Source organism: Bacillus sp. 105MF (assembly GCF_000374885.1).
Lineage (GTDB): Bacteria > Bacillota > Bacilli > Bacillales > Bacillaceae_G > Bacillus_A > Bacillus_A pseudomycoides.
Window position 1 is genome coordinate 1 of record NZ_KB895580.1, and the last position, 57,671, is coordinate 57,671.

Annotated in this window: 50 protein-coding genes and 4 pseudogenes (1 of these 54 running past the window's edge); 21 read left to right on the plus strand and 33 right to left on the minus strand. The window is 35.5% G+C overall.

Features of this window, described 5'->3' with window-relative positions; translation table 11 throughout:
* Positions 1-286 (minus strand): annotated as a pseudogene (locus C564_RS0119955) (glucan-binding protein); the annotation flags it as partial.
* 304 nt (positions 287-590) lie between these two features.
* Positions 591-2,444: an asparagine synthase (glutamine-hydrolyzing) gene (gene asnB / locus C564_RS0119960; RefSeq protein ID WP_018766554.1), complete on the minus strand. Its 1,854-nt coding sequence runs from the start codon at positions 2,442-2,444 to the stop codon at positions 591-593.
* 272 nt (positions 2,445-2,716) lie between these two features.
* Between asnB and C564_RS0119965 the strand changes: the two genes are divergently transcribed.
* Positions 2,717-3,271: a DUF2777 domain-containing protein gene (locus C564_RS0119965; protein WP_003195877.1), complete on the plus strand. Its 555-nt coding sequence runs from the start codon at positions 2,717-2,719 to the stop codon at positions 3,269-3,271.
* Between the two features lie 200 nt (positions 3,272-3,471).
* On the opposite strand, the gene C564_RS0119970 is transcribed toward C564_RS0119965, so the two are convergent.
* Positions 3,472-3,831, minus strand: a complete 360-nt coding sequence (locus tag C564_RS0119970) for a YisL family protein (protein ID WP_033671045.1) — start codon at positions 3,829-3,831, stop codon at positions 3,472-3,474.
* Positions 3,832-3,992: 161 nt separating this feature from the next.
* Between C564_RS0119970 and rocD the strand changes: the two genes are divergently transcribed.
* A complete protein-coding gene (gene rocD / locus C564_RS0119975) occupies positions 3,993-5,183 on the plus strand; it encodes an ornithine aminotransferase (RefSeq protein ID WP_003195875.1) in 1,191 nt (396 codons plus the stop codon).
* Positions 5,184-5,217: 34 nt separating this feature from the next.
* On the opposite strand, the gene C564_RS0119980 is transcribed toward rocD, so the two are convergent.
* Both C564_RS0119980 and C564_RS0119985 read right to left on the minus strand, forming a co-directional pair.
* Positions 5,218-5,724 (minus strand): HXXEE domain-containing protein, encoded by a 507-nt coding sequence (locus C564_RS0119980; protein WP_026008638.1) that lies wholly within the window; start codon positions 5,722-5,724, stop codon positions 5,218-5,220.
* Positions 5,693-6,592, minus strand: coding sequence for a fumarylacetoacetate hydrolase family protein (locus C564_RS0119985; RefSeq protein WP_018766556.1), 900 nt, complete (start codon positions 6,590-6,592; stop codon positions 5,693-5,695). The genes C564_RS0119980 and C564_RS0119985 overlap by 32 nt, the downstream gene beginning before the upstream one ends.
* Before the next feature lie 241 nt (positions 6,593-6,833).
* Here C564_RS0119985 and C564_RS0119990 point away from each other — a divergent pair, with 241 nt between their 5' ends.
* The 7 genes from C564_RS0119990 (at position 6,834) to gerPF (ending at position 9,332) form a co-directional block, all read left to right on the plus strand.
* The gene (locus C564_RS0119990; protein WP_003206142.1) at positions 6,834-7,013 is read left to right on the plus strand and encodes an aspartyl-phosphate phosphatase Spo0E family protein; all 180 of its coding nucleotides are present in this window, start codon (positions 6,834-6,836) and stop codon (positions 7,011-7,013) included.
* A 135-nt stretch (positions 7,014-7,148) separates the two neighbouring features.
* Positions 7,149-7,370 (plus strand): spore germination protein, encoded by a 222-nt coding sequence (locus C564_RS0119995; RefSeq protein WP_003195872.1) that lies wholly within the window; start codon positions 7,149-7,151, stop codon positions 7,368-7,370.
* Positions 7,371-7,386: 16 nt separating this feature from the next.
* Complete coding sequence (locus C564_RS0120000) at positions 7,387-7,578, plus strand: spore germination protein GerPB (RefSeq protein WP_003195871.1); 192 nt, start codon at positions 7,387-7,389, stop codon at positions 7,576-7,578.
* A 278-nt stretch (positions 7,579-7,856) separates the two neighbouring features.
* Entirely contained in the window at positions 7,857-8,471 is a 615-nt protein-coding gene (locus tag C564_RS0120005) for a spore germination protein GerPC (RefSeq protein WP_003195870.1), read from the plus strand.
* 6 nt (positions 8,472-8,477) lie between these two features.
* Positions 8,478-8,672, plus strand: coding sequence for a hypothetical protein (locus tag C564_RS0120010; protein WP_018766557.1), 195 nt, complete (start codon positions 8,478-8,480; stop codon positions 8,670-8,672).
* Positions 8,673-8,684: 12 nt separating this feature from the next.
* A complete protein-coding gene (locus C564_RS0120015) occupies positions 8,685-9,071 on the plus strand; it encodes a spore germination protein GerPE (RefSeq protein WP_003195868.1) in 387 nt (128 codons plus the stop codon).
* Between the two features lie 45 nt (positions 9,072-9,116).
* The gene (gerPF, locus tag C564_RS0120020) at positions 9,117-9,332 is read left to right on the plus strand and encodes a spore germination protein GerPF (RefSeq protein WP_003195867.1); all 216 of its coding nucleotides are present in this window, start codon (positions 9,117-9,119) and stop codon (positions 9,330-9,332) included.
* Positions 9,333-9,417: 85 nt separating this feature from the next.
* Here gerPF and C564_RS0120025 read toward each other — a convergent pair whose 3' ends face one another.
* From C564_RS0120025 to C564_RS0120085, 12 genes are all read right to left on the minus strand, one after another.
* Positions 9,418-9,711: an RNA polymerase alpha subunit C-terminal domain-containing protein gene (locus C564_RS0120025; protein ID WP_018766558.1), complete on the minus strand. Its 294-nt coding sequence runs from the start codon at positions 9,709-9,711 to the stop codon at positions 9,418-9,420.
* A gap of 77 nt (positions 9,712-9,788) precedes the next feature.
* Positions 9,789-13,514 carry a helicase-exonuclease AddAB subunit AddA gene (addA, locus tag C564_RS0120030; protein WP_018766559.1) on the minus strand — a complete coding sequence of 1,242 codons (3,726 nt, stop codon included), beginning with the start codon at positions 13,512-13,514 and terminating at the stop codon, positions 9,789-9,791.
* Positions 13,511-17,026: a helicase-exonuclease AddAB subunit AddB gene (addB, locus tag C564_RS0120035; protein ID WP_018766560.1), complete on the minus strand. Its 3,516-nt coding sequence runs from the start codon at positions 17,024-17,026 to the stop codon at positions 13,511-13,513. The genes addA and addB overlap by 4 nt, the downstream gene beginning before the upstream one ends.
* Before the next feature lie 125 nt (positions 17,027-17,151).
* Positions 17,152-17,715, minus strand: coding sequence for a signal peptidase I (gene lepB / locus C564_RS0120040; RefSeq protein ID WP_003206131.1), 564 nt, complete (start codon positions 17,713-17,715; stop codon positions 17,152-17,154).
* A 58-nt stretch (positions 17,716-17,773) separates the two neighbouring features.
* Positions 17,774-18,367 carry a TVP38/TMEM64 family protein gene (locus C564_RS0120045; protein WP_018766561.1) on the minus strand — a complete coding sequence of 198 codons (594 nt, stop codon included), beginning with the start codon at positions 18,365-18,367 and terminating at the stop codon, positions 17,774-17,776.
* 400 nt (positions 18,368-18,767) lie between these two features.
* Positions 18,768-20,555 (minus strand): PAS domain-containing sensor histidine kinase, encoded by a 1,788-nt coding sequence (locus C564_RS0120050; protein WP_018766562.1) that lies wholly within the window; start codon positions 20,553-20,555, stop codon positions 18,768-18,770.
* A gap of 590 nt (positions 20,556-21,145) precedes the next feature.
* Positions 21,146-25,573 (minus strand): Cna B-type domain-containing protein, encoded by a 4,428-nt coding sequence (locus tag C564_RS35120; protein ID WP_018766563.1) that lies wholly within the window; start codon positions 25,571-25,573, stop codon positions 21,146-21,148.
* A 1,149-nt stretch (positions 25,574-26,722) separates the two neighbouring features.
* On the minus strand, positions 26,723-27,310 hold the full coding sequence (locus C564_RS0120065; RefSeq protein WP_003206092.1) for a competence protein ComK: 588 nt from the start codon (positions 27,308-27,310) through the stop codon (positions 26,723-26,725).
* 750 nt (positions 27,311-28,060) lie between these two features.
* On the minus strand, positions 28,061-28,264 hold the full coding sequence (locus C564_RS0120070; RefSeq protein WP_003195857.1) for a cold-shock protein: 204 nt from the start codon (positions 28,262-28,264) through the stop codon (positions 28,061-28,063).
* A gap of 352 nt (positions 28,265-28,616) precedes the next feature.
* Positions 28,617-29,894, minus strand: coding sequence for an isocitrate lyase (gene aceA, locus C564_RS0120075; RefSeq protein WP_018766564.1), 1,278 nt, complete (start codon positions 29,892-29,894; stop codon positions 28,617-28,619).
* 21 nt (positions 29,895-29,915) lie between these two features.
* Complete coding sequence (gene aceB, locus C564_RS0120080) at positions 29,916-31,505, minus strand: malate synthase A (RefSeq protein WP_018766565.1); 1,590 nt, start codon at positions 31,503-31,505, stop codon at positions 29,916-29,918.
* Positions 31,506-31,899: 394 nt separating this feature from the next.
* Positions 31,900-33,087: an EstA family serine hydrolase gene (locus C564_RS0120085; RefSeq protein ID WP_018766566.1), complete on the minus strand. Its 1,188-nt coding sequence runs from the start codon at positions 33,085-33,087 to the stop codon at positions 31,900-31,902.
* Between the two features lie 155 nt (positions 33,088-33,242).
* Between C564_RS0120085 and C564_RS0120090 the strand changes: the two genes are divergently transcribed.
* The gene (locus C564_RS0120090; protein ID WP_006093901.1) at positions 33,243-33,842 is read left to right on the plus strand and encodes a TetR/AcrR family transcriptional regulator; all 600 of its coding nucleotides are present in this window, start codon (positions 33,243-33,245) and stop codon (positions 33,840-33,842) included.
* A 233-nt stretch (positions 33,843-34,075) separates the two neighbouring features.
* Here the strand turns inward: C564_RS0120090 and C564_RS0120095 are convergent, their stop codons facing one another.
* Positions 34,076-34,963 (minus strand): DMT family transporter, encoded by an 888-nt coding sequence (locus C564_RS0120095; RefSeq protein ID WP_051107075.1) that lies wholly within the window; start codon positions 34,961-34,963, stop codon positions 34,076-34,078.
* 746 nt (positions 34,964-35,709) lie between these two features.
* On the opposite strand from C564_RS0120095, the gene C564_RS0120100 reads away from it, so the two are divergent.
* From C564_RS0120100 to C564_RS0120110, 3 genes are read left to right on the plus strand one after another with little or no spacing between them, the layout of a single operon-like run.
* Positions 35,710-36,051: a PadR family transcriptional regulator gene (locus C564_RS0120100; protein ID WP_018766568.1), complete on the plus strand. Its 342-nt coding sequence runs from the start codon at positions 35,710-35,712 to the stop codon at positions 36,049-36,051.
* On the plus strand, positions 36,044-36,526 hold the full coding sequence (locus C564_RS0120105; RefSeq protein WP_016113725.1) for a hypothetical protein: 483 nt from the start codon (positions 36,044-36,046) through the stop codon (positions 36,524-36,526). The genes C564_RS0120100 and C564_RS0120105 overlap by 8 nt, the downstream gene beginning before the upstream one ends.
* The gene (locus C564_RS0120110) at positions 36,523-37,050 is read left to right on the plus strand and encodes a permease (RefSeq protein WP_018766569.1); all 528 of its coding nucleotides are present in this window, start codon (positions 36,523-36,525) and stop codon (positions 37,048-37,050) included. The genes C564_RS0120105 and C564_RS0120110 overlap by 4 nt, the downstream gene beginning before the upstream one ends.
* Before the next feature lie 432 nt (positions 37,051-37,482).
* Here C564_RS0120110 and C564_RS0120120 read toward each other — a convergent pair whose 3' ends face one another.
* Positions 37,483-38,745, minus strand: coding sequence for a M48 family metallopeptidase (locus C564_RS0120120; RefSeq protein ID WP_018766571.1), 1,263 nt, complete (start codon positions 38,743-38,745; stop codon positions 37,483-37,485).
* Positions 38,746-38,902: 157 nt separating this feature from the next.
* On the opposite strand from C564_RS0120120, the gene C564_RS0120125 reads away from it, so the two are divergent.
* Positions 38,903-39,487 carry an SCO family protein gene (locus C564_RS0120125; RefSeq protein WP_018766572.1) on the plus strand — a complete coding sequence of 195 codons (585 nt, stop codon included), beginning with the start codon at positions 38,903-38,905 and terminating at the stop codon, positions 39,485-39,487.
* A gap of 185 nt (positions 39,488-39,672) precedes the next feature.
* Here C564_RS0120125 and C564_RS0120130 read toward each other — a convergent pair whose 3' ends face one another.
* The 3 genes from C564_RS0120130 to C564_RS0120140 all read right to left on the minus strand — a co-directional run bounded on the left by C564_RS0120130 (position 39,673) and on the right by C564_RS0120140 (position 41,214).
* A complete protein-coding gene (locus tag C564_RS0120130) occupies positions 39,673-39,861 on the minus strand; it encodes a hypothetical protein (protein ID WP_003206100.1) in 189 nt (62 codons plus the stop codon).
* A 10-nt stretch (positions 39,862-39,871) separates the two neighbouring features.
* Entirely contained in the window at positions 39,872-40,171 is a 300-nt protein-coding gene (locus C564_RS0120135) for a hypothetical protein (protein ID WP_026008640.1), read from the minus strand.
* A gap of 215 nt (positions 40,172-40,386) precedes the next feature.
* Complete coding sequence (locus tag C564_RS0120140) at positions 40,387-41,214, minus strand: CPBP family intramembrane glutamic endopeptidase (protein WP_018766574.1); 828 nt, start codon at positions 41,212-41,214, stop codon at positions 40,387-40,389.
* 141 nt (positions 41,215-41,355) lie between these two features.
* Between C564_RS0120140 and C564_RS0120145 the strand changes: the two genes are divergently transcribed.
* Both C564_RS0120145 and C564_RS0120150 read left to right on the plus strand, forming a co-directional pair.
* On the plus strand, positions 41,356-42,060 hold the full coding sequence (locus C564_RS0120145) for a response regulator transcription factor (RefSeq protein WP_003195844.1): 705 nt from the start codon (positions 41,356-41,358) through the stop codon (positions 42,058-42,060).
* Positions 42,061-42,069: 9 nt separating this feature from the next.
* Positions 42,070-43,830, plus strand: coding sequence for a sensor histidine kinase (locus C564_RS0120150; protein ID WP_018766575.1), 1,761 nt, complete (start codon positions 42,070-42,072; stop codon positions 43,828-43,830).
* A gap of 217 nt (positions 43,831-44,047) precedes the next feature.
* Here the strand turns inward: C564_RS0120150 and C564_RS0120155 are convergent, their stop codons facing one another.
* From C564_RS0120155 to C564_RS0120165, 3 genes and pseudogenes are all read right to left on the minus strand, one after another.
* Positions 44,048-45,148 carry an acyltransferase family protein gene (locus tag C564_RS0120155; RefSeq protein ID WP_018766576.1) on the minus strand — a complete coding sequence of 367 codons (1,101 nt, stop codon included), beginning with the start codon at positions 45,146-45,148 and terminating at the stop codon, positions 44,048-44,050.
* An 846-nt stretch (positions 45,149-45,994) separates the two neighbouring features.
* Positions 45,995-46,188: pseudogene (locus C564_RS38235) on the minus strand (SAM-dependent methyltransferase); the annotation flags it as partial.
* Between the two features lie 173 nt (positions 46,189-46,361).
* Positions 46,362-47,270, minus strand: coding sequence for an AraC family transcriptional regulator (locus tag C564_RS0120165; RefSeq protein WP_018766578.1), 909 nt, complete (start codon positions 47,268-47,270; stop codon positions 46,362-46,364).
* Positions 47,271-47,404: 134 nt separating this feature from the next.
* Here C564_RS0120165 and C564_RS0120170 point away from each other — a divergent pair.
* A pseudogene (locus C564_RS0120170) lies at positions 47,405-47,560 on the plus strand (anti sigma factor C-terminal domain-containing protein); the annotation flags it as partial.
* A 45-nt stretch (positions 47,561-47,605) separates the two neighbouring features.
* Here C564_RS0120170 and C564_RS0120175 read toward each other — a convergent pair.
* Positions 47,606-48,715 carry a metallophosphoesterase gene (locus C564_RS0120175; protein WP_018766580.1) on the minus strand — a complete coding sequence of 370 codons (1,110 nt, stop codon included), beginning with the start codon at positions 48,713-48,715 and terminating at the stop codon, positions 47,606-47,608.
* 345 nt (positions 48,716-49,060) lie between these two features.
* Here C564_RS0120175 and C564_RS32355 point away from each other — a divergent pair.
* A pseudogene (locus tag C564_RS32355) lies at positions 49,061-49,579 on the plus strand (isochorismatase family protein); the annotation flags it as partial.
* Positions 49,580-49,667: 88 nt separating this feature from the next.
* On the opposite strand, the gene C564_RS0120190 reads toward C564_RS32355, so the two are convergent.
* From C564_RS0120190 to C564_RS0120200, 3 genes are all read right to left on the minus strand, one after another.
* On the minus strand, positions 49,668-51,200 hold the full coding sequence (locus C564_RS0120190) for a fatty acid--CoA ligase family protein (RefSeq protein ID WP_018766583.1): 1,533 nt from the start codon (positions 51,198-51,200) through the stop codon (positions 49,668-49,670).
* A gap of 210 nt (positions 51,201-51,410) precedes the next feature.
* Complete coding sequence (locus tag C564_RS0120195) at positions 51,411-52,400, minus strand: lipoate--protein ligase (protein WP_018766584.1); 990 nt, start codon at positions 52,398-52,400, stop codon at positions 51,411-51,413.
* 11 nt (positions 52,401-52,411) lie between these two features.
* Complete coding sequence (locus C564_RS0120200; RefSeq protein WP_006093885.1) at positions 52,412-53,146, minus strand: MBL fold metallo-hydrolase; 735 nt, start codon at positions 53,144-53,146, stop codon at positions 52,412-52,414.
* 200 nt (positions 53,147-53,346) lie between these two features.
* Here C564_RS0120200 and yhfH point away from each other — a divergent pair, with 200 nt between their 5' ends.
* Positions 53,347-53,475, plus strand: a complete 129-nt coding sequence (yhfH, locus tag C564_RS35130) for a protein YhfH (protein ID WP_000567010.1) — start codon at positions 53,347-53,349, stop codon at positions 53,473-53,475.
* Positions 53,476-53,515: 40 nt separating this feature from the next.
* Here the strand turns inward: yhfH and C564_RS0120210 are convergent, their stop codons facing one another.
* Positions 53,516-54,529, minus strand: a complete 1,014-nt coding sequence (locus C564_RS0120210) for a LacI family DNA-binding transcriptional regulator (protein WP_016113707.1) — start codon at positions 54,527-54,529, stop codon at positions 53,516-53,518.
* A 197-nt stretch (positions 54,530-54,726) separates the two neighbouring features.
* Here C564_RS0120210 and C564_RS0120215 point away from each other — a divergent pair, with 197 nt between their 5' ends.
* The gene (locus C564_RS0120215) at positions 54,727-55,668 is read left to right on the plus strand and encodes a helix-turn-helix transcriptional regulator (protein ID WP_018766585.1); all 942 of its coding nucleotides are present in this window, start codon (positions 54,727-54,729) and stop codon (positions 55,666-55,668) included.
* 94 nt (positions 55,669-55,762) lie between these two features.
* On the plus strand, positions 55,763-56,287 hold the full coding sequence (locus tag C564_RS0120220; RefSeq protein WP_018766586.1) for a DinB family protein: 525 nt from the start codon (positions 55,763-55,765) through the stop codon (positions 56,285-56,287).
* Between the two features lie 195 nt (positions 56,288-56,482).
* On the opposite strand, the gene C564_RS0120225 is transcribed toward C564_RS0120220, so the two are convergent.
* From C564_RS0120225 to C564_RS0120235, 3 genes are all read right to left on the minus strand, one after another.
* Entirely contained in the window at positions 56,483-56,905 is a 423-nt protein-coding gene (locus C564_RS0120225; protein ID WP_018766587.1) for a YfmQ family protein, read from the minus strand.
* Positions 56,906-57,059: 154 nt separating this feature from the next.
* Positions 57,060-57,422, minus strand: coding sequence for a hypothetical protein (locus C564_RS0120230; RefSeq protein ID WP_003195819.1), 363 nt, complete (start codon positions 57,420-57,422; stop codon positions 57,060-57,062).
* Positions 57,423-57,503: 81 nt separating this feature from the next.
* A protein-coding gene (locus C564_RS0120235; protein ID WP_018766589.1) for a hypothetical protein crosses the window boundary here: on the minus strand, positions 57,504-57,671 show its 3' portion. The gene runs 24 nt beyond the window's last position; only the last 168 of its 192 coding nucleotides appear in the window; its start codon lies off the right edge, out of view; its stop codon occupies positions 57,504-57,506.

Here is a 57,671-nt window from a genome sequence, read left to right on the forward strand (position 1 = left end):
CAAAGTAGTACCACTTTCCAGCATCACTTAACCAGCCATTACTTTTCATTGCCCCATCCGCATTCAAGTAATACCATGTACCATTATCTTTTAACCACCCTGTTTTCTTCACACTATTTTGATCATAGAAATACCATGTATTTCCCTCTTTTACCCACCCTGTTTTCTGCATTGCCTGTTCTGTTTTTGGAGTAAGTTGTTTTACAGCTTCTTGGTTTTCAGCATGAGATACTGCAGGAACTACAAACATTGCAGACATTAAAACTGGTAAAATAGTTTTCTTCATTTTCCATATCCCCCAAATAATGAATAATTTTAGTTTTTATTTCCACAAGGAGAATTATATTACGACATTTCAATATAATCAACATTTTTTGTAATATATTTGTAATATATTTTATTTAACCGAAATAAAAATTAATTAAAGTTAATTTTTATTACATTTTTGTTATATTTTTATTTTAATAAATTTTCAAACTAGTTATTTCTTTGAGACATTAAGAATAGACAGAGAGCCCATATTCTGAAAATCTATATTCAAGTTAAATAGCGAAAAAAAGCGGCCCACAATGATTGTGAGCCGCTTTTCACTATTCTTTAATATTTACTCCATACTCCTTAAACCACACATGAATTTGTGCCAAATGTGCCAATAGTTGTGGCCCGGTCATCAACTGACCAAACCATGGCGTTTGAAACGCACTACCACCTGATTGAATCAACCCTTGTAATTGTTCTTTATCAAACAACTCATGCAAAATTGAGTTGTTATCCGTTAACAGATTCTGTAACCACACTGTTACTGCTTCTGTGTAGTGCGGATTGTGCGTTTTGGGATACGGACTTTTCTTTCTGTATAATATATCATTTGGTAATGCACCTTCTAATGCTTTACGTAATAGACCTTTTTCGCGATTTTTATACATTTTCATTTCCCAAGGAATATTCCACGCATATTCGACAAGACGATGATCCGCAAATGGAACACGTACTTCTAGGCTCGCTCCCATACTCATGCGATCCTTTCTATCTAATAATGTCGTCATAAACCAAACCATATTCAAATAAAATAATTGTCGTCTTTTTGCTTCAATTGTACTTTCTCCTTCTAAAACCGGCACTTCCTGTATAGATTCTTCGTAGCGTCGTTGTACATATTCTTGCAGTTTTAATTTATCACGCCATTCTTTTTTCAGAAGTTGTTCACGCGCCTCTGTAGAACGCATCCACGGAAATGCACTTGATTGCAAATCATCTTCTCGGTAAAACCATGGATAACCTCCAAAGATTTCATCGGCACATTCGCCCGACAAACCGACGACAAAATCTTGTTTGATTTCTCGGCAAAACCATAATAATGAAGAATCGATATCTGCCATACCAGGTAAATCGCGAACGAGTACTGCTTCTGTTAAATACTCGGCTAACTGTTCATTGGAAATCACACAGCGGTGATGAATTGTACCAAATGTTTCTGTCATCAAATCAATAAATGGTGCATCCGAATTTGGTTGAAAAGCATTTGCTTTAAAATATTTTTCATTATCTTCATAATCAATCGAATACGTATGCAACTTCCCTTTTCCTTCTCTTTCATATGCCATTGCCGCAAACGCTGTAATGGCACTTGAATCTACCCCACCCGACAAAAATGTACATAACGGTACATCTGAAACCAATTGTCTTGTAATTGCATCCTTAAGCAGGAACCGTACTTGTTCTACTGTTTCTTCAAATGAATGTTCATGTTTTTTACTCTCAACATTCCAATAGCGCCATATACATAAACCATCTTTTGAAAAAGTAAGAACATGACCTGGACGTAGCTCTTGAATTCCTGCATAAATACCATGTCCAGGTGTTCGAGACGGTCCTAATCCAAATATTTCTGATAGTCCCTCTATCGTAACTTCTGTCTTTACATCTGGATGAGCTAAAATAGCTTTTAATTCTGAAGCAAACAATAATCTTCCGTTTTCATATTTATAAAATAATGGTTTCACACCTAATCGATCCCGTGCAATAAACACTTGTTCTTTTTTCTCATCCCAAACCGCAAAAGCATATATTCCATTTAAATGATTCACACATTCTTCTTTCCATTCGATATAAGACGCTAATAATACTTCCGTATCAGAATGCCCTTTAAATCTATAACCTCTTTGCATTAATTCTTTACGAATATCTTCTGTATTATAAAGTTCCCCATTATAACAAATTGTGTAATACTCTTCTTCTTTCATACATGTACATGTCATCGGCTGTTTCCCACCTTCAGGATCAACCACAATTAAACGTTTATGCCCAAAAGCAACATGCCTTTTGATCCAGACATTCGTATCATCTGGACCGCGCTTTGCAAGTGTTTCTGCCATCTTCGTAACCGTTTCTCTTTCACCTTCTAACGACCGCTTATAATCAATCCATCCTGTAATCCCGCACATATAAATCATCCTTCCTATCCTATATCCGTATAACTTTACTCCGTTCAAAACCCAAATAGAACCAAAAAGGCTGAACTGAAACGACTGCACGTAAAAGCCTAGTTGATGAGGGTTAATGATCCAGACGGAATTTCTCCGTCCGGATAAAAAATCCACTGTATGAAGCATGTTTTTATTCTATGCCCACCTTTCTTTAGGTGTTCCATAGTTATAAAGAATGCCTGAACTGTCCATAACAGGAATAACTACTTCTATAAAAGGAGAAATCACGAATGAAACAACGCAAACATATTTTGTATAATCAACCGCGTGCTCATACAATTGGGAATGTGGAATATATAAACAATGAATGGATATTCTTTGATGATGAAAATGATGAAGCATTTTTGCTTGAGGATATTATTGAAGATGGATTTGAAGTTTTATATAACAACAATTGGCTACCGGCAAGATTCTACGAACAAAACATATTACAAATTGCAAATGAACATCATCCATTGCAAAATGGTGAAATGATACGAATTCGTAAAAAATTACTACTCAGTTATCATGAATGGTTAGAAGAACTATCCGATTCCGCTTTTGCGTTATTTGCAGAAACATTGCAGTCCTTCAATTATTCTTTATATGACTGTATATATTGTCATAATTTCTTATCGTTTCAGCCGAAAGAAGGGCCTTGTGAAGGTGTAAACCTTCTATTATTTGATAACGAAGAAATGATTTGCTCGTTGCACCATCATTACGTTCGGTATTCCACTTGTAATAAGAATATATTTCAATTTACAAAAACAAATGGGGAACAACTACATATAGAATCTACGTGAATACGAAAATAAGAAGAATCACTCATTCTCTATAGAACGAGCGATTCTTCTTATTTTTGTTACAATAGCTATACCTCGTCTCTATCTTTTCCGTACTCAAACCTCATAAATGTATTTCATTTCATATAAGTTCAAATTTGACAAACCATTAAACAAAAACCATCTTATTCTCCTTTACAGAAAAATAAGATGGTTTTATTTTACGCAAATGGTGAAAATCCCATCGGTAATCGTAATCCAAGATATAGTACAATAACAAGCGCAATAATAAATTGAACCCAAAACGCCCCTGCTGGTTTCTTCTTACTTGTTTTCACAAGAACCATTTCCATTGCAGCAATAACCCAAACGCCAACTAACATTTTTAGGCCATACCACATATGCATGTTCCCTGTTGCTGTTTTCATAATGCTTTGATACAGTAAGAAACCCGTTACAATGATGATGATATACACAAGACGAAGCCCCATATGTACGCCTTTACCTTTTCTTCCTGCCGTATACATAGAATACGCCACAAAGAATAAAATAAGCCCTAGTGCCCACGCTGTAATATGCATGTGTGTTGTCACGATATCCCAACCTCCTCTTTTCACACTTCTTCACTTTATATGATACCATGTCCACTTCTTTTCAGGAAATATTTCGCTTTTTTACATTTAAATGATATAATATTTAGAGTATTTATAAACTTCTTGTAATAACAAAAGGGGGAACAATCATGATTCAAACAAAAGATATTATCGAACTAACAGACACATATGGAGCTCACAACTATCATCCGCTACCAATCGTAATTTCGAAAGCAGAAGGAGTTTGGGTAGAAGATCCTGAAGGAAACCGCTACATGGACTTACTTAGTGCATATTCTGCGGTAAACCAAGGACACCGTCATCCGAAAATTATTGACGCTTTAATTGAACAAGCAAACCGTGTTACGTTAACTTCACGTGCCTTCCATAGTGATCAATTAGGTCCTTGGTACGAAAAAGTAGCGGAATTAACAAATAAAAATATGGTACTTCCAATGAATACAGGTGCGGAAGCTGTTGAAACCGCAATCAAAACAGCACGTCGCTGGGCATATGATGTGAAAAAGGTAGAAGAAAATAGAGCTGAAATTATCGTTTGTGAAGATAACTTCCATGGTCGTACAATGGGGGCAGTTTCCATGTCATCCAATGAAGAATACAAACGTGGCTTCGGACCAATGCTTCCTGGCATTATTGTGATTCCTTACGGTGATTTAGAAGCATTAAAAGCTGCAATTACACCAAATACAGCTGCATTTATTTTAGAACCAATTCAAGGAGAAGCAGGAATTAACATTCCACCAGCTGGATTCCTAAAAGAAGCATACGATGTATGTAAAAAAGAAAACGTTTTATTTGTAGCTGACGAAATTCAAACTGGTTTAGGGCGTACTGGTAAACTATTTGCATGTGATTGGGACAACATAATTCCTGACATGTACATACTTGGTAAAGCACTTGGCGGCGGCGTATTCCCAATTTCTTGCGTTGCAGCAAATCGCGATATTTTAGGCGTATTCGAACCAGGTTCTCACGGCTCTACATTCGGTGGTAATCCACTTGCATGTGCTGTTTCTATTGCAGCTCTTGACGTATTATTAGATGAGAAATTAACAGAGCGTTCTCTTCAATTAGGTGAAAAATTAGTAGGACAATTAAAAGAAATTGATAATCCTATGATCACAGAAATCCGTGGTAAAGGATTATTTATCGGAATCGAATTGAACGAGCCTGCTCGTCCATATTGCGAAAAATTAAAAGAAGCGGGTTTATTATGTAAAGAAACACATGAAAATGTAATTCGTATCGCACCACCTCTTGTTATTTCTGAGGAAGACCTAGAGTGGGCATTCCAAAAAATTAAAGCGGTATTATCTTAATCAAAACAAGCTGCCTCTTACGAGGCAGCTTGTTTCATGAAACAATCATTTTTGAGAAAAGTAATATCCCAACGATAACCGGAAATAGAAGCAACACACCTGCTATACAGGAGACAATCACATGTTTCAATTCCCACCAATCATTTCTTATCCCTTTCCGAAACCAAAAAAATGAAAAAGGTATAATGAATATCACTGCCGTTACCAATCCTGGAACATATCTTTCTGTCAAAATTGCCCCAGTGATATGAAACAACCCATTCATAAAAATCATCGCTTGTATAACGAGCAATATATAAAGCGTGACTTTCTTTTTAAATATAGAATGCATACACACAAGCAGAAAGACAATGCTTGTTAACAAACATAATGCAATGAAGAAATATTGTTTTTGCCCCGCGCTTTCTTCCATACGAATCGGTTGGAAATATTTCATTTCAGGGAAAAAATAATATTCCTCAGCATTATGAAATGCAAATAGAATAGGGATGAGCCAAATATATAACGTACTATTTGACCAGGTTTTGAAGCGTTCCAACATGCTGCACCGTTATTGTCACTTCATCACCAGCGCTTAGAAATTTAGTTGGTATAAACCCTTTCCCAACTCCCGCTGGTGTTCCAGTGGCAATAATATCCCCAGGCTCTAACGTCATCCCTTTACTTACGATAGAAATAATATCTTCTATTGAAAATATCATATTTGCAGTATTTGAAGTTTGCCGAACCTCTCCGTTCACTCTTGTTTCAATATCTAATTGATTCGGGGTTTCAATAGCCGTCTTATGAACTAAATACGGCCCCATTGGGCAAAATGTATCAAAACTTTTTCCTAAGAAAAATTGTTTATGTTTTCTTTGAATATCTCGAGCAGTTATGTCATTTACAATTGTATAACCGAAAACATATTCAAGCGCCTTATCTTTTGCAATTTGTTTTCCGCGTTTCCCAATCACAATTGCGAGTTCTCCTTCATAATCTAGTTCACTCGTTGCATGCGGATGACTGTGAATTTTCTCTCCATTCCCGATAACCGTCGTCGGCGCCTTTGTGAAAATCATGATATCTTTCGGAATAGACTCTTCTCCACCCATCTCTATCGCATGATCACGATAGTTTTTTCCGACGCAAAGAATATTCTTTCTTGGTCTTGGAATAGGTGCTAATATTTTAACATCTTGCAATGGATAATACGCCGTCGTTTCATTTTCCTTTGCCCAATTTATAATTTCTACCACCTTTTCAATAAAAGCATTTCCTTTTTCGATACACTCTAGCATTGTAATAGGAACTGTAATCTTTTCGCCTTTTTGCCGCTGTGCTTCTCTAATATGCAGCACTTTTTCTTCATACTCATCCACAATGCCAACAAATACTTTCTCTTCCTTCTTCACTGTAACAAACCGCATGATTTCCACTCTCCATCCTAAAACTCATACAATGTAATTGTATTCGCATTCCTTTAAAAAAAACCTGCCAATACATTTTAATTTTTACAAGATTCTTCATTTTTCACACTATCCGATGTTATTTTGGAATAAAATGTAGAATTTTTACTTTTTTTATCGAAGCTATTTCTTTTTTATGGAACTTTTGTATAATATGTACTACATATATACTTAAAATTTATAAAGAGATGGAGCCGATTCTATGTTTGAGCAAGCGATTGAAAAAAAACGTGAGAAAATGATGTATTTTGCTGAACGTTACGGAATAACTTCTCAAAAAACAGTGGATTGTAGCCAAGAACTGGACAGGCTCTTAAATGTGGTTTGGCTTTTGAAAGCGGATTTTACCTCAACTTATACTATAGACGAACACACACAATGAAGTGTGTGTCTTTTATTTGAAAAAAGACACATTTTAATGAAAACGCCCATACAATAATAGAAAAGGATCTTGATTTTTCATATAGAACACGCATAATAACAGCAAGAAAAATTTTATTTATGAAAGGTGTTTGCTATGCCAGCGATGGTTGGACATATTCATATCGTTAACATTGGATCAAGTGGTATTTTTCATGTTGGAGATGTATTTGCAATTAGACCGGTTAGTTACTCACGTGCTTTTGCAGGAGCTGGTTCTTTTAATGTTGGTGAAAATATTTCAGTATACAATTATCAAAATGCGACAACAGTCAATGATACAGACATAATCGATCAAGCTATAATTGGATCCAACTAAAGGAGGCGATTCGTAAGTGAACTTTTATGTACAGCAAAGTATTATCATTAACAATATAAGAATTGAGAGCATTACAACATCCTCCGTTTTTCAAATTGGAAGTGCCGGCAGCATTAAAGCATTATCTAAATTTTCCAATACTGGTGGATTTACAGCGCCACTTCGCCCCTTGAAATCAAAAGGACAAATTATTTCTATTAAACCATGATAGGTTCTTCTTAAGCTCTTTATGTCATAAACATATATAAATACAAATTGAAAAACCGACATAAAACCATTCTTTTTAGGTGGGAGAGAGCATCCGGCCATGCATAGAAGCGGTCAAATCCTTTTCCTGTCCCATTCCAAGTGAAAACAAAGAGAAAAAACGCATACAGGTCATCTTTTGTTCTTCATAGCAACAACTTATATGTTGGAAAATCAAAATAGTTATATGTAGAACACCCAGAAACACACCTCCCTGTTCAAAAAAGGAGGCTTCACACAGTGAATCAAGATGTATATATTTACCTACAACAATTTCAACAAGTTCTTCAAAAACAACAAGAAGCAATTCATGCATTAGAAGAGCAAGTACAGACATTAAGGGAAGAACTTGATGAACTAAAAGGCCGGCCCTCCTCTTCTATAGGAAAAGTAGAATATAAATTCGATCAATTAAAAGTAGAAAACTTAAATGGTACGTTAAATATCGGCTTAAATCCATTCGCAACGAAAGGACAACAAATTGAAGATTTTCAAGTAGATACAGAAACATTAAAAGTAAATCCAGAAACACAAACAACTCCTGATTTTTATCAAGGCATTATTCAAGAAATGCATCGCTATTTAGATGAAGAAGCATATAATAGAATTCTTCATTTTGAACAAGAACAGCGGACACCACTCGATGATATGTATCGACAAATGATGATTGATGATATAAAAAAACAAATGGAACATCGCCTTCCTTACTATTTATCACAAGTACAACCGTATGAAGAGATTACATCAGATCCTCAGTATATGAAAGATGCAATTATTCAAGCTATGAAACAAGATATTGATAAAGCATTCCTTTCCTTTATTCAGCACATACCGAACAATTTTCGAAAGGAGTAAGTTTATATGAATTTTAACGTGATAAATCGTGAAATGAAAGTTGGCCAGATTAAAATGAACGGGGTATCTTCATCTGCACTTTTTTTAATCGGTGATGCGAACCTTCTCATTCTCTCTTCTATTCTCGATACACCTTTCGAATCGGTTACTGAGGGTCCATTTGTACCTCTCGTAACTGCCGCGCCTACTACTCCAGGTTAAGGAGGGAGCTTTATGCTTCAGCACATTTCAGTTGTTCATCAATCCAAAGTTATTTCTATGGGGATTGCTGGTGTTTTTCAAGTTGGCGATGCGAAACAGATGGAATTAAAAAGTCGTGCACTTATTGTTCATCGAGAAATCCCTTTTTATTTAAAAGATGAAGGAAGTTTCGAGGCTTTTAAAATCTTTACAGATGAGTATATTACAATTCCCAAAAGATCGACAGATGTCAAAGTGAATATTATAAATGAATGTCCCTTCATTGAAGTAAATGATGTTACGATTCGTACTTTATTAAATTCTGCCTGCTTTCAAATCGGCTCCGTTGACTATGCATTTAATAATTCACGCATTCACCAACTCCGTCAATATATTACAGATGAACCTTTCAACAAATAAATCATATAGTGATGTTAAAGAAGACTGATGAAGTAGGTGAATAACATGCCCTCTGTCGTTGGAAACCTCGTTGTTCAAAATAGTAATGGCTCTTTTAACTTAGGTGACTTCTATAATGTCTCTCCTAAGGAAAATACAAAGGCATATAACGGTTCAGGAGCATCAAATGTTGCTTTTGTTGTTAATACATTTAACGGTGTCAGCGCAACAAATACATTCGATTCAGATGTTGCGGATCAAGATCAAATTGGAACGGCTTAAAAAAAGTAGGAGAATTGTTCTCCTACTTTTTTCGTTCTTTTGATTTTCTTGTTCGCGCTTCAATAAGTGTAATCATTCTTATTGTTTAGCCTTTGAATGATAACCCACTTTCCTTCAAAGCAGTTCTAAGTTTAGGTAAAGATGCTGACCCCATACCGTACAGTTGTAAAATCTCTTTCTCACTACATTTTGAGAGCTGCTGCAAAGAAGTTATTTCATTGTGTTCCAATGCTCTTCTTGCTGGTGCCGAGAGAAGTGAAAGAAATCCACTTTCCGGTTTTCGTTCTTTCTCACAGATCGGGCAAGAAGGACAATCGCTACATTTATAGTATTGGTGTCCATTATCACAAGTTCTTAAACTTTTTTTGGAAGTTACCATTTTACATACTCCCTTCCTAGAGTTACATCTTTCCCCTTTTTCACATTTATACTTTGATGTATGTTTCACTTACTTTGTCAATCAACATGTACTATGTGATTTCCATCAAAGAAATATAAGCACTTTTCTTTCACTGGATGATGTAAACTTTTCTCTAACGCTTTCGCATATAATGAAAGCTGTACTTTATAACGTTCTTCTAAAATCGGCTTTGCTTGGTCGAATCCACCTGGGAACTTTCCTTCAATTGTATCTGTTTTAAAATCGATTAATACAACTCCGTCTTCCTCTTCTATCATACAATCAATAACTCCTTGGACAAGTACAGATTCTCTGCTCTGATTTTGCCAATCTTGATACGCTTCTTCCGCTGAAAGCATCATCGTAAACGGCACTTCACGTTCTACACTTTTCGCAGCTAACACACGCTTACCAAGATCCGTATCAAAAAATGCTACAATTCGATCAATCGCAATTTCTTCTGCTTGCTCAAATGTTAGTAATTCTTTATTTACCATTTCCGCAATTTGCTCTTGAACGGTTTCAAGCGTGATCGGTTTTTGTAAATTAACATGTTGCATTACGGCGTGAACAGCTGTCCCCCGTTCAGCATAAGTTAACCCCTTTTTCTCCATAAAACGAGGACGCGTTTTTATAGGAGTACGAAGTTTTTTAATAAAGGCATTATCACTTCCATCTTCCGATTGATAATTCCGCTTTATCTCAGTAACAGACTGCTTCGCCCGATGCGCTGTTGCACCTTCATACGCATATTCCCAAGTTAAACGAGCATACACCTCTTCTTTTCGTTCACTTTCTAGAGGAACAGTTTTTTTCTCACGAAGCGCTTCTAACAATTCTTGCTTTTCTTCTTGTACTGGTTCCGGTGCAAGTAAAGTGCTACCATCAACCATTTCCACTTTCCAGCTCGCATCGTATTCATAAATTTCATTTGGTATATTTCCTTGTCCAAGTTCAAGAAGCATTTCGCTATCACGATGTCTATATAGTGACGGTGCAATCCAATCTAAGTAACAAGATGCTCCAGCACGAACGTAATCCGGTAACAACCAATCTGTATGCTCACGCGCGTCAAGCCACTTTTCAATTTCTTTTTCTTTATCTTTCACCGTACCAATTAAAATCAATTTTTCTTTTGCACGCGTTAGAGCAACATATAATACGCGCATCTCTTCCGCAATTAGTTCCATCTTCATTTTACGTTTAATGGCTAGTTGTGATAACGTTGTATATTTAATTCGTTTACGAGGATCAATAAACTGTGATCCAAAACCGAAATCTTTGTGTAATAAGAATCGTTTCATTAAATCTTGTGTATTAAAACGGCGCCCAAGCCCCGCTACAAATACAACTGGGAACTCTAACCCTTTACTTTTATGAATCGTCATAATTCGAACCACATCTTCTTGTTCACTAAGCGCTCTCGCTGTTCCCATATCATCCCCGCGCTCTAAAATACGTTCAATAAAGCGAAGGAAACGGAACAAACCTCGGAAAGATGTTGCTTCGTACTGCCTTGCGCGATCATATAGTACGCGTAAGTTAGCTTGACGCTGTTTTCCCGCTGGAAGACCACCAACGAAATTGTAATAACCTGTCTCACGATATACTTTCCAAATTAAATCAGAAAGAGACTGCTGGCGCGCAAATTCACGCCACCCTTGCAAGAGATTATAGAACCATTGTAATTTCCCATGTAATTCTGCCTCTTCTTCAAGCGGCGCGCCTTGTAAGAAGGAACGCATCACTTCATAAAACGAGCCTTTTTTCTCATGAGCACGTAACATCGCAAGCTCTTCATCATTTAACCCAACAATCGGGGAACGAAGCACAGCAGCAAGCGGAATATCTTGCATCGGATTATCAATTACCCGAAACACATTCATCATAACGGTCACTTCTGTCGCTTCAAAATAACCTGTCGCGAGCTCAGCGTAAACAGGAATGCCTTGTAATTTTAACTCTTCCATAATTTGCGGAGCCCACGGCATCGAGCGAAGTAAAATGACAAAGTCACGGTATTTCACAGGGCGCATGCTATCTGTTTTACGATCATATACTTCATAACCTGAATCAACCATCGCTTTAATTCGCTGCGCCATTAAACGTGCTTCAAGCTGTGCTTTTTCTACTTCTACACCGTCTTCTCCCTCTACCGATTCTTCTCCCTCAGACTGATGAATACATAACAGTTCGGCTGCTACATCTTCTCCTTCTGGGTAGCTCGCACCTAACTTGAGTTCAGCATCAGCATCGTAATCGATTTCCCCGACAGTTTCGCCCATAATTTGTTTGAAAATAAAGTTCGTACCTGCTAGTACTTCATGACGACTGCGGAAGTTTTTGGCTAAATCAATCTTCATCCCGCCGTCTATTCCTTCAGGTGTAAAACGTTTATACTTTCCTAGAAATAAGCCAGGCTCTGCTAATCGGAATCGGTATATCGACTGTTTTACGTCGCCGACCATAAACAGATTACCTTCTTGTTCAACGTCTTTCGTTACAAACTTAATAATTGACTCCTGCACAAAGTTCGTATCTTGATATTCATCGACAAGTACTTCGGCAAATTTATTCCGATATTGAAGCGCAACTGGTGATGGACGAAGCTCGCCATCGTTCGTACGTTCACTTAAAATTTGTAAGCAAAAATGCTCTAAATCTGTGAAATCAACCATTCCTTTATCACGCTTTATCGTTTGAAAACGCTCAGTAAATACTTTTACAATCTGAACAAGCTTTTCTAGTACAGGGTGCATATCCTTGAAATCACGTAAAAAGCTTTCTGGTTTCCGGCTAAACAACTCTTCTTGTAGCTTCTTCACTTCATCTTTCGCTTTATTTCTAAGTGAATCTACTTGTTTGATAATCTCTTCATTGTAATCACTCTTTTTAATACGCTTTAACGTTTGCCACGAAACATTTTGCATCGCTTCATATACACTTGTCCAAGACTGATGTGCTGCACTAGATAACGTCCCGAGTAACACAAGGTCCGCCTGTAATGTCTCAATGCGGGGCGCTGGCCCATCCGGAAGCATAGCCAACTCAATTGCTTTCCGAATATGCTTTTCAGCAGTTTCCAGCTGAAACTTCACATCTTCTAATAAATAAGTTGCATACGTTAAGTCTTCAATTGATTTCCCTTCCACATCATATGCTTCGACAAGCTTATCCAGCCACTTCTCTGGATCTGGATGCGCCCTCGATTCCGTATGAAGCGCTAAAATCATACGCTGCAGGTCATTATCACTACGATCGCTCGTATATCGATCAACTAGTTCAAAGAAAATGTCATTTCCTTCGATTCCATATTCCTCTTCTAATATGTCATCTAATACTTCTTCTTTTAATAATTCATTTTCCGTCTGATTAGCAATGCGAAAACGCGGATCAACGTCGAGCATATAATAGTACGTTCGAATCACTTGTAAACAGAACGAGTGAATGGTTGAAATTGATGCTTTATTTAATAAGCTGAGCTGTTTCCGAACATGCCCTGATCCTGGCTCATCAATTAATACTTTTTCTAACGCTTCACCAATTCTATTTTTCATCTCTTGTGCCGCTGCATTTGTAAATGTTACGACAAGCAAACGATCCACATCTACTGGATTCTCGGCATTAATAATTTTGCGAATAATTCTTTCTACAAGTACCGCTGTCTTTCCCGATCCCGCTGCCGCCGCTACTAAAATATCACGGCCATCTCGGGCAACTGCCTTCCATTGATCATCTGTCCATTGACTACCTTCAGGTTTCTTTGGCCAATTCTCTATCATTCTCCGCCAACCTCCTCTCTCATTTTCTCCATCGCTTCACTATCTTTCATATCTTTTAACGTGCGAAACTGATTATCTTCAAGTGATTCATCAAACTGACAAACAGAACGGAAATTACAGAATGTACAAGCTGCTTTGTTCCCCATTTTATACGGTGCGATATCAATAACACCTTCTGTAATGTCTTTCCCGATATTTTCAAATGTATGATGTACATATTGCTGTAAAGTTGTAAATTCTTGCTCACTTGCAATACTAGAACGCGCACTGAAGCTACCATCTTTTTTCAGACCCGCAGAAATAATGTCTGAACTTCCCGTTGAAAGCTTGTTATCCATCAATCGAACAACATCCGCATCTCCTAGTACGAGACCTTTCATTTTAAATTTCTTTAAAATTTCCTTTTCAATCTCTTCTTCTGAAGCATCGCCCTTCATCTCCACAATCGGATTATGGATATGGAAATATAAAACGCCAGCAGGTGATGCCGTTCCATCTTTTTTCATCCACGTATTCGCATTTGAAATAACAACGTCTAAATACGTTAACATTTGAAGTGCTAACCCATAATATACTTCTGTTAAATCTAAAGCTTTTGTACTCGATTTATAATCAATAATGCGAAGGAAGGTACCATTTTCGTCTTCCGCTTTATCTACACGATCAATCCGGCCAACAACTTCCATTTTCACACCGTTCGGCAACGAAAACTCCATCGGCGGAAGTGAGCCTGTCCCGCCCATACCAAATGGAACCTCTAAATCAACTGGCACAAACCCACTGGACTTCGCATGTTCACGAAGGATAAGTGACGTACGGAAAATGATTTGCTGTAACTTTTGTTTCAAATAATAATTCCGATTAGAACTTAATAAAATTTGTCTTTGTAATAACGGTGCGATTTCTTCAATTACTACAGCAGAAAGATGCTCACACTCTTTTATCGATAAATCAGCCCAAGTGCGATTTTCTCTGAGTAACTTATCTGCAATTTTCTTTAGTGCTGCATGGAATAATTCGCCGATATCCGGTGCATCTAATTTAAAAATATCACGCTCTCTCAGCGATAATCCGTGCTGCGCAAAATGAGCATATGCGCAGCGATTAAATAATTCCATGCGAGAGACGCTTCCTTTAATTTTATCTCCGTATAGATCTCTACTTACAACTGAGCTAAGCTTCTGCGCACGGTTTCGATAAAATAAACTAGATAGTACACGACTACTTTTTTGCTTCCACTCAGGCGATGTAACATAGAAGTTGTAAACATCCCACCAAAAATCAAGGTTCCCTTCAAATCCATATCGTTTCCAATTTTGTAATTGCTGCGTTACATATGACAAGGTAACCTCTGGCGTTGCTACATACGAAATTTGTACCTGACGAGATAAATCATTCACATCATTCGTTACAAATACTTCTTTAACAGAAGGAAACATTCTTTTCACTTTCTTAATAAAGCTAGATGAAAGTAGCGTCTTTCCTTCTTCATCCGCAAGGGGACAAGAAATATATAACTTCTCAGATGCACGAGTTACTGTTTGATAAATAACAAATTGCTCTTCTAATAACGTCTGCCTTGTTGTTGGTGCTAATTCTACACCAGCCGTAACGAGAAATTCCCTTTCTTCATCCGATAACATCCCTTCATCTGAAGGGGCTGCCGGAATGATTCCTTCATTCGCACCAATCACAAAAGCCGCGCGAATATCCGATAACCTTGAACGATCAATGTTCGCAATGAGCACTTGATCTAAAGAAGGCGGGATATTTGCAAATTGAAGTGCCTCAAGTCCCGTTGTCATTACATCGATAAACATTGAACGAGACATCTTTTCCTCACCAAGCATTTCTACAAATGTATCAAGAAGATTCATTACTTCTTCCCAAACTTGATCATGGTCACTTGCAAATAGAAAATTCCCTTCTGCCTCAGCACGCATACGCAAATCTTCCAGTTTTTTAGGAACATCTAATTCTTCTAAAAATAAATAAACCGCTTCACACATTTGTACAACTGAACTTGCACGTTTTAAACGCTTCTGCAAACGAATAATTGGTGTCCTTACCACATCACGAAGGCGGTTTATTTTCTCTTCCATTTCACGTTCGCTATCTGTTTGCATTCCGTTTACTCCATCTAGCGAACGATAACGACGATACGTCCACGGCTCATCTGCCGTCCATCTCTTTCCTTGTACGCCATATGCTAAACAGTAATTTTCAAACTCATCCATTTCTTCGCGCATTGATTCTTTTCTCACATCCAACGGATATAACAATTCCGTTTTTATACAGCGAAAAATAGCATCATAACGCCAATTCCCACTAATGACTTCTAATGCAGAACGAATGCATTCAATCAATGGATGATGTGACATTGGACGCTTTTCATCGATAAAGTGCGGAATATCGTAATCAGTAAACAATGTTTTCATTACATCATAATAGCTTTCTCCATTACGAAGAAGAACCGTAATATCTCTGTAGCGATACTCCTCTTCCGCAACAAGTCTACGAATTTCCCTAGCTACACCTTCAACTTCCGCTCGCAAGTTTGCCGCTGTATATAATGTAATGTCTGGTTCACTTTGGAACTTCTTAGACGGACGAGATTCAAACTCAGCTTCTAGATGTGCCAATGCTGGCGAAAGAAAACGTGGCTGCTCTCTCATTGAAATTGTACTTTCAACTGCGATTTTCTCCTCACGTGCCAGTTGTTTTACCTTTTCATACGTAAGTACTGTTTGATAAAACAAATCTAGTTCACTTGTTGGCTGCGATAATGTTTTTTCATCTACTGTTAACGTAATTGTTATTCTTGCTCCGCAAATCATGAGCTGTCTAATAATCTCTAATTCCCCAGGTGAAAATGAATGAAATCCGTCTATATAAATTTCTGCGCCCTTTACATAATCAGAATCCGGAAGCTTTTCTACAAGCAACTGTAAATAATCTTCTGAATCTAAATATTTACCAATTAAAGCCCGTTCAAAATCATCATATAAAAGCTGAAGATCGTACATTTTATTTGCTAATAATTTTTGCTCATCACCGCTACTATGAGCATCTAACTGTTGCCACATCTCATATACATTCGATGGCGTTACATTATAACGTTTAAACTCGGCAATCATGCTGCCTAAATGTTCAAAAAAGCCATTTTGTTCTGCTGCTTTTTGAAACACATACAACCCTTCTTTACGCGCTTCTACAATTTTACGTAGTAACATATGCACGCCAGCCTCATCAATATGAAGGCGGCTTGCACCACCAACTTCTTGCAAGACCTTCCACGCTAGCCTTGAAAAACTAAAAACTTGCGCCCTGATGGAGGCGCTAACTCCTTCATTACCTATTAAAGCTTGCTGCGTTTGGAACGTCATTTGTTCCGGTACAAGATATAAAATTGTTTCGCCTCTTGGACGCTGCCCTAATTCTTCTTGCACTTCATGTAAACAAAATGTACTTTTTCCACTTCCAGCTCGTCCAATCACAAATCGAAGCGACATGTAATCCCCACCTTTCACTTACATAACGAACGTTAGTTTGCTGTCATCATTGTATTATAGGACAGGAAAAAAGACAAACAGAGGCTGCTTGTCTTTTCCTTCCCTATAAGCTGTAAACTCTTTCATTATCCTTTTGAAAAATTCGTCTGCACTTCATTAATCGGCCAATAGCGTAAATCCACTTTCCCGACAACAGTATCTGCTTTTACAAATCCAAAATGCCTGCTATCCCAACTGCCGAGACGGTTATCACCAATCACAAAAATATACCCCTTCGGAACAGCCTTTTCTCTCGTTAATTCTTCTAACGTAAAATCACCTGTCAACTGCCGGCCTTCCGCTTGCCTCTTATATGTTTCCAAATAAGGCTCATCAATAAATTGACCGTTTATATACAATTTGTCATGCTTATATTCAATCCGATCGCCTGGTAAACCGATAATTCGCTTTACATAGTCTTCCTTTTTATTCGCATGAAACACGACAACATCAAATCGGTTCAACTCCCCAACTTGATAGCTAACCTTATTCACAACAAGCATATTTCCATCTTGAAGTGTCGGCATCATTGACTTTCCCTCTACAACATACGTTGAGAAGAAAAACGTTCGAAAAAAAACAGCTAATAGCACACCTATAAAGATTGTTCTCATCCACTCTAAGCCTTCTTTTTTCAAAGCTCGCTTCATCTGCCTCTCCCCTCACCCTTTTCCTATAATGAAGTTGTAATTACAGCGAAGACTAGTCTTAATGTAGTTCTAGCTTTACCTCAATCTTCTTACCGACATACCATAAAATAAAAATGACACCTATGACAATAATAGTTTTCACAGGCTTATGGATAAAAGAAGTTAAATCATGCCCAATATAACTTAAAATAAGAATCATGACTAACTTTCCAAGCGCTAACGCTAACACAAATTGTCGTCTACTAATACGTGATAAACCAGCCACAACATTAATAAGTGCAGACGGCGTAAAAGGAAAACAAAATAATATAAAAATAGGTGCGAATCCTTTTCGCTCAATCCATCCCATCGCTTTTCGCACTTTCGGATGTTTATTCACAAACGAAAAGAATCGACTTCTTCCAAAACGACGAATAACTGAAAATACAATTAATGCACCAAGAACCGATCCAAGCCATGAATACAAAAAACCCAGCCAAAACCCGAAGGCAACTGCATTTGCCATCACAAACAAAATAAGTGGCAGTGCCGGGATAAGTGCCTCTACCATCGGCAAGCCAATACCAAGGAGCGGTCCAAGTGCCCGATAACTCGCTACAAGCTGATCCATATTTTCTGCTGAAAAATACTCTTTGATTGTTTGAAAATCCATTCTACAATTTACCCCTTTGCTATATTCCTACCTCTACTTTATCATCGCTTATTGTAAAGAGGAAATGGTAGATACGACATATGGAGATGTATTTATTAAAGTTCCATAGTTTTATGTAAAAATCCTTCATTATTATTGTATGATAATCTATCATTATTTGACAGGATGTTACATATTGAGAAATAAAGTGCAACTTTAATCAGTGGAGTTTTCTTCATCCTCCACTGATTATTAGCCCTCACCAATCGGGTATTTACGGGCAGTTATCTCCCACCTATCTTCTTCGCTTCTCTCGGAATCTTGAGGTGGAAGTCTTAATGCTCGCAAATAGCGGGGATAAATTTATATCCCCAAAAACGTCCTTTATCTTCCTTCATATTGTAAATTATCAATCCAGTTTTCAGCTAAAATCAACAACCGTATTATTATAAATGGGCAAAAATACTATAACAGTGGTTCCTTTCCCTACTTGGCTTCTTATGTTTATTTTTCCACCATGACTTTCAATAATTTGATAACTAATCATAAGCCCAACACCCGTTCCCTTTTCTTTTGTACTATAGAAAGGTTCCCCTAGCCTTTTAATTCTTTCTGGTGGAATACCTACTCCTTTATCTGAAATACAAATCATAACCTCGGTACTATTATGTTTTTTCACGTTAATGGTGATTTCTTGACCATTCTGTATAGCTTCAATAGAATTTTGTAAAATATTAAAAAAAACTTGTTTTAATTGAATTTCGCAGCATTCAACCAATAAATTTTCAAAATCCATGTTTAATGTAATATGAATATTCTTCATAATTGCTTGCGTACTTATTAAAGCAACCACGTTATCTAATATAGTACAAAGATTTTTAGGTTCAAATACTACAACGTTCGGTTTTGCAATAGATAAAAATTCTTGAAGAATTGTTTCAATACCTCTGATTTCAGAAAATATTAGCCTAAAATATTCCTTGTCTTCTCCTACTTCTTGTTGTAATAATTGCATGAACCCATTAATTACTGTTAAAGGGTTACGAACTTCATGAGCAATTCCAGCTGCCAATTGCCCTACTGCTTTAAGGGTATCTGATTTTTTTAATAATTCCGTTGTTTTTTTACGTTCTGTAATATCACGTACAATAATCATAATTTTATCCTTAAAAAGCGGTAAAAGTCTCGCTTCAAAATAATAAATTTCATCATCTAGTTGTAGAGGATAATCTATTAAAACAGGAACAGCTGAAATTTGTATTTGCTTAATAGCTTTCTCAAATTGCTTTGTTATAGAAACAGGTAACACCTCTTGAATTTTTTTCCCTATAAATTCTTCGATTTGAACATAAAATTTAGATATAGAATTAGTTTTACACTTCCTAATGGTCCCATCAAGGTCTGACAAAAAGTATAAATCAGGAATTGCTTTAAAAATTAATTCCAGTTCAGCCGATGTTTGTTTAAGATTTTCTTCCATTCTCTTACGGTTAGTTATATCAATCCCAATTGCTCCAATATTCCATCCTAAAATAGGAATACTCTGTAATATATTTGACCACATGATAGTTTTTATCTCACCATTTTTACAAGTTATGTTCACTTCCCAATCCCTAAAATCATTTCCATTTTTTAATAAATCGTTACATAACTGATCTCTATAAGCTTTATCAGGGTGTAGCAATTCTATTGCTGTAGGATTGTTAATAATTTCATCTGCACTATATCCAGTTACTAATTCACATTCCCGATTCCACATAATAATACTTCCTTTTTCATCAAGAGCATTAATCATAATCGGCATATTTTGTAATATGCTATATAAATGATTTTCATCATGTTGTGTTACGGTTTTTATTTGTGAATTTTTTTCATGAAAATTTTTTAAGTATAATTGTTGAGTTGCCATCTCTTCAATGAGATTTACAATACATTTAAAAGGTGTTATCTGAGAATCTACAATAACCTCTTTATTAATACTTGTCCCAATAACAAAGGTCCCTATATGCTCCTGTTCAATAACGATGGGAATATGAGTTTCTTTGAACAATTTGCTTTTTTGATTATAAAAAAAAGGTTCGCCTTTGAAAAATATAACATTTTGATTATTATCGAGGAGACAGTATGGAACTTTAGTTAAATTATAAAATTGTTCTGTTATGTTCTTGAACTCGTTTATATTTATAAGGTCTTTAAGTGTATATCTCATTATTTAACCCATCTCCTTTTTATTTAATATATCATTATAACTCTCGGGGAAACTAATTATTCAGAAAATAAAACGAGCACTTTAAACAGTTTCCTAATACAACGATAATTTTGTTCTACATTGTGATTTAGATATTTCACCTGTCTTTTCGTAATGCTTGCTGGCATCTTTTTCTCTTCCTTCGACTCTACGCCAGATACTTGTGTAGAGTGATAGCACACGGATTTGAAATATAAAAAGACCGCAAAGCTTTCTTGAAAAAGCGCTTTGCGGCCTTATGATCTCTTGTTTTTCCTAAATAAAAATCAGTTTTCCTTCTGAATCAACGGCACGCTATAAGGTGAAACTTCCACCGGTGAGGGGTCTTCATCTCCCACTGATGGAAAGCCCTCACCAATCGGGTATACGCATTAGATAATCTATGTTCTCCTATTATCTTCACTAAGTCACTTACTATTAACAAGATAATACCTTGATAGTTTCTATTTGAAATCATTTGACTTTGATATACATAATCTCCAGTCTTTCTAAGTTACTAGGATCAGCATGTCCACGTTTGATAGATTTCTTGCACCAGAACCAGTTGTTTATTATCTCATTCGTTGACGAACGAATAGGAATCCACCTAAAACGAACAATACCATACCTCCAATAATTGAAATCATTTCCGTTGGTGTTCCACCTGTTTTAGGAAGTAATGCTGTCGTCTTATCATTTTCTTTAGTAGGTGGAACTTTTGGATCGCTATTTATGTTTGTATTTGTATTTGGATCTTTGTTTGGATCTTTGTTTGGATCTTTGTCTGGATCTTTGTCTGGATCTTTGTCTGGATCTACACCTGGTTCGTCCTTGATTTTTGTATTCGTGATATCATAACCATTTACTTCTGTTTGATATCCATCTACCGGTTGTTCTTTCACTTCATACTTGTAGGCTTTGCCATCTGCATCGTATGCTGCTAAATCTTTAAATTCGTATTTCCAACCTGTTGCTTCACTTACTTCTTTCGTATCAATCAATTTGCCATTTTGGAATAAGTCTACTTTGATCATTTTCGGACGATCTTTCGCATTATCGTCTTTCCACGTCTTCGTTCCTTCTACTTTTGTTTGGCCAACCTTTGTATTCGTGATGTCATAACCTTTGACTTCTGTTTGATATCCATCTACTGGTTGTTCTTTCACTTCATATTTGTAGGCAGCGCCGTCTGCATCGTATGCTGCTAAATCTTTAAATGTATATTTCCACCCTGTTGCTTCACTTACTTCTTTCGTATCAACCTTTTGACCGTTTTGAAGTAAGTCTACTTGAATCGTTTTCGGACGATCTGTTGCATTGTCGTCTTTCCACGTTTTTGTTCCTTCTACGGTTGTTTGGCCAACCTTTGTATTCGTGATGTCATAACCATTCACTTTTGCTTCATATCCTACTACTGGTTGTTCTTTCACTTCATACTTATAGGCAACACCATTCGCATCGTATGCCGCTAAATCTTTAAATTCATACTTCCATCCACTTGCTTCACTTACTTCTTCCGTTGCGATCACTTTACCATTTTGTAGTAGGTCTACTTTGATTGTTTTCGGACGTTCTGTCGCATTATCGTCTTTCCACCTTTTCTTTCCTTCTACTTTTGTTTGACCTACTTTTGTATTCGTGATGTCATAACCTTTGACTTCCGATTTATACCCATCTACCGCTTGTTCTTTCACTTCATATTTGTAGGCAGCGCCAGTCGCATCGTAGGCTGCTAAATCTTTAAATTCATACTTCCATCCACTTGCTTCACTTACTTCTTCCGTTGCGATCACTTTACCATTTTGTAGTAGGTCTACTTTGATTGTTTTCGGACGTTCTGTCGCATTATCGTCTTTCCACGTTTTCTTTCCTTCTACTTTTGTTTGACCTACTTTTGTATTCGTGATGTCATAACCGTTTACTTCTGATTTGTATCCATCTACTGGTTGTTCTTTCACTTCATACTTGTAGGCTGCGCCAGTCGCATCGTATGCCCCTAAGTCTTTGAATTCATACTTCCATCCACTTGCTTCACTTACTTCTTCCGTTGCGATCACTTTACCATTTTGTAGTAGGTCTACTTTGATTGTTTTCGGACGTTCTGTCGCATTATCGTCTTTCCACCTTTTCTTTCCTTCTACTTTTGTTTGACCTACTTTTGTATTTGTGATGTCGTAACCGTTCACTTCGGATTGATATCCGTCTACTGGTTGTTCTTTCACTTCATACTTGTAGGCTACTCCATTTGCATCGTATGCCGCTAAGTCTTTAAATTCATACTTCCATCCACTTGCTTCACTTACTTCTTTCGTATCAATCAATTTGCCATTTTGGAGTAAGTCTACTTGAATCGTTTTCGGACGTTCTTTCGCATTGTCGTCTTTCCACCTTTTTGTTCCGTCCACGGTTGTTTGGCCAACCTTTGTATTCGTGATGTCGTAACCAGTTACTTCTGATTGATATCCCGCTACTGGTTGTTCTTTCACTTCATACTTGTGGGCTTTGCCGTCTGCATCGTATGCCGCTAAGTCTTTAAATTCATACTTCCATCCACTTGCTTCACTTACTTCTTTCGTATCAATCAATTTGCCATTTTGGAGTAAGTCTACTTGAATCGTTTTCGGACGTTCTTTCGCATTGTCGTCTTTCCACCTTTTTGTTCCGTCCACGGTTGTTTGGCCAACCTTTGTATTCGTGATGTCGTAACCAGTTACTTCTGATTGATATCCCGCTACTGGTTGTTCTTTCACTTCATACTTGTAGGCTACTCCATTCGTATCGTATGCCCCTAAGTCTTTAAATGTATATTTCCACCCTGTTGCTTCACTTACTTCTTTCGTATCAATCTTTTGACCGTTTTGAAGTAAATCTACTTGAATCGTTCTCGGACGTTCTTTCGCATTATCGTCTTTCCACGTTTTTGTTCCTTCTACTGTTGTTTGACCTACTTTTGTATTTGTGATGTCGTAACCAGTTACTTCTGATTGATATCCCGCTACTGGTTGTTCTTTCACTTCATACTTGTAGGCTACTCCATTCGCATCGTATGCCGCTAAATCTTTAAATTCGTATTTCCAACCTGTTGCTTCACTTACTTCTTTCGTATCAATCTTTTGACCGTTTTGAAGTAAGTCTACTTGAATCGTTTTCGGACGATCTTTCGCATTGTCGTCTTTCCACGTTTTTGTTCCTTCTACTTTTGTTTGACCTACTTTTGTATTTGTGATGTCGTAACCAGTTACTTCTGTTTTGTACCCATCTACCGCTTGTTCTTTCACTTCATACTTGTAGGCAGCGCCATTCGCATCGTATGCCGCTAAGTCTTTAAATTCATACTTCCAACCGCTTGCTTCTGTTACTTCTTGCGTGCTGACGGCCTGACCATTTTGGAGTAAGTCTACTTTGATTGTTTTCGGACGATCTTTCGCATTATCGTCTTTCCACGTTTTTGTTCCTTCTACTTTTGTTATTTGTACCACTTTTGTATTTATAATGTCATAACCTTTGACTTCTGTTTGATATCCATCTACTGGTTGTTCTTTTACTTCATACTTATATCCTTTGCCATCTGCATTGTATGCCGCTAAGTCTTTGAATTCATACTTCCAGCCTGTTGCTTCGCTTACTTCTTGCGTTGCGATGACCTGACCATCTTGTAGTAAGTCTACTTTGATTGTTTTCGGACGTTCTGTCGCATTATCGCCTTTCCATATTTTTGTTCCTGTAATGAATGTAGTTTTCACTTTATTCGAAATCGGCAGCTTAACTCCATTTACAGCACCTGATTTAACTTCAAAACTTACTTTTTCCTGAGGATTGAAATCAATATACTCTGGAGCTGAAACCTCTTGCACATAATATTTACCTGATTGTAAATTAGGAATTTCAATTATTCCTTTTTCATCCGTTACATATACATCTCCAACTTGTTCACCTGACTCTTTATACAACTTAAACGAGACATTCGGTATTACTTTGTCTTCATCCGTTCCAAGGTGCTTAACAATTCTTAATGTTCCTTTAGGAGGTAAATCACCTTGAGCACCACCACCAGATGTTATATTTGTGACTGTGGCACTACCCGACTCAGAAACCGGTTGTTTGTATAGAATTTGATAATCAATCTTATAATCATTCTTAAAAGATTCTTGGCTCTTTCCGCTTTCCGTTATAGTACTTGTATAAAAAACGGTAAAAGACCTAGCACTTCCCATATTCCAATTAATCACGACTTTAAATGAATGACCGTCGTCATTAAACTGAACATATCCATAACGTTGATCTTCAAATTGTTTAATTGATAAAGACTCTCTGTCATTAACTGTTATCCGAAAACTATCTTTATTAAGTGTTTGACCTTCCTGCAAACTGTCAGACACAACAATATCTCTACTTAAATATTCTTTGTTTAAGTTTATATTCAAGAACCAACGCACTTCATCCGGGGTATCTGGTTGAATATCACCAGTTTTGTAGAAAAACGGTTTAGAGCCTGTACCACCACCACTGGTTGGACCGGTAATCGTTACAGTTTGCTTATCTAAAGTTGTGCCTAAATTTGTTTCAACATTTTTCGTTTGATCCGTTCCTACATTAGTCGCTTGAACTGTAAAATTAAAATGCCCTTTAATATTGTGAAGTTTCTCCACAATATCATTAAATGTACATACCACATTACCTGCACTTACTTTACAAGTACCAAAATTACTACCTTGCCCATCATTTAACGGAATCGTTCCGTTAAATCCTTGTAATTCTGGGGGCAGCGTTAATGTTAGTGTATCTCCAGACTTCATATTATTTCCAGATTTATCACTAAAAGTTACATTTATTTTAGCCTGTTCGCCGTAACTTAGTTTTGTTTTATCAATCTTAAAACTATCCACAAATCCTGTTGTATTTAACTCTTGTGCATTTGCTATTATAGGCATTAAACTTTGACCTATTGTAAACATAAAAAGCATTAGAATTGAAAAAATCGAAGTTACTCTTTTTACCATATCATTCTCCTATCAATTATTTTTAGATGGCTTCTAATATGAATATGCTATGACAATGACTCAATAGGCTGATGGTATTTTTCTCTTTCAACTGTTATAAGCTTAAAAGCTTGAAAATAGATCTCTATAAATGATTCTTCTACTCTCCATACATCTTCATTTTTTCTAATGTAACACTAAATCTATTAATTTTAATATTTACATCTCTAACATATCATGATAGTATTACAACTAGGAAAATTATATTCTCTCACCATTCCTATCAAATCTCAAAATCTTAAGTTGTATCATATATGCCATCTTATTGTGAGCATAAATTTCTGGTTAATAATGTTTTCATTTAAGTGCTATTGGTTTATTCATATTACTTTCCGTTATTATTAGATTCATAACATCATTATGTCCAAGTTTGATAGCACCTTTTTAATGATTCACAATTTTATTCACCAGAACCCTTCACCTCCCTCTTAAAGGCATTTTTCATGCTCTCACCCGTAATATTAGGACTATTTCAACAATAAAAATAGTTTTTGTAACTTTTGTAACCAATTTTGTAATTAAAGAAACCTAACAGTTGTTCCAACATGGATAAATACCAACTTTTGGATAGACCTCCTATTTTATAGTCCCTCCTATCTGTACCGAAATATCAATTTTTAATGCTTAATATATAAAAGAAAGAGTAGTAAACATACACGTCAATCAGATGAAAATTAAAAAAGCTGAATTTTCAGTCTATTTATTTTAAAGGAGGCCATTTGCAACTACTCTCTTTGTGATTATGAGTTTAACACTAAACATAAGGTATAACAAGACAAAAATATACAATTTTCTGATAAATTCGACACTTATTTAGAAGTTAATATAACACCACTTATCGTTAATTAATATGTAATACAAAGAGGCTATTTCAACAAAAAAATATTTAAACATTAAAAAAGAAGAACCCTCACTTACTGAAACTCTTGAAGTGGCTCATAAGCGGATTGAGACAACTGGTGTTTCTCTTTCTTCTGATGGTTTGAATCAACATTTTACTTCTCATACCTATATCTAACAAAAATAAACCAGATGCTGAAAAACATCTGGTTTATTTTTGTTAACTTCATGACCATGGATGGTTGTCCCATCCTTTCCACCTATCAATTATCATTCCTTTTCGTCTTCTTCTTTCACAAGATATGCTTTTTCATACGCAGGTTTCAATGTAGATATATATTCCTTATCGACTTGCTTAAAATGAAGCCCCCTTTGTTTATCTTTACGATCTTCATACTCTGTCCGAAGTTTTGCGGTTCGATTTTGCTGATTCTCGAAACTACTCTTTGATATTTCTAATTTCACTGCGAGGCCATTAATAAATCGAATGATTAAGTTACCATCTGCTAATTCTTTATTGTTTTCAATATGGAAGTGAGACAACCAGGCACATTCCTTTCTAGAATAAGAATACGTAGGAAAAAAGTAAAGTTGATCTGTCGGGCTAATCGCAATGGGTGCTTTGTGCGTAATACGTGTTAACTCTTTTGTACCGTCTTTTCTACCTAAAAAACTAGATCCGTGCTTGCGGCAACTTCGTTCGACAATATCAAGCGGCTTTTGAAACATGAAAAAAGAGTCTTCTACTTCAACCACTCGCGTTACAATACGTTTTTCTCCTAAAATAACTGGAAGTAAGGCCATAGTGTTCTTGTTTACGACATAGTTTTCGACGTAGCGTTCTACTTGTTCACCCATCTTACATTCGCTCCTTCATTATTTTTTCTTACAATCCATAACAGCAGCTGCATGGATAATTGTACCACCCAAAACCCAAAATAGTTAATATTTTCAAATATTTTACATTTTCTTATAAAACTTTAAAATTTCATAATATTCCTTCATATAAATATCTATATAAAATCTCCATATTTCTCTACAGGAAAAAGATATATTGTTATATAAAAACAGAAATTTTCTTTTTTGAAATATTTGTAACATAACAAAATCTTGTTTCACATATATGATTCAATAAACTTGTACAAATTACCTATTCCGTATATATTTCCACACCCATTTACGTATCTCTCTTACAGGAAAAATAAAACTTTAATTAATAAACAGCTTTCCGCACTTACTAACAGAAATCCTTATCAATCAGTCCTTTACGAATAATTTACTTCTCATCTAAATCCTTTACTTTCTGTACAATTTTGAAGTAGAAGTATTACTGTCTACTAATAGAAAATAGATTCACTTGTTTTTTCATTTAATATTTACATGAAAGGTACATGTTCAATATTAAAGATCGTAATATAAAAAGTTATTCTAATATTAAATACATCCATTTGTATTGTTTATTATTTTTCGATAGATGTTTTACAATCGTTGGCTTAATTGTAAAGGAAGTTTTTTTGCTATGCTCAGACTCGAATGGAAAGATGATTACAAAATTCTCAACAAAAAAAGGATGGCATATGCCATCCTTTTTTATCACGTACTATAAAATTATAGTTTTACAACGTTTTTAGCTTGAGGTCCGCGGTTGCCATCTTCGATTTCGAAGCTAACTTTTTCGCCTTCTTCTAAAGATTTGAAACCTTCAGTTGTGATTGCAGAGAAGTGAACGAATACATCGTTTCCGCCTGGAACTTCGATGAAACCGAAACCTTTTTCGTTGTTAAACCATTTTACTTGTCCTGTTACTGTCATAATTATTTCCTCCTAAGAAAATATAAGTTTTTTTAGTCTTCATACATAAAAAAAGAATCCACACATTATCAAATACGAAACATAAAACAGTTCTCACATACTTTTTCTCGTTCGTTTTCAGCACTTGATAATATATGGATTGCTTGATTTAGTTATTCAACTGAGATAATCATAGCATACTTAAAATAGAATGTACAATATTTTTTGAAATTCTAATTTTCTAATTTTTGGTACCTCTCATAAAATACAGTATCACTAGTACAATTTTTACTTCATAATAAAATGAAACTTCCATCAGCGGGATACATACAAAAGAAAAGCAGGTGCCCTTAAAGGACACCCACTTCCTCACTTACTTCGTAAACTGTGCCTCTTCCGTAGACCCTTTCAGAGCCGTTGTAGAAGATGTTCCGCCTGTAATCACTTGTGCTACTTCGTCAAAGTAGCCTGTTCCAACCTCGCGCTGATGACGCGTTGCAGAGTAGCCATGCTCTTCTGCTGCAAATTCTGCTTGTTGTAATTCAGAATATGCTGCCATACCACGCTCTTTATAGCCACGCGCGAGTTCAAACATACCGTAGTTTAATGCATGGAATCCTGCAAGTGTTACGAATTGGAATTTGTATCCGTATGAAGCAATTTCTTTTTGGAAGTTTGCAATCGTTTTTTCATCTAATTTTTGTTTCCAGTTAAAAGATGGTGAACAGTTATACGCTAGTAATTTCCCTGGATATTTCTCATGAATCGCTTCCGCAAAACGCTTTGCATCTTCTAAATTCGGTTCAGATGTTTCACACCAAACAAGATCTGCATACGGTGCATATGCTAAACCGCGCGCAATTGCTTGATCAAGCCCTGCGTTTGTACGGTAGAACCCTTCTGGTGTTCTCTCTCCTGTAATAAATTCTTGATCAACTGGATCAATATCACTCGTAATTAAATCCGCAGCATCTGCATCCGTTCTTGCTACAATAATTGTTGGCACGCCCATTACATCCGCAGCAAGTCTAGCAGAAATTAGATTACGTACCGCTGTTTGCGTTGGTAGTAATACTTTTCCGCCTAAATGTCCGCATTTTTTTTCTGAAGATAATTGATCTTCGAAGTGAACGCCTGACGCGCCTGCCTCAATCATACCTTTCATTAGTTCAAACACGTTTAATTGCCCGCCAAATCCTGCTTCAGCGTCCGCAACAATTGGTACAAAATAATCTGTATCACCGCTTCCTTCCATATGCTGAATTTGATCTGCACGCTGCAATGTTTGATTAATACGCTTTACAACAGCTGGTACACTGTTCGCTGGATATAAACTTTGGTCCGGATACATGTGCCCGGATAGATTAGCATCCGCTGCCACTTGCCAACCGCTCAAATAAATTGCTTTTAATCCTGCTTTCACCTGCTGCATCGCTTGATTTCCTGTTAACGCGCCAAGCGCATTAATATAATCTTCTGTATGAAGTGATTCCCAAAGCTTCTCTGCCCCGCGGCGTGCTAGCGTATGCTCAATATCAATTGACCCGCGCAGACGAATTACATCCTCAGCAGAATAAGGACGTGTTACCCCTTTCCAACGTTCATCTAACTCCCAGCTTTCTTGTAACTTTTGTACTCTTTCGTTTTTCATCTCTTCCATCCCCTTTTCCTTTTATAAAATCTCGTAACCTGGTAATGTTAAAAATGTTTCAAATTCATCATTACGCACCAAATTAGTAAAAAGCTTTGTTGCTTCTACAAATCTACCTTTCTCAAACTGTTCCTTGCCAATCTCTCGTTCTATTTTCGCTAGTTCTTCCACCTTGAACTCTTCTACTAAAGTAAATGTAATCTTACGTCCGTCATCCAGTTTCCCGCCTTCATGACGAATCCATTGCCACACTTGTGCTCGTGAAATTTCTGCAGTTGCCGCATCTTCCATCAAATTATAAATCGGTGCTGCCCCGCGACCACTTAACCATGATGCAATATATTGAATGCCGACGCTAATATTCATACGAAGCCCTTCTTCTGTAATCGTTCCCACCGGTACTTCTAACAAATCCTTTTCTGTTACATCAATCTCTTCACGCTTTCTAAAAATTTGATTCGGTGTTTTCATAATGTGATTAAACACTTCCAGCGCAACAGATACAAGTCCCGGATGGGCAACCCAAGTCCCGTCATGTCCATCTAAAGCTTCACGTTCTTTATCAGCACGCACTTTTTCAAAAGCAGCTTCATTTGCTTCCGGATTATTTTTAATCGGAATTTGTGCTGCCATTCCGCCAATCGCTGGTGCATTCCGGCGATGGCACGTTTGAATCACTTTTAAAGAATATGAGCGCATAAAAGGAGCCGTCATCGTAACTTGCGCTCTGTCCGGAAGTAGAAATTCGTTATGGTTACGAAAGCTTTTTAAGAAACTAAAAATATAATCCCAACGCCCGCAATTTAGCCCTGCTGAATGATCACGGAGTTCATATAAAATTTCATCCATCTCAAAAGAAGCGTGGATTGTTTCTAATAACACTGTTGCTTTAATCGTTCCATTCGGAATCCCGATATATTTCTGTGCAAAAATAAAAACATCATTCCACAACCTGGCTTCTAAATAGCTCTCCATTTTCGGTAAGTAAAAATATGGTCCGCTTCCTTTTTCTAATAATGTTTTTGCATTATGGAAAAAGTACAAACCAAAATCAACGAGACTACCTGACATCTTTTCTCCATCGACTAACATATGTTTTTCTTCTAAATGCCAGCCGCGCGGACGAACAATAAGTACAGCTGTTTTATCACTTAAACGATATTCCTTGCCACTAGGGTTTTTATATAAAATCGTTCCCTTCACTGCATCTCTTAAATTAATTTGGCCATCCATCGCATTTTGCCACGTTGGCGAATTAGAATCTTCAAAGTCTGCCATAAAGAGATGTGCGCCTGAGTTTAAAGCATTAATAACCATCTTACGATCTACTGGTCCTGTAATCTCCACACGACGATCTTCTAAATCTTTTGGAAGCGGGGCAATCGTCCAATCTCCAGCACGTATATGTGCTGTTTCTGGTAAAAAGCTTGGAAACTCCCCTGCATCAATTCTTTTTTGCTTTGCCACACGTTTTTGCAGTAAATTTTTACGGCGTGTATTAAAATTCTCATGCAGCTCTTTTAAAAAAGTGAGCGCTTCCGATGTCAAAATTTCTCCATACGCCGGTAATACTTCTAAAGCGAGTGTAACCCGTGAAGTTTGCGTCGACATATTAGCATCCCCTCCGTAAACTGTTTTATAACAGATTTGATTTTATGTTTTATATTATATAACAAATTTTCTGAAAGTGAAGAGAATTTTTGGAAATTTCACTTATTTTTTTATGGAACATCGATTTCATCTACATATGAAAGCCATTTTTTACACATCAAAAAAAGCCACTGTTATACAACAACCGCTTTTTCATTTCACACCTAATCATCATGTACTTATTTTATTCTTGAGAAAGGAGTCCCATCCCATATCCATTAAACTAAAAAAATTAATACCCCTAATGCTATTCTTTCGAAAGATTTTCGAAAGAATAGCTAGTGTTTTTTATGAATCATTCAATTTCAAATGAATTAAACTTCTTTTCCAAAGAACTACAACAATTTTTTATTTTTCATAAACAGCTGTATAAAGCTTTTCTTAGTTCAAGTTCTCTTGGTTCATTGGCCATACCAAATCCATGTTTGTTCATCGCATAGGCATAACCTAGCTTCTCATCTGGATCGGCAAAACAGAACGATCCTCCTGCGCCTGGATGGCCAAAAGAGCTTTCACTTTGTCCGAATTGCATATCCGAAAAGTGTTTCCAAAATCCTAAAGAATAGGCTATGTTTATACAATTCACATGATCATAATACCCTTCTTTCGGAGGGACAGCTTTTTTTCTTAATTCATTTATTGTTTCTTCCCTTAATCCGAGTGCTTTTCCACCACTAGCAAAAGCACCGTAAATTTTCGCCATTGCTCTTACTTGCCCCACACCATTTCCAGAAGGAAATTCTATCGATAAAATTGGACGATGATTAAAATTATCATTGGCTACAAATTTTTTAGGATCTACTAAACTTCTCGCTACTAATGACTTTGCATTAAGAAAACCAAGTAACATTTTTATAGGCAACTTTGTTATCCCCCTAAGTAACTGAATGGGGTGATTTATCCCTTCAATCGTTGTTATTCTCTCTTCAGAAATATCTTTAGGAAGCCCAATATAAAACTCTGCTTTTAGTGGCTCTGCTATTTCCTCTTGAAAGAAATCTTTTAAGGCTCGATGTTTAGGATCTGCCCTTTTAATCAGTTCTCCAATTAAGGTTCCAATTGTCCATGCATGATAGCCCTGGATTTTCCCAACCTCCCAAGCTGGTTTGCTTGCAGCAAGGGAATTTGATAGATGAGAAGTATCTAAGTCTTCTAACCTGTCGATTTTAAGTCCATTGAGAGGTGACAAACCAGCTTGATGTGCTAGAAGCTGTCGAACAGTTATTTTTTCTTTTCCATTCTGAGCAAACTCAGGCCAATATGAACTCACTTTCTCATCATAGTTAATGTACCCCCTAGAATGCGCTAAACTTAAAGCCAATGCAGCAAAACCTTTTGTAGCTGAAAACACTTGAACAAGTGTATCTTTTTCCCATTCCGCACGAGTCTGTCGATCTCGATATCCACCCCATAAATCAACGACTGCTTCATTATTAATGTATACAGAAAAAGCCGCTCCAACTTCTCCTCTCTCCGTAAAATTTCTAATAAATTCCTCCTTCACCAATTCAAATCCTGGTGCAACAAATCCATGAATTGACATATTATTTCTTCTCCCCCTTTGTTGGTATAATCTAGTCTTTTATCCGAGATAACATTTATATATTTACAAAATACAAATAATTCAATAAAATAAACCTATCAAATATTTGACTAAATGTCTATAAATAGTCAAATAAAAACAGGCGGGGATATATTATGGCAAGAATTACATCTGAACAGAGAAAACAAATACACGAGACTCTTCTCGTTAAGAGTAAAGAGCTGTTTATTCAATATGGATTCTCTAAAACTAGTATTGATGACATAGTAAATGCATGTGGAATCGCAAAAGGGTCTTTTTATTCATATTATTCATCAAAAGAAGAGTTATTTTACGCAGTGTTGCGAAAAGAGGAGAAAGTGAAAGATCAAATCATTTCAGAAATTATGTGTGAGTCTCTACCACCAAAAGAACTTTTAATTCGTTTCTTTGAAACATCTTTTAAAACCATAGAACAAAACCCATTTTTACAAAGTCTTTATCAAAGAGGTGAATATGATCGAATTGTGAAAAGACTTCCTAAGGAACTTCTAGATAAACATGCAAGGGAAGATTTAGATAGTTCTTTGAACTTCGTAAAGTTTTTACAGGAAAAAGGTGTTACAGAAGATGATCCCGAAGTACTTATTGGCCTTTTTCGAACAACTATACTTATTCCATTACATAGACAAGAGATTGGAGAACCAACTTTTTCGAAGATGATGAAAAAAATGATTGAATGTTTATCAGAAGGTTTAACACAACAACAAAAGTGAATTTCATTTATTATAAAGTCACTTACTTGAAGACTTCAAATTTCACTTTAATAAAAATTATGATTCAAAGATGTACGCTATATTCTCTATTAACATAGGATATATACATACAAAAATAATAAAATCACCCCATTTTGATCCATACCTTTTCAAAATGGGGTAATTTTATTCCCTTTACATACAGTAACCATGCACTTAGCATTCACACTCTATTCATGATGATAAAAAACAAATTACTTCGAAGATACTATTGTACTTGGTTCCTTTTCCTTACTCGTTACTTCCTCAGGTTTCGATTTTCTAAAAGTAAACGCCATCCCAACAAAAATCAAAATAATTCCCGCTGTCTGCATCGTGGTCGGACGAAACCCTGTAAATGCTGTATCAAGTAAAATAGCTACACCTGGATCCAAAAACACTAATACAGAAATGAGCCTTGTTGGTAAATCTCTTAAACTATCAAAAAATAAGTAATAAACAAAGCCAGTATGAATAAGTCCTGTCGCTGTAATCGCAATCCAATTACTCTCTGTTAACCCTTGAAACGCTCCAAAGTCTACAAATGGTAGTAACAGAAATATCCCTAAAAAAGTTTGCAAAAATGTCATTGCATATGCACTTGTTTGTTTAATCCCTTTCCCTAACAAGGTGGTAAATGCATAAAATAATGCTGCAAGAAGTGCCCAAACCATCCCAGAGGACATTAACTTTTCTATCGAAACACTTCCATCTACTCCCGCTACTAAAACAGTACCGAGAAAACAAATAACAATTGAAATAACAGATAGCACTGTTAACTTTTCTTTAAACACGACACTCCCAATCATTAATACGATAATTGGTGCAAGATGATACACAGAAATTGCAATTGTCACTGACATGACTTCGAAAGCTTTAAACAGAAACACCCAGTTAAAAACAAGAAAGACACCACACGCTAATATTTGCAGTATTTCTTTTCGATTCCACTTTTCTTCTTTAAACTGACCTGTTGCAATCCAACATAACGTTAAAAATATAGTGGCACAAATACAACGAACAAATACTAATTCAAATGATGGTAAATTTGTTTTCACTGAAAAAAATCCGATTGAGCCAAAAATAGACATCGATATGATCATTTTTATAGCTGGCGATGATTTTGTTTGGAATAACCTATTTGTGGCGCTCTTTTGAAACAATATAAACAACCCCCATTAGTTTAAAACGAACATTTACATTTCAAGTTTCGTAATATTCTCAATTTTAAATATACAATAAGATGAATGGAATGTAAAAAATCGTAAAGATACTTAAAGCCATTTATTCTCACGAAGTGGCATTTGCAATCCTCATTCCTTTTACAATGTAAAGCATCATTGTAAAAAATCGTAAAGATACTTAAAGCCATTTATTCTCACGAAGTGGCATTTGCAATCCTCATTCCTTTTACAATGTAAAGCATCATTGTAAAAAATAAAGATGATAAAAGGCAATATAGAAATACTCGTTTTCCCCGTTATAGCCACCTATATATTTTACCATATTTTACATAAAAATATTTTTTCCTAAACAATCTATTTTGATTTTCTAACATATACATCACGGCTATGTAAACAAAAAGTGACATCCTCTCTTTTGTTTTCACATGGCATGGGGCGAAAATAGGTACTGATCCTTCTATGCATGGACAGATCCTGTTGTAGCTTTGGAATAAAGTTTGATCAAAAACATGTTGTTTATTTTAGAATTGACATGAAATTATATTAAGTTTATACTGTCAGTAACACATCACTGTTAATGACAGTATAATGTTATTAACAGTGATATATTGCTGTTATAATAACAAAACTATTTTTCACATTTCATTAAGGAGGTTAGATGTTTTATGAAACATACAGGGAGACATACAGGTGCATTTCTTTTGCTGTTTTTAACAGAGAGAGATAGCTATGGAGGGAAACTTCTGCAGAAATGTGAAGAAGAGCTTCCCATCAATCCAATTGATAGTGCCATTATATACCGCACCCTAAAAAAATTAGAAAACGAAGGTGCTGTTGAGTCTTATTTGGACACATCTGATCAAGATAAGCCGAGAAAGATGTACAAAATTACTACAGTGGGAAAAAAACAATTAGAAGAGTTTCAAATAGATATTGAAGAAAAAATTAAAAACTTATCATTTTTCTTAGACAAATATAAAGACTGGAAAGAGTCTAATCATGATTAATGGCGCTCTCCTTTACTCTTTAGCCATTATTCTTATCAGTATTTCTTTTGTAAAGGATCGGAATAAAACAAAAGATGCTCTATTAAAGTCATGGAAAATGTTTCGTAATCTTATACCTTCCATGCTATCAATTATGCTTTTCGTTGGACTATCACTATCTATATTAACGCCTTCCTTCATTTCTTCCATCATTGGGGAAAAATCTGGATTCATCGGTATTGTTTATTCAGCAATAATTGGCTCTGTTGCACTCATTCCAAGCTTTGTTGTGTTTCCTCTTGGAAATACATTAGTCCAAAATGGTGCGGGCCTCCCTCAAGTTGCGGCATTAATGTCTACATTAATGTCAGTAGGAATCACAACTTTACCGATGGAACAAAAGATATTTGGGCGAAGTTTTGCTTATTCTCGTAATGCATCTGCATTGTTAATGTCTCTCATATTCTCGTATATTATTTGGGTGGTGATGGTATGAATGAATTAAGAAGATATCGTTTCTTTTTCATTTTATTATTTGGGCTCATTATATGTACTTTTATAAACCATTCGTTGGGATGGAACGCATTTCAATTAACAGGAAAAAGTATTTTAGATATGCTGTTTCTACTTCCTCCTGTCTTAATATTCGTAGGATTGCTTGACCAGTGGGTGAAGAAAGAAACATTAATTAAATATATGGGGGAAAAATCTGGCATCTATGGCATCTTATTCTCCCTATTATTAGGAGGAATTGCAGCTGGTCCCCTCTATGTTGCTTTTCCAATCGCGGCACTTTTATTAAAAAAAGGAGCGAGTATACGATACATTGTATTTTTTCTAGGAGTTTGGACAACTGCAAAATTACCGGTTATGGTGTATGAATTTTCTTCATTTGGAGCTAAATTTACACTCATCCATATTTGTTTTGGTCTATTATTTTTCTATTTAATGGGTATTATTTATGAGAAGTTCTATGATAAACGACAATTGTTGAAATATGATATAACTAAAGAAATATAAATCTCGAGGAATGATTTTTTAAGCCTCTCAATCCTAGACCCTTTTGTGTTTGATCAAAAAGACTTCATAAACTAACATTGTAAAATAAAGAATATAGCAAATTAATAAAAACCAGTTGTATCTAAACAGATACAACTGGTTTTTATCCTTCATGGTTCATTATTGATTTAACAAATTGTACAAAAAAATGAATTTAATTTGCTGTTTATAAGTAGTCTATTTTTTCACTTCCATCTTTTTTTGTTTCCTCATATAAATCACGGCTACGTAAACAAAAGAGTCCCTCCTCTTTTTTTCTCTTTTTGTTTTCATACCGCATGGGGCGAAAAAGGGCTCTGGCCAGCGGATCCTCTCTCCCATCCCAAAAAGAAAGATTTTATCTCTCTCCAATTTGCATTCACATAAATAAAGAAGCAGCGTCACCGCTACTCCTCATTTCTTCTGCTTCTCATACTGCTCAAACACATGAATTCTTTCAAAAATTGGCGGATGTGTATATAAGAAAAACTTCACTAACGCCGGTGGATTTACTTGACTTAAACTTGTTTTCGATAAATACTGGAACGTCTTTACACCAGACTTTCCATCTTTCGTCATATCTAAAGCATATTGATCAGCTGCCCGTTCTTCTATACGTGATACGTAGTTTGATAGCGGGCTTACTGCAAAAGATAACACAGAGGAGATAAGAAAAAATAATGGGATAATCGATAAGCACGCCATCTTTGATAGGCGCAATGTATCTCCCCATTTTCTGAGGCACATGTTGATAATACGACTAATCAAATACATCCCTACAAACGTTAACACAATATAACTCGCCACACCCCAATATATATGTTTCATCACGTAATGTCCCATTTCATGAGCCATAATAAATAAAATCTCTTTATCTTTTAACTGCTGGAGCGTTGTATTCCACAATACAATTCGAGAATTCAATCCAATTCCTGTCACATATGCATTTAGGGCCGTTGTTTTTTCAGACATGTTCACTTCATATACATGCTCAGCTGGAATATCTGCCCTGTCCGCAATTGCTAAAATTTTCTTCTCTAAGTCTTTATTTTGCAATGTAGAAAAATCATTGTATAACGGATCAATTACAACGGGCTGTACAAAGGTTAAAAAGATTGTAAACGGTACTGACAAAGCCCAGCCAGCTAACCACCACCGCTTCGGAAATTTATAAATAAGCCATAAAAGGACAGAAACAACGATAAACATCATAATATAATTTACCCAAAAATCAATTACATGATCTTTTATCCAACTCGCTGTGGATTGCGTTGAAATACCGTAATCGATTGATACTTGATGCCCCATCCATTGCAGAGGCAATGCAAGAACGGTTGTAAGCAATGATAAATAAAAGAGATAGATAGCAACTCGAATAACCCGTACTTTCGTCGTTTCTTTTGACCATTTTTCAAAACGATTTGATATACCTAAAACAAGCACAAACAATAAAATAATCCATTCAAGAGGCGTCGCTAAAAAAAAGAGTAAATTTTTCACACGCGAATAATCTTGACTTAATGTAAGTTCCTTTGCATTCATAAACGTCTCTGGATCAGCACTCGTTCCTTTATACATATCTGGAATAATTTCATGATTCCATCCAAATAAATACCAATATATAAATAATGCAAAACCAACGTACAAAAAAAGTGACCACTTCACAACCTTCTTCACGGTATCTCCTCCTCTATGCTGCCTGTCTCTTATTATTGTAAGTTCGTTCCTCCTAAAATAGAACAAGCTAATACATCGAATTGTCATGCAATTTTCAATCCCTCCTCATAAATTTTCGGATTTTTCTTATAAAATAAAATTAGGAGGAGGATGGAAATTGAAAAAAATTTATATTACGTTTACATTAGGTTTAGTCATCGTAATTGGAATTGGAATTTACTATTTTACAGATTATCGTAAAGCTTCTGCTGAAATACCACGTGGAATCGTTATGGAGGATGTAAATGGTACAACGCTATCTTTTGATCAACTACCAAAAAAGCTTAAACTCGTAGAATTTATATACACAAAATGCCCTGATATTTGTCCCGTTACTACATACAAAATGAAGCATTTACGAGACGAACTAGAAAAGGATAAACTATTTGGTAAAAAAATTGAATTTATTACAATTACCATTGATCCTAAGTTCGATACAAAAGAAATATTAACTACATATGCCAACACGTTTGAAATGAAAAAAACGAAAGGGTGGCACTTACTGCGCGGTGATGAAGATGAAACGAAAAAACTAGCAGATACATTTAACTTTCAGTACCGCGATCCAGGAAGCGGACTCTATATTCATACTTCTAACTCCTATCTACTCGATGAAAATGATCGTTTAATCGAAGTCTTCGGTATGGGAGAACGCGGTTTTAACAGTAAAAAAGTGCTTGAGAAAATTAAAAATGCATTATAAAAACCTCTTCATCATTCGAAGAGGTTTTTCACACATATTATTCTATATAAACTATGCTACGAAACTTTAAACCTATCCATTCTACACTCTCTATTTATCCCGCATTAACGGGCAGTACAAGCCCGATTGGTGAGGGCTTGTAACCAGTGGGTGATGAAGAACCCCCCACTGATTAAAGTTTCACTTTATCTCTCTGTATGTTTCTTCGGCTCATATGTTGGAATAAGAAGCGCACTCGCAATCCAGCAAACAAGACCGAAACCACTTATATATTTCCCGTATTCATAATGGTTTAGATAAACCTTCCCTACAAGAATTAAGATAAATCCAAGTAAAACAACTACATATCCAACTTGTTTTTTCGACAATACCAATCAGCACTCCTTATTGAAAAATGTTAATAAAAAAACTTAAATCCTGAAAAGAAATGAAGCTATATTTCATAATTCCTTGTACAGCTAGAAGTAGTATAAGACCAAGTACACATATATAATTAATCCCATCTTCACTTCTTTTCTCAACTACAATACCGCCCCCAATGCATAGTAGCCCTAGAAGATGAAGTGCTAAATAAACAAAAAAGTATGCTTCATTCCAGCGAAAGCCTACATTCACTGTTGTAATCACAATTAAACTCACCATAATCACATAAAACAATTTATTTGATTGAATTGTTTCATTCATAGAATCATATCCATTCCTTTCTATATAAATCTTTTTTGATTTTCCAACATACAAATCGCCGCTATGAAAACAAAAGGTGACCTGCATTTTTATTTTCACTTAGCATGAGGATGAAATAAGCTCTGACCACTTCTATACATAGACGGATTCTCTCTTCAGCCTAAAAAAGATAGGTATATCTTTTTTATTATTCAATAAATTCTACGTTCTCTAACCTATAACTCTCTCATTTTATTCATATATACTACCGGCACCTCTTTATTCATATAACGACGATTCACGAACAAAAAGACGAGTACTAAATTTAATCCAATGATAAAAATAATAAGTCCTGTAAAAAATGGAGTTTGATTAGAAAAATCTGCAAAGCTTATCATTTCTTCCTTACTGAACATAAAAGATGTGATAAGTACGATTGCATTATTTAACATATGAATACTAATCGGCATCAGTAAGCTTTTCGTCCGAATGTATACAATTGATAGTACGATACTAAACATGACAGCACTGAGGAAATCAATATGAAAACATCCGAAAAGAATCGCTACAATAACCATTGCTTTACCGGTTCCCCATTTCGCTGTAAAACGCTGAAATAGAAATCCCCTAAATACAAATTCACATACAATAGGAGCTACTAGTACGATTATTATAAATTGATATATGTATCCGCCCGCACTCCCTATAATCGGTTCATGTAATATATTTATAATAAAATCCGGTGTAATCCATACAAAGCTATGCATATACAATACAAGATATCCATAACTAAAAAGGCATAGCATTCCCGTAATCATTAAAACTTGTAAAAGATTAAATGCTTCTCTTCTATTCACAAATAAAGTAAATGGAATACGATGGCGCTTACATTGATACCATAACCAAAGTGATGGAAATATGTAGAGTACAAGTGTGCTTGCAAAAGAAGAAATTGATATATGAAATGTATTCTCTAACAATTGTTTACTAATACGTTCAATCAAAACAAGTAGTGTAAATACAATCAAAAAATATCTGGCTCGCATCGAACAAAACGGATTCACACTCATCTCCTCCCCTATGTTACATTTATCATATCATTCGAATCTTATTTTTAAGCAAAGAAAACCTTAAATTTCCCTTAAAAATCCCATAACTTACAATAAAATGTTATGATATTCGATGAAAATAGGGGGCGATTCAGATTGTATAATGCAAATGTTTTACTTGTTGATGATGAAACGGCAATTTTACAACTATTAACTACTATTCTACAAAAAGAAGGATTTTCTCATATTACAACTGCTACATCTGCAGAAGAAGCTTTACAATTCGTAGAACAAAATCGTTATGATTTAATGATTTTAGATGTCATGCTTCCCGGGCAATCTGGTTTTGACATTTGTCCAATTATTCGTCAAAAAACAGATTGTCCAATTTTCTTCCTAACAGCAAAATCATCTGATTTAGATAAAGTATCTGGCTTCTTATACGGGGCAGACGACTATATTACAAAACCATTCAATCCACTGGAAGTCGTCGCTCGTATGAAAGCTCAACTTCGAAGACATATGAAACAAACTACACAACCTATGAAAGAGACACACTTTATTTCATTTGGGAGATTTCAGGTCGATAAACATGCAGCTGAATTACAAGTAGATGGGAAAATTGTGGAATGTTCAGCTCAGCTCTTTCAACTACTACTCTTTTTCTGTGAACATCCTAATTACGTGTTCTCAAAAGAAGAAATATACGAAAAAGTATGGGGGGCTCCTGCCTATAATGGAGATGACAACACAGTTATGGTTCATATTCGAAAACTACGTGAAAAAATTGAGCTTGACCCAAGTAACCCGGAGTACATAAAAACTGTTCGCGGACTTGGTTATAAATTCATCGCAAAGTAGGTACCAACTATGAATTTAAGTAGAAGGATTATTATACAATTTATTATACAACATATTTTCGTCTTGTTTACTTTACTCATTGCAGTCATCGTCGCTTTCGTCTACCTGGGGCATCTTTTTAGTACGACCCTTTATGAACCAAATGTTCCAGAGTTTGATAACTTTACTATGTCTCAGCATGTTTCTTCAGAAAACGGACGTATTACATTAAGTTCTGAGGTAAAAGAAATGATTGAGGAGAAAAATGATTGGCTTCAAATTGTCGATAAAAATGGAAAGGTACTCTATGACTTCAATACTCCTGAAGATGTTCCTGGTTCTTATACAAAAACAACATTAGTTGCTTATTTGCAGCATCATATACAAAGTCCTTACAAATTTACGTATTGGGACATTGAAGTTAAAGAGAAGACAGCAATTGTGATTTATGGTGGAAAGCTAAAGAGTAATACTTTACTGCAAGAGTTAAAACAAGAACACGGTTCACCATTATCAGCTGAATTTTCTTTAACAGAAAAAGAAAAGAAACAGCTTACCGCAGAAGGTGCTACGCTGCAAATATTTAACGCACAAGGAGAAGAGATTTTTGCTTATCCTAAAACAAAAAGAAACTCCTTTTCAGCCATTCAAGCTGTACTTTCTGCAAAAGAGCCTTGGAATCACAAAGAAAATATCTCGAGTTTATATAATCCAGAGGACCAAACCTTATTTACCATAACAGTAAAAAATGATCATTACTATCCATCTGATATGAATGAAGATTTATTAACAAAAAAAATATTCATAGGATTTGGAGTTATTATTCTAATCGCTTTTGTCTACTTAGTTATTCTTTCTATTTGGTACGGAAGAAAATTTGGTAAACCATTATTACACACAATGCGTTGGCTCAAAAATATAGCTAGTGGAAAATATGAAGAACCGGTAAGTAAAAAAGGAAGAGCAGTTCGCTTCCGGCGCTCAGGTAAAGAAAAATGGTCATTCAGACTGTTTAAAGATGTAACAAATGCTCTAGAGCACCTTTCTATTACACTCAAAAAAAATGAGTCCATACGACAAGTTATTCAACAAACACGTGAGGAATGGATTACTGGCCTCACTCATGATTTAAAAACACCACTCAGTTCCATTTATGGGTACTCTCTATTACTAGAATCGAAACAATATAACTGGGATGATAACGACATTCAACAATTCGGTCGTGTTATACGAGAAAAATCTCAATATATGACAACATTAATTGATGATCTAAGCTTAACTTACCAATTAAAAAACAACGCAATTCCCTCTCAGCACGTTAAAGTTGAGATTAATCAATTTGTCCAAAAAGTCTTGTTACAATTTATTAATAACCCGACACTTCAAAATCAAAACATAGAATTTGTTCCTAGTTCCAATGCAATTCATTACTCTATTGAAGAAAAATGGTTCCAACGTATCATTGAGAATTTATTAGCAAATGCAGTAAAGCATAATAATGAAACAACAAATGTTATTGTAAAACTTGGACAGAATAAACAATCTTTTACACTTTCTATTTCTGATAATGGAAAAGGAATGGATGAGCAAACGAAAGAGCTTTTATTTGAACGATATTACCGCGGTACAAATACTGAAGAAAACAACGCAGGAACAGGCCTTGGCTTAGCGATTACAAAACAACTTGTTCTTGCACATAACGGTACGATTTCCATTGAAAGTGAAATTGAAAAAGGAACAACCATTACGATGGTGTTCCCATTCTCACCTAATAGCAAAAAAGAGTCCTAATATAAAGTGAAACTCTAATCAGCGGGATAAACTCCCCCCGCTGATTCAAGTTTCACTTTAGTTATCATTTGCTCCAATTCTAATAGTTGAAATGTATATGGTTGTACATCATATCCGATGTTGTAAGTAAAAGACAGGTAACAATTTTGATATTAGGAAAGTACTACTATAATTAACAGGAAATCCGCATATAGTAGTCCATCAATAATACGTGGTACTACATTTCATGAAACTTTGTACTATGAAACCATCTACTTTTTAACTTTTGTTTTGAATTAACCCTTATTTTCCCTATAATATATGGACCTATTTTTGTCTTATTTAAGAGATATACCGCAGGAATTGGACATAGTATACCAACCAACATATCAATACTTATTGTGCCAAAAAGAGTATTAAACTGAGGGATTTTTGCTACTATCATATTAGATATAGTCCACTGAAAAAACGGATGTAGCAAATAAATTCCAAATGAGTATTGACTGATTAGTAGTAAAAATTTAGGTACATGTTTTATTTTTGATGCAATATGGAAAAGCACCAGTATTGTAGATATTGTAAATAAAAGAACATCCACTCTTTTAGAACTAGTAACAGTTAAAATATTGAAATGTTGAAAAAGAATAACGATGATTCCTGTTAATATCCATGAAGAGATGATCCATTTACGGTTTTTATTTAACCATGTTTTAAAGTATTCATAATGACCACCTGCATAATATCCAATAAAGAAGTAAATGATCCAGCCTGGAAATGGAAGCCAAGAGTAGTAATACCAAATATCATTAGCATATGGAATATCAAACGGTTGAATAAAATTAAAAAAACCTAAGTAGATTAAATTAATCAGTAACGAGAAAATAAGAACAAATTTAGGAGAAAAAAACTTCTCAATTTTATTAAAAATAATGTGCAAAAAGTAGAACTGAAATATAATTAAAACAAAATAGCCATGGAACTCTCCTAATACAATATTTCTTATAGATTGTACTAGGATTGCATGGAATCCATTCGTATAATTTGATTTAGCTGCATAAAAAATACCCATACATATAAAAGGCAATAAAATAAATTTTACTCTTTTTAAAATGAATTGATTAGGTACTTTATCCCTATAATTATAAGCTATTACAAATTCGGATATAAAAACAAACATAGGTGTACCGTACATAAGTAGTATTTGAAGATACGATACCAATACATCTATTGTATTTTCAGATGCAAAATTTGCAGAACTTCGTGATATGGCATGTATGAGAACTACACTTAAACATGCTAAACTTCTTAATATAGTAATTTCTGAAACTTTGTTTTTCATACATTCCACCTTCAACATAAATTACATATCCATAATTCCAAATAAACTTTCGACATAGCAAATTTATTTGGAAAAGCAACTTATTTTTCAAAATCCACAGCCGCATCTATCTCAATTCCTGTTTTTCTTTTAATGATAAGAAAGTAGTTTGTTCAGTGAATAATGATAGTGAGATGCCAGTCTTATTACACCATCATTAAATTTTTACGTATTTTGAAATATTTCCACATATAACTGTTCTTTCATTTGCTTTACTTTATTTCTTTATTTTTCCTCTTAAGAGTAATATAGAAAAGAAAAATAGGTACTTAAACGTGGTAAAAAATAAAGTGAAACTTTAATCAGTGGAGGTTTTCTTCATCCCCCACTGATTATTAGCCCGACCAATCGGGCTTTTACGGGATAAAATAGGATTTGTAGAATAGATATGCAAATCACATGATACTGGCTATTTCTTAAAAAAAGCTTAAAACCGATTAAAACGATAATGGATAATCCAAATTTTAATCCAATCAAAATTATCAAAGTACATTTCCAATTTTTCTAGCTAATTGTTTCAAAGCATATGGTAACATATATTGTTGTAATTCTTGAGAAACCAATTCTAGTTTATTAGAAATCGATAAATTCGTTCAAAAAACGCCATACTTCCTGCATACTTTCTGCATACTTATATAAAAAAATGGCGTTTTTCTAATTATTTAGATACAAATTCACCTCAGCTTAATAGCGATGAAATGATATTCTATTAGTATGTAAGCCTTTCAAACCTTTTGAAGGATTTCTTCATTCACATAGTCTTTGCTAACAGAAATATATAATTCGCTTAAGAAAACATAATTCTTTTTACGATTCAGTAGGCTTCTTCATAAATAAGGCCGTCCACAGTTCAGAGACACCAAATACTTTATTCGATTGTTTTATTTCTTTCATTCTACGTATTTCTACTTAAAAAAACCTCTAAAGATATCTCTAAGCTTTTCATCTGTAAAACCTAATCCACTTTTAAGAATTTGTAGTTTGTACACTTCCCAATCCGTTTCATACGAATACTTCATGAACAGCCCCTACTTCCATACCGTCGTCACTTTTCATAATCGTTGGACGCAGCGCCCGAAGCTGAGCTATCGTTTAAACAACTTCTTTAATATGATTAATCTTAGCCTTAATACGAAAAAAAAGTTTCCTAGAATCTAGGAAACTTTTTCTCTTCTTATTGTTGTTTCTTCTGCACCGGCAACCAAATCTCAACTTGCGCAAACTCGCTCTTATCCTCATGACAACGTTCATCGTATAATTCAAACTCTGTAACTCCAGCATGTTCATACCCTGAGTGCGGGAACCATTCTGTGAAAACTGCATTCCACGTTTGTTGAATGGAAGATACCATATCTTTATGCGGTACTTTAGGCGTCGTAAATACAGCGTAAGTTGCTTCTGGGAACGTGCGCTGCGCTAGTTCAGTCGGTACCCCGTCAAAACTTGTTACTTCCATTCCAATAATATACGTAAAATCCCCTGTTTCTAAATTAAAATCCGTGCACATTCCAAGCTCTACATATTGATCTGTATGTTTACGGTTTGTAATGTTACTCGCAAGATTGTTTTGTAAATAACGGTCCCAAAATGCCGGAATATCTTTAAGGTTTTTCCCTTCTTTACTAGATGTCTTCATCTCATATCCAGCCACATGAAACGCTGGTTTTTTTTCAATACGAAATTCCATTTGTATTCCCCCTAAATATGGATTGAACTTCCGCTGCTTCACATTTGCTTTATAATACATCGGTGTCTTAATTCCTTGCCTTCGGTAGCTACTTGGCGTCATCTGAAACAACTTTTTAAAGGCTCGAATGAACGTTTCATGAGATTGAAAGCCATGTTCTAATGCGATATCAAGAATTTTTTCTTCCGTATGAGAAAGCCGATAAGCTGCCCGGGCTAGCCTCCTCTTACGAACATACTCCATGACAGTATCGCCTACTAGTGCTTGGAATACGCGATGAAAATGATACTCCGAGAACCCTGCAATACGAGCCAAATTACTTAATGTTTGCTTCTCCATTACATCTTCTTCAATATAATTAATTGCTTTTTGAATTTGTGTTTCATAGCTTTCCATCTCTGTTCACCCGCCTTATGTATTATCATAAAAGAGAAGACAATTCTTTTCTTGACGTTTTTTGCTTTTATTTTACAGAAATTTGTAACTTTTTCATATTACATTCGTTGTTATAAGTGAAGGGGGGAAGATCAGTGAAAAAACATGGTGTGAAAGTGTACGGTATTGTCATTATTGGCCCATCGAAAGAATTAGTAAAGTTACAAAATTCTCCTCATGTTTGCGACGCTACTCTTGGAGATATTGAGTTTTGGAATTGGTTTAAGCATCCAAGTGGTTCTCGTCACTAAAGTGAAAACAACCATTCGAAGTTGAATGGTTGTTTTATTATTACATCACTCAAAAGTAACATCGATCTGAATAACTTCCGAACGGCTCCCAAGTCTAAGCGGCGGACCCCAAAATCCGAATCCAGAAGAAACAATCGCATGAAATGTTTCCTTTTGTAAGTATCCCCAGTCCAGTTCATACATTCTTCTAGTAATAAGATGATTCGGTGCCATTTGTCCTCTATGCGTATGGCCTGATAATAATAAATCAACGCCAGATTCCGCTGCCTGTTTTAATTCAAACGGCTGATGATCCATCGCTATAACGGGAAGCGATTTATCTACGGTGCTCATTAACTCTTCGAAACTTTGACGATCTCGCTCCGTTTTATCTCTTCTTCCAACGAGATAAAAACTATCTTCAATTTTGCTTACTTCATCTAACATGATATGAATATCGATTTTCTTCATTTCTTGCAAAAATTCTGGAATGGCTCTTCCGTAATATTCATGATTTCCGAGTACTCCATACACACCAAGAGGCGCCTGCATTTGTTTCATAACTTGTCCCATGTTCTTTTTTATAAATTCTCCTGGATGATCGTCAATGATATCACCAGGTAGTAAAATAATGTCCGGCTCCATTTCATTTACACGGTGGACTAATCTTTTCAAATGAGAAACACCTGATAACTTGCCGAAATGCATATCGGAAGCCATCGCAATGCGAAGTGCTTTCCGCCCTTTCGCTTCTTTTGGTATGTGAATTTCATACTTTCGAACAACTGGACTATATGCATTAAATGTTCCATAACCAAATATGAAAAGAAACATAATAAGGGTAACAATTCCTGTCCAAATAATAGCTGTATCTCTCGGCACCGCTACCAGTTGTAAGATAAATACTGCTATATCAGCTAGCGGCAGCAAAATAAGTGCATATTGCATTACCGCAAACCAATAGGAACCAATTGTCCTTAAGAACGGAAGGAATTTGAAAACCTGGACGATTACATACGCATATGAGAATAATGCAACTAACAAAGCATAATATCCCCAAGATTGCCAACCAAAACTTGTTTGAAGCCAAACCCATCCATTCCATCCGATGTAGAACATCAGTAATGTATATAGAATCAAAATAGTAACTATATTAAAATATCGACGAATTTTCACAGCGTGCCTCCTTTTCTCTTTCTTTTATTATAACTCGATAGCTATTCAAACTATAAATATTACGTATCATGAACGACTAACAATTCCCTATCATTTCATAAAATGAAGCTTTAATTAGTGGGGATTTTCTTCCTCTCTCCCTAACCTCTTTGCTTTTGCTGAATGTTGTAGTACTGACGACCCAAAAAAGTTTGCTCATTTTAAGATACGTTTTGTTGAGCAGGGAGCCTGTTTTTCCTTTTATCATTTTAACCGAGAAGCCCCCCTCCTCTAAACGAAGTGAAAGTGGGGGTAGTTCAATACCTTCTGCTATATTAAAAAAGAAACTAAAGGAAGTGCTACTTGATGAAACAGGCTCTAGTAATCATTGACATGCAAGAAATTTTCTTTAATTATCCCCAAAACTATTTATTTCATAATGAGCAATTAGTTACAAATATAAACGGACTAATTAAGCAAACTCATGAAAAAAATATACAAGTTATCTTTATTCAACATACGAGTCAAAACGAACAAGACGAACTTTTTGAAGGAAAAGATGACTGGAAACTTCATAAAAATTTATTCGTATCCCCTACCGATAAAATTATCCAAAAATCAAAATGGGATTCATTCTATCAAACTGAACTCTTAGATTACTTAAAGACCAATGAAATAGAACAACTTATTTTTGCAGGAGCACAGACGGAATTTTGTCTCGACACAACGATTAGAGCTGCCTTTAGTTTAGGGTATCAAAAAAATCTACTTTTCAAAGAAACACATAGTACAATAGATGGTGCTATTTTAGATGCAAGTGATATTATTAATCATCATCAATCGATTTGGAATAACAGATTCCTAACTGTCATTGATGGTAAAATTATAAATATAAAATTCTATTATAAAAATAAAACGAACCATCCTTATTTACGGACGGTTCGTTTTATTTTCCCTAACAGTTATCCATGTTTTATGCTTGCACTGCCTTTTCCCTTAACGCTCTTCTAAGTAGTTTACCAGTCGTATTCTTCGGCAACTCCTCCAAAAACTCGATACTCTTTGGCACCTTATATTTTGCAAGATGTAAAGAACAGTAATGCGTTAACTCTTCTTCTGTTACCACACCATTCTTCAGAACAACATAGGCGCGCACTGCTTCTCCTAAATTTTCATCTGGAACACCGATCGCAACCACTTCCGCAACCTCCTCATGTTGGTATAATACTTCTTCTACTTCACGAGGATATACGTTATAACCACCTACAAGGACAATATCTTTTTTACGATCAACAATATAAAAGTAACCTTCATCATCCATTCTTGCTAAGTCCCCTGTATACAGCCATCCATCACGAAGCACTGCCGCTGTGTCTTCTGGTGCATTATAATATCCTTTCATCACGTTTGGACCACGAACAATTAATTCACCTACTTCGCCTACAGAAACTTCTTCCCCAAGCTCATTCACAATTTTATTTTCCACATGCCAAATATTTGTTCCAATCGAACCTGGTTTACGCGGACGATCTAATGGATTAAAGCAAGTAACTGGTGAAGCCTCTGATAATCCATATCCCTCTGAAACAATAACATTAAAGCGATTTTCAAAGTTTTTCAGGAGAGCAACAGGCATAGAAGCTCCGCCAGAAATACATAGACGAAGTGTCTGAACATCGTCTGCGCTTGCTTCCTCATATAAATATAAATAATTGTACATTGTCGGTACACCGGCAAATATTGTCGGTTCATACGTACGACAAATACGAAATACTTCTTTCGGACTAAACTTTGGTAGCATTAAAATCGTTGCACCGTTAACAATTGGGGCATTGACTGCAACGGTTAAACAAAACACATGGAACATTGGAAGCGCAGCAACAACGCGATCATTCGCAGTATATTGTAAATACGATGCTACATCGCTAGCATTACTATATAAATTTTCATGTGTAAGCATAGCGCCTTTTGGCTTTCCAGTTGTTCCTGACGTATACAAAATAACAGCTACGTCTTCTTCATTTAGCTCAGGACCTTCATAAGATAGGTCACCGGTTCCTATAAGACTAGTAAACGTTTTCATTTTTTCGGTTTCTGTATGATTGAAATCTGCTGAGGTTTCACATATGATGATATGTTCAAGAGAAGGAAGTCTTGTTGTAAGAGATTGTATAACAGGTAGAAGAACGTCGAGTGTGATGATTGTTTTTACATCTCCATTTTGTAAAATATAATGCATTTCGTCTGCTGTATAAATTGGATTAATTGGAACGACAGTTGCTCCAGCTTTCATTGTTCCATATAAACCAATTAAAAAATGTGGTGAATTACCAACAACTAATGCAACATTGTCCCCTTTTCCAATGCCCATTTTTGCTAAATTACTAGAAAACTGTGTGACCATTTTATTTAATTGGTCATATGAGACCGACTGATCCATAAATATATACGCCGGTTTCTCTCCTTTCTGTTTTGCTGTTTCAGCTAAAGATTGAACGAGATTCACACAAACCCCACCTTTATAAAATTTAGAAAATTTAAAAATTCTAAATACATTATATTAAAAGAAAATTAAACTAGCAAGTAACATTTAATTAACTGCATATAAATGAGCATTCATTCATTTTTTAATTAGAGACTCTATTTCTTGTTTTTATGCGCTTTTTTGCAACAAAATAAAAAACAGTCATACGGACAATATGACTGTTTTTACGAGTTAAAAGAATAACGCTAAGAAATCTTCTTTTGTTATATTACCAAAGTAGCGTTTTACATCTACATCTTCTAAAGCCGCGGCAAAACCTTCTTTATCAAACTGTACTCCTGTTAAACACTCTTCAATATCATGAACATCTTCCACGCCGAAGAAATCACCGTATACTTTACATTCAGTTACTGTTCCTTTTGTTACCTCTAGGCGAACATCAACTTGTCCAACTGGGAAACGGTGTGAATGTTGTAAGTTGAACTTAGGAGACTTTCCGTAGTTCCAATCCCAATTACGGTAGCGCTCTTCAGAAATTTTATAGATTTCTTTCCAATCTTCTTCTGTTAATTCATACGTTGGAATTTCTGTTTCTCCTTCAAAAATCGTCGCTAGAAGAAGCTGTTTAAATTCTTCCGTTGTCACTTTTTCATTTAAAAATTCCGTAATGTTCGCTACGCGGCTACGAATTGATTTAATCCCTTTTGATTGAATCTTGTCCATTTTTACTTTGAGTGCAGATACAACGTGATCGATTTCAGAATCAAATAGTAATGTACCGTGACTAAACATACGACCTTTCGTTGAAAACTGCGCATTACCTGAAATTTTTCTACCTTCAGCTAAAATGTCATTACGACCGCTAAGCTCTGCATTTACACCTAATTTTCCAAGCGCTTTCGTAACAGGCTCTGTGAACTTTTTAAAGTTATGAAAACTATCCCCATCATCTTTCGTAATAAAGCTGAAGTTTAAGTTCCCTAAATCATGATATACAGCGCCTCCGCCAGACAAGCGCCTTACGACATGAATACCTTTTTCTTTTACATAATCAGTATTAATTTCTTCTACTGTGTTTTGGTTTTTTCCAATGATAATAGAAGGTTCGTTAATGTAGAACAAAAGGTATGTTTCGTTAATATCTAAATTTTTCACGCAGTATTCTTCAATCGCTAAGTTAATTGTTGGATCTGTAATTCCTTTATTATCAATAAATAACATCATATCTCACCTCATGAATTCCAAACATAACCGCTATGCGCAAGCGTAATGCGGCCGTCAAAAATTTGTTTTGCTTCTTCTACTAAATCAGATATGTTTCCTGTGTGCGGCAGATGCGTTAACAGTAATTCCTTTACATTTGCATTCTTTGCAATATCCGCTACTTCTGTACTATTCATATGCCCTGCTTTTGCAGCTTCCTGATGTGCATACATATTACACTCACAAATAAATAAATCTGCATCTTTTGTAAATGGAATAAATTCAGGAATGTAGCTAGAATCAGCACTATATACGATAACTTTATCTCCCACCGTAATACGCATCGCATAGCATATAACAGGATGCACCGTCTTTAAAAATGAAATAGAGAACGGCCCAATCTGTAATGTTTCTTCCGGATTGTACACAATCCCTTTCGTGTGTGGTGCATGTGTTAAGGAAGAGAATCCTTGCACATCAAATCCATGTCCATAAATCGGTAGTTCTGGTAATTGCCCTTTTGCCATGCTTGTAATTAATCTTGCATATTGCAATACCCCAATATCCGCAACATGATCGTGATGATAATGTGACAACAGAACCGCATCTATATCAGATGGTGTTATATATTTTTGAATCTGTGCTAGTACACCACTACCACAGTCAACAAGTAAACGAAAACCATCGTGTTCAAACAAATACCCCGACGTTGCTTCTCCCACTTCTGGAAAGCCGCCCCAAAAGCCAACAACAGTCATTTTCATATGTATCCATCCTTTCTAAACCACTAGAAATGCAGTATTCTTCCTCTAATGAGAAAGATTTTTACTTACACTCTACATTGTTAACTATAATCCATTTCCTAAACTTTTTCATTATTTTTCACTTTGTTATAAAACAGATGTTGACATTTAGTTTTTGTACTAATACAATGATACTAAGAAATGGAAATGGAGGGATTTACATGATCGATCAACCGATGGAATTTTTCAGAAATTTACCAACAAAAACTTGTGCGCATTGTGGGAAGGAAATTGATGAGCAACACGAAGCATATCATAATAAATGTGACGATTGCGTTCACGAAGAATAATAGTTTGTAAACATAAGAAAAACCTAGCAGACATTGTCTACTAGGCTAGTAACATCGTATTTTTCATCGTTGAACCTTTCACCAAGAGCTCCAGTTCAAACTCATACAATTCTTTTTTGCGATAATTTTTCGTATGGATTTTATCCATCATTAAATCAACAACTTTATGAGCCATTTCATCAATTGGCTGTTCAATCGTTGTAATACCCGGTTCTGTAATCTGTGATAAAATTTGATTATCAAAGCCAACTACAGCTAAATCATCAGGAATGCTCCAGCCATGGCGTTTCGCTTCTGCGATAATTCCAGCTGCGACTTCATCTCCTCCTGCCAAAATAGCGGTAGGATTTTTTTTGTCCTTTAATACTTCATGGAATATTCTTTTTCCATCTTCCCAAGAGAAAGCGTTTTCAAGAAAATCAATCGCTTCTACTTCTTTGCTCTTTTCAGTGATTGCACGTAAAAAGCCCATTTTTCGCTGTTGGCTCACTACTTTTGTTTCATTTCCACGGCAAAAAATAAGGTTGCGATAATCTTGTTCTAGCACATGTTTCGCAGCTATGTATGCCCCTTGTGCATGATCAAATTTAACCGTTGGAATATTTGCTTCTTCAATGTATTCATTACATAACACGATTGGACCGTGTTGTAAATATGGCTCCACGTTCTCCCATGGATTCTCAAGTGAACATAAGATAATACCATCAACTTGTTTTGTTGATAACAGTTGTAAGTATTCCATCTCTTTTTCTGGTAAATATCTTGTTTGACAAATAATCAGTTTATATTTATGTTCAGAAGCAGCAATTTCAATTGCTTCAATAAATCTACTGAAAAAAGGATTTGTAATTCTTGGAACAAGAACTGCAATTGTTTCTGTTTTCTGTTTACGAAGTCTTCTTGCTGCAGAATTAGGAACGAATCCTAAATGCTTCATCGCCAATTGAACTCTCTTTTTCTTCTCATCTGATACATACGGATGGTTGTTAATCACCCGAGAAACCGTTGTTCTTGATAACCCCGCTAATTTCGCCACGTCCTCGATCGTTGACACGAAATTCTCCCCCTTTGTATGAAAACGTTTTCTTAAGTAGATTATATAGTATATTATTGGAAACCGCAATACAGGCTCGCATGATTTTACTATATTAATATTATACATAGGGAAAAGTCTGTTATTTGCAGGAAGATTTGACTCATATTTAGAACTTCACAATAAGGATATTTATTACATATGAAGGATGATATTTCATGAATCGAACAGATCGTTTACTTTCTATTCTCATTGAATTACAGAGAAAGCAAATCGTCACAGCTCAAAGTTTAGCGGGAAAATTTGAGACGTGTAAAAGAACAATATACAGAGATATGCAAGCACTCAGTGAATCAGGTGTCCCAATCTTTTCAATGCCTGGACAAGGTTATTCTTTAATGGATGGTTATTTCTTGCCGCCCATTCAATTCAAACCAGAAGAGGCAGTAACTCTTCTATTAGGAAGTGATTATGTCGAACAAAATCTCGACTCAGCTTTTTCTACACATGCAAAATCTGCTAAAGAAAAATTAGAAGCAATCCTCCCTTCTGAACAGCAAAAGAAGGTCAAGGAGTTAAGAGGAACTTTTCGTTTCCTCTCCGGTACTTTCTCTCATCAAACATTTGCTCAAGAACAACTAGAGAAACAACTTCTTCTATTACAAGAATCTATTCAGGAACAACAATGTGTTTCTTTTTCTTATCGTAAACCGAATCAAAGTGAACAAAATAAACGTACGGTAAATCCTTATGGTTTAGTCAATATTTCAGGGATTTGGTACATTGTTGCCCATTGTCTACTTCGGCAACAAATACGTCATTTCCGTTTGGATCGCATGGACAACTTACAGCAAGAGCAAACGTTCTTTACTAAACCGGAGAACTTTTATTTACCAGACTATCAACCTAAAAATAATCGAACCATTATCATTCATTTATTATTTCCATCCCATATTGCACACAAAATTATTGAGTCTCGCTACTTTTTTATAGATTCCTATGAACAAAAAGATGATGGCTTTCATGTGCTTCTAACATCAAGAAGTATAGATGAAGTATTTCCATGGGTATTGAGCTGGGGAAGCCAAGTAAAAGTACTAGAACCGACTATTCTTTCTGAGAAACTTCGAGAAGAAGCAAAGAAAATGCTACAAATGTAATTTTTTCTTTCACTGCTGACATAATGGTGTCAACATCACTCGTTTATAGTGATCCTTAAGAACTACATTTTATAAAAGAAAAGGAGCTAACCCTATGAATCCAAATGTCATTTTAGAGAAATTTGAAAGTGTAGCAATGTATTACATAAAAGAATTAGAGAAATACTCCCTTGAACAATTAAGAAGAAAACCTTCCGAAGACGAATGGTCTCTTGGACAAATGTATAATCACTTACTTACAGCTTCAAATATGCAACTAGATGCCATTGCAAAGTGTACAACTGATTCTGCAACTATAGATGGGAAGAAAACAGAAATGGGTGAAAAAGTATATAAAGAGGGTGCTTTTCCTCCAGTACAAATAAAAATACCTGATTGCCCAGGATACACACCTGAAAACCCTACAGATAAAGAGGAAATTAAACAAACATTGTTACAGATCATTGAGAAAATGAAAGGGATTGAGCCACAACTCCCTTCAATTCTAGCCAATTATAAAGTGGCACATCCAGGACTTGGGTACTTAAATGCTGTAGAGTGGTTTCAATTGATTTATATGCATTTCTCTCACCACCTTCATCAGAAGGAAAGGCTGGAGCAGCATATTATTCTAAAATAAGTGATACTTTATTACTAGAGATATAGTTGCTTATTAATTTAAAAGAACTCCTGGTGAATAAGAAAAAGGATTCCCTATATTTTAGGAATCCTCTTTTTGATCTGGAACAGAAGTAAACTAGTACACTTACTTAAAGATTATTTTCAAATTAATTTAACCTGATTTATCCCGCATTAACAGACAGTACCAATCCTTTTAGGCTAAGTCCTCAGTTACTAACATAGAACGGTTTTGAAGGCCTTTGGAACGCAGACTATACCCGACTACTTTTTTCTTGTATTGTTTGATTACATCAACGTGATCGTCGTAACTGTACACAGAAAAACGAACATCGGTTTTTCCTTTTTTCGTATTAATAACTACTGGAGTCCCACTGCTCTGTGGCGGAAAATAATATTTCTCTAAAAATATCGCTTCATTAAATTGATCAATAATTTGAATTTTATCTTTACCTTCTAATTGCTTTCCGTCGATGGTTACAGTGACAGCCGCATCACTAAGTTTTGGATGCAATTCAAATTTGCTGGAAAGCGACTTCACAACAGAGCTTGGAAGGCACGTCACTATTATTTTAAGACCACCGAGAATAATTAACATAACTATAAAATATGTCGTCATATTGTATCATCTCCATTACGTTCTAAATTAATATGATTACATTATTAATATTACCATAGTGTAAATGGTTATTTTTTGTACATTATGTGAAACTTGGTAACACAAAGAAACATACTAGGATTAGTATGTTTTTCATTTATGTATACTACTGCTCTCATGAACGTAACGGATAAATAACCTCGATATTCTTTTCATCTTTTAACGCAGCATAATACCAATAATTATGGTCTGCACCATGAATGCAAAGAATTCTCTTTCCCTCATTTTCCTCTATTACATTCTTCACCCTAGCCACCATAATATAGTGCCTTGCATTCCAAACAATATTTTGCAATTCTGGATTCACACTTTGTAACCACTCATATTTTTCTTGTGTAATTTTATCATACTCAACTGAGTTAAAAGGAATAGCTCCCTTATTAAAAAGGGACAATTGTTTCTGAAGCCAATGCGATAATTCTTCTTCTGACCGAAGTCTTTCATCACTAGGAAATTTATCAAAACTCCCTTTAAACACGTCAAATTCAAACCAGTTTACCGGAACAAAGGTGATATTATTTCTCTCACACAATGGAAATATAAGATTGGGATACTCATTTTATGTTTCTTCATAGATTCCCTTTGGATTTCCGTCTCTCAAATATAGATTCCAGCTATCTGGATGAACCTCGCCACAAATTACAGCTGGCTTAAATTCAAGAATTAGTTCCTTAACTAAGGATAGAGGAAACTTATATTTCTTTTGCCATTCTTCATCATGAACCAT

Bases quoted from the DNA above. Each gene is read 5' to 3' on its own strand.
- addA (WP_018766559.1), bottom strand. From the start codon at position 13,514: ATGATAGAGAATTGGCCAAAGAAACCTGAAGGTAGTCAATGGACAGAT.
- C564_RS0119995 (WP_003195872.1), top strand. From the start codon at position 7,149: ATGCCAGCGATGGTTGGACATATTCATATCGTTAACATTGGATCAAGT.
- C564_RS0120070 (WP_003195857.1), bottom strand. From the start codon at position 28,264: ATGACAGTAACAGGACAAGTAAAATGGTTTAACAACGAAAAAGGTTTC.
- lepB (WP_003206131.1), bottom strand. From the start codon at position 17,715: ATGAAGCGAGCTTTGAAAAAAGAAGGCTTAGAGTGGATGAGAACAATC.
- aceA (WP_018766564.1), bottom strand. From the start codon at position 29,894: ATGAAAAACGAAAGAGTACAAAAGTTACAAGAAAGCTGGGAGTTAGAT.
- C564_RS0119985 (WP_018766556.1), bottom strand. From the start codon at position 6,592: ATGCGGTTTGTTACAGTGAAGAAGGAAGAGAAAGTATTTGTTGGCATT.
- C564_RS0120010 (WP_018766557.1), top strand. From the start codon at position 8,478: ATGAATTTTAACGTGATAAATCGTGAAATGAAAGTTGGCCAGATTAAA.
- C564_RS0120195 (WP_018766584.1), bottom strand. From the start codon at position 52,400: ATGTTATTTATTGATAATAAAGGAATTACAGATCCAACAATTAACTTA.
- C564_RS0120155 (WP_018766576.1), bottom strand. From the start codon at position 45,148: ATGAAAAACAAAGTTTCAGAAATTACTATATTAAGAAGTTTAGCATGT.
- C564_RS0120135 (WP_026008640.1), bottom strand. From the start codon at position 40,171: ATGAATGAAACAATTCAATCAAATAAATTGTTTTATGTGATTATGGTG.
- C564_RS0120025 (WP_018766558.1), bottom strand. From the start codon at position 9,711: ATGGTAACTTCCAAAAAAAGTTTAAGAACTTGTGATAATGGACACCAA.
- C564_RS0120100 (WP_018766568.1), top strand. From the start codon at position 35,710: ATGAAACATACAGGGAGACATACAGGTGCATTTCTTTTGCTGTTTTTA.
- C564_RS0120110 (WP_018766569.1), top strand. From the start codon at position 36,523: ATGAATGAATTAAGAAGATATCGTTTCTTTTTCATTTTATTATTTGGG.
- C564_RS0120050 (WP_018766562.1), bottom strand. From the start codon at position 20,555: ATGAGATATACACTTAAAGACCTTATAAATATAAACGAGTTCAAGAAC.
- C564_RS0120065 (WP_003206092.1), bottom strand. From the start codon at position 27,310: ATGGGTGAACAAGTAGAACGCTACGTCGAAAACTATGTCGTAAACAAG.
- C564_RS0120095 (WP_051107075.1), bottom strand. From the start codon at position 34,963: ATGATCATATCGATGTCTATTTTTGGCTCAATCGGATTTTTTTCAGTG.
- gerPF (WP_003195867.1), top strand. From the start codon at position 9,117: ATGCCCTCTGTCGTTGGAAACCTCGTTGTTCAAAATAGTAATGGCTCT.
- C564_RS0119980 (WP_026008638.1), bottom strand. From the start codon at position 5,724: ATGTTGGAACGCTTCAAAACCTGGTCAAATAGTACGTTATATATTTGG.
- C564_RS0120225 (WP_018766587.1), bottom strand. From the start codon at position 56,905: ATGACGACATATTTTATAGTTATGTTAATTATTCTCGGTGGTCTTAAA.
- C564_RS0119965 (WP_003195877.1), top strand. From the start codon at position 2,717: ATGAAACAACGCAAACATATTTTGTATAATCAACCGCGTGCTCATACA.
- rocD (WP_003195875.1), top strand. From the start codon at position 3,993: ATGATTCAAACAAAAGATATTATCGAACTAACAGACACATATGGAGCT.
- C564_RS0120015 (WP_003195868.1), top strand. From the start codon at position 8,685: ATGCTTCAGCACATTTCAGTTGTTCATCAATCCAAAGTTATTTCTATG.
- C564_RS0119970 (WP_033671045.1), bottom strand. From the start codon at position 3,831: ATGCATATTACAGCGTGGGCACTAGGGCTTATTTTATTCTTTGTGGCG.
- asnB (WP_018766554.1), bottom strand. From the start codon at position 2,444: ATGTGCGGGATTACAGGATGGATTGATTATAAGCGGTCGTTAGAAGGT.
- C564_RS0119990 (WP_003206142.1), top strand. From the start codon at position 6,834: ATGTTTGAGCAAGCGATTGAAAAAAAACGTGAGAAAATGATGTATTTT.
- yhfH (WP_000567010.1), top strand. From the start codon at position 53,347: ATGATCGATCAACCGATGGAATTTTTCAGAAATTTACCAACAAAAACT.
- C564_RS0120045 (WP_018766561.1), bottom strand. From the start codon at position 18,367: ATGGATTTTCAAACAATCAAAGAGTATTTTTCAGCAGAAAATATGGAT.
- C564_RS0120220 (WP_018766586.1), top strand. From the start codon at position 55,763: ATGAATCCAAATGTCATTTTAGAGAAATTTGAAAGTGTAGCAATGTAT.
- C564_RS35120 (WP_018766563.1), bottom strand. From the start codon at position 25,573: ATGGTAAAAAGAGTAACTTCGATTTTTTCAATTCTAATGCTTTTTATG.
- C564_RS0120165 (WP_018766578.1), bottom strand. From the start codon at position 47,270: ATGGAAAGCTATGAAACACAAATTCAAAAAGCAATTAATTATATTGAA.
- C564_RS0120105 (WP_016113725.1), top strand. From the start codon at position 36,044: ATGATTAATGGCGCTCTCCTTTACTCTTTAGCCATTATTCTTATCAGT.
- C564_RS0120090 (WP_006093901.1), top strand. From the start codon at position 33,243: ATGGCAAGAATTACATCTGAACAGAGAAAACAAATACACGAGACTCTT.
- C564_RS0120150 (WP_018766575.1), top strand. From the start codon at position 42,070: ATGAATTTAAGTAGAAGGATTATTATACAATTTATTATACAACATATT.
- addB (WP_018766560.1), bottom strand. From the start codon at position 17,026: ATGTCGCTTCGATTTGTGATTGGACGAGCTGGAAGTGGAAAAAGTACA.
- C564_RS0120215 (WP_018766585.1), top strand. From the start codon at position 54,727: ATGAATCGAACAGATCGTTTACTTTCTATTCTCATTGAATTACAGAGA.
- C564_RS0120200 (WP_006093885.1), bottom strand. From the start codon at position 53,146: ATGAAAATGACTGTTGTTGGCTTTTGGGGCGGCTTTCCAGAAGTGGGA.
- aceB (WP_018766565.1), bottom strand. From the start codon at position 31,505: ATGTCGACGCAAACTTCACGGGTTACACTCGCTTTAGAAGTATTACCG.
- C564_RS0120085 (WP_018766566.1), bottom strand. From the start codon at position 33,087: ATGTCAATTCATGGATTTGTTGCACCAGGATTTGAATTGGTGAAGGAG.